The sequence below is a fragment of the Mycobacterium sp. genome, assembly GCF_002863225.1.
GTDB lineage: Bacteria > Actinomycetota > Actinomycetes > Mycobacteriales > Mycobacteriaceae > Mycobacterium.
Map to the genome: position 1 here is coordinate 1 of NZ_PKEK01000065.1, position 57,671 is coordinate 57,671.

The 57,671-nt window shown below is 67.1% G+C and carries 44 protein-coding genes (1 of these 44 running past the window's edge); 18 read left to right on the top strand and 26 right to left on the bottom strand.

The genetic code is table 11. From position 1 onward, the window contains the following. On the top strand, window positions 1–204 hold a 204-nt coding region (locus CYU59_RS20265), incomplete at its 5' end, for a hypothetical protein (protein ID WP_293002014.1). A gap of 220 nt (window positions 205–424) precedes the next feature. Here the strand turns inward: CYU59_RS20265 and tyrS are convergent. Both tyrS and CYU59_RS20275 read right to left on the bottom strand, forming a co-directional pair. Continuing rightward, the gene (gene tyrS, locus CYU59_RS20270; protein WP_293002016.1) at window positions 425–1,699 is read right to left on the bottom strand and encodes a tyrosine--tRNA ligase; all 1,275 of its coding nucleotides are present in this window, start codon (window positions 1,697–1,699) and stop codon (window positions 425–427) included. 53 nt (window positions 1,700–1,752) lie between these two features. After that, window positions 1,753–2,364 (bottom strand): DNA-3-methyladenine glycosylase, encoded by a 612-nt coding sequence (locus CYU59_RS20275; RefSeq protein WP_293002018.1) that lies wholly within the window; start codon window positions 2,362–2,364, stop codon window positions 1,753–1,755. Window positions 2,365–2,422: 58 nt separating this feature from the next. On the opposite strand from CYU59_RS20275, the gene CYU59_RS20280 reads away from it, so the two are divergent. The 3 genes from CYU59_RS20280 to CYU59_RS20290 are packed head-to-tail and all read left to right on the top strand — an operon-like array spanning window position 2,423 to window position 4,571. Next, window positions 2,423–3,175, top strand: a complete 753-nt coding sequence (locus CYU59_RS20280; RefSeq protein WP_293002021.1) for an ABC transporter ATP-binding protein — start codon at window positions 2,423–2,425, stop codon at window positions 3,173–3,175. Between the two features lie 14 nt (window positions 3,176–3,189). Beyond that, the gene (locus CYU59_RS20285; protein ID WP_293002153.1) at window positions 3,190–3,939 is read left to right on the top strand and encodes an ABC transporter permease; all 750 of its coding nucleotides are present in this window, start codon (window positions 3,190–3,192) and stop codon (window positions 3,937–3,939) included. After that, the gene (locus CYU59_RS20290) at window positions 3,936–4,571 is read left to right on the top strand and encodes a TetR family transcriptional regulator (RefSeq protein WP_293002023.1); all 636 of its coding nucleotides are present in this window, start codon (window positions 3,936–3,938) and stop codon (window positions 4,569–4,571) included. Before CYU59_RS20285 ends, CYU59_RS20290 begins: the two co-directional genes overlap by 4 nt. On the opposite strand, the gene CYU59_RS20295 is transcribed toward CYU59_RS20290, so the two are convergent. Together CYU59_RS20295 and CYU59_RS20300 are read right to left on the bottom strand one after the other, a co-directional pair. Then, entirely contained in the window at window positions 4,537–4,749 is a 213-nt protein-coding gene (locus CYU59_RS20295) for a Trm112 family protein (RefSeq protein WP_293002025.1), read from the bottom strand. The genes CYU59_RS20290 and CYU59_RS20295 overlap by 35 nt on opposite strands. Window positions 4,750–4,763: 14 nt before the next feature. Continuing rightward, window positions 4,764–7,733 carry an acyl-CoA synthetase gene (locus CYU59_RS20300; RefSeq protein WP_293002027.1) on the bottom strand — a complete coding sequence of 990 codons (2,970 nt, stop codon included), beginning with the start codon at window positions 7,731–7,733 and terminating at the stop codon, window positions 4,764–4,766. Between the two features lie 180 nt (window positions 7,734–7,913). Between CYU59_RS20300 and CYU59_RS20305 the strand changes: the two genes are divergently transcribed. After that, window positions 7,914–9,692, top strand: a complete 1,779-nt coding sequence (locus tag CYU59_RS20305; protein ID WP_293002029.1) for an ABC-F family ATP-binding cassette domain-containing protein — start codon at window positions 7,914–7,916, stop codon at window positions 9,690–9,692. 171 nt (window positions 9,693–9,863) lie between these two features. After that, window positions 9,864–12,164 carry a GGDEF domain-containing phosphodiesterase gene (locus CYU59_RS20310; RefSeq protein ID WP_293002031.1) on the top strand — a complete coding sequence of 767 codons (2,301 nt, stop codon included), beginning with the start codon at window positions 9,864–9,866 and terminating at the stop codon, window positions 12,162–12,164. A gap of 3 nt (window positions 12,165–12,167) precedes the next feature. On the opposite strand, the gene argH is transcribed toward CYU59_RS20310, so the two are convergent. The 10 genes from argH to pheS form a co-directional block, all read right to left on the bottom strand. Next, window positions 12,168–13,580 carry an argininosuccinate lyase gene (argH, locus tag CYU59_RS20315; protein WP_293002033.1) on the bottom strand — a complete coding sequence of 471 codons (1,413 nt, stop codon included), beginning with the start codon at window positions 13,578–13,580 and terminating at the stop codon, window positions 12,168–12,170. Further along, window positions 13,577–14,785 (bottom strand): argininosuccinate synthase, encoded by a 1,209-nt coding sequence (locus CYU59_RS20320; protein WP_293002035.1) that lies wholly within the window; start codon window positions 14,783–14,785, stop codon window positions 13,577–13,579. The genes argH and CYU59_RS20320 overlap by 4 nt, the downstream gene beginning before the upstream one ends. Window positions 14,786–14,811: 26 nt before the next feature. Beyond that, window positions 14,812–15,369: an arginine repressor gene (locus tag CYU59_RS20325; RefSeq protein ID WP_293002154.1), complete on the bottom strand. Its 558-nt coding sequence runs from the start codon at window positions 15,367–15,369 to the stop codon at window positions 14,812–14,814. Then, on the bottom strand, window positions 15,297–16,223 hold the full coding sequence (argF, locus tag CYU59_RS20330; RefSeq protein ID WP_293002037.1) for an ornithine carbamoyltransferase: 927 nt from the start codon (window positions 16,221–16,223) through the stop codon (window positions 15,297–15,299). The genes CYU59_RS20325 and argF overlap by 73 nt, the downstream gene beginning before the upstream one ends. Beyond that, complete coding sequence (locus CYU59_RS20335) at window positions 16,220–17,410, bottom strand: acetylornithine transaminase (protein ID WP_293002039.1); 1,191 nt, start codon at window positions 17,408–17,410, stop codon at window positions 16,220–16,222. The genes argF and CYU59_RS20335 overlap by 4 nt, the downstream gene beginning before the upstream one ends. Next, window positions 17,407–18,276, bottom strand: a complete 870-nt coding sequence (argB, locus tag CYU59_RS20340) for an acetylglutamate kinase (RefSeq protein ID WP_293002041.1) — start codon at window positions 18,274–18,276, stop codon at window positions 17,407–17,409. The genes CYU59_RS20335 and argB overlap by 4 nt, the downstream gene beginning before the upstream one ends. Next, window positions 18,273–19,496, bottom strand: coding sequence for a bifunctional glutamate N-acetyltransferase/amino-acid acetyltransferase ArgJ (argJ, locus tag CYU59_RS20345; protein WP_293002043.1), 1,224 nt, complete (start codon window positions 19,494–19,496; stop codon window positions 18,273–18,275). Before argJ ends, argB begins: the two co-directional genes overlap by 4 nt. A 108-nt stretch (window positions 19,497–19,604) precedes the next feature. Then, complete coding sequence (argC, locus tag CYU59_RS20350; protein ID WP_293002046.1) at window positions 19,605–20,648, bottom strand: N-acetyl-gamma-glutamyl-phosphate reductase; 1,044 nt, start codon at window positions 20,646–20,648, stop codon at window positions 19,605–19,607. Window positions 20,649–20,705: 57 nt separating this feature from the next. Then, a complete protein-coding gene (gene pheT, locus CYU59_RS20355; protein WP_293002048.1) occupies window positions 20,706–23,192 on the bottom strand; it encodes a phenylalanine--tRNA ligase subunit beta in 2,487 nt (828 codons plus the stop codon). Beyond that, window positions 23,192–24,244, bottom strand: coding sequence for a phenylalanine--tRNA ligase subunit alpha (gene pheS / locus CYU59_RS20360; protein ID WP_293002050.1), 1,053 nt, complete (start codon window positions 24,242–24,244; stop codon window positions 23,192–23,194). Before pheS ends, pheT begins: the two co-directional genes overlap by 1 nt. 186 nt (window positions 24,245–24,430) lie before the next feature. Here pheS and CYU59_RS20365 point away from each other — a divergent pair, with 186 nt between their 5' ends. Together CYU59_RS20365 and CYU59_RS20370 are read left to right on the top strand one after the other, a co-directional pair. Further along, window positions 24,431–28,327: a Pls/PosA family non-ribosomal peptide synthetase gene (locus CYU59_RS20365; RefSeq protein ID WP_293002155.1), complete on the top strand. Its 3,897-nt coding sequence runs from the start codon at window positions 24,431–24,433 to the stop codon at window positions 28,325–28,327. Then, a complete protein-coding gene (locus CYU59_RS20370; protein WP_293002052.1) occupies window positions 28,324–29,655 on the top strand; it encodes a M1 family metallopeptidase in 1,332 nt (443 codons plus the stop codon). The genes CYU59_RS20365 and CYU59_RS20370 overlap by 4 nt, the downstream gene beginning before the upstream one ends. A 3-nt stretch (window positions 29,656–29,658) precedes the next feature. On the opposite strand, the gene CYU59_RS20375 is transcribed toward CYU59_RS20370, so the two are convergent. Further along, complete coding sequence (locus CYU59_RS20375) at window positions 29,659–30,456, bottom strand: rhomboid-like protein (RefSeq protein WP_293002054.1); 798 nt, start codon at window positions 30,454–30,456, stop codon at window positions 29,659–29,661. A 9-nt stretch (window positions 30,457–30,465) separates the two neighbouring features. After that, on the bottom strand, window positions 30,466–31,311 hold the full coding sequence (locus CYU59_RS20380) for an adenylate/guanylate cyclase domain-containing protein (protein ID WP_293002156.1): 846 nt from the start codon (window positions 31,309–31,311) through the stop codon (window positions 30,466–30,468). A 299-nt stretch (window positions 31,312–31,610) separates the two neighbouring features. Here CYU59_RS20380 and CYU59_RS20385 point away from each other — a divergent pair, with 299 nt between their 5' ends. Next, window positions 31,611–32,672, top strand: coding sequence for an oxygenase MpaB family protein (locus tag CYU59_RS20385; protein ID WP_293002056.1), 1,062 nt, complete (start codon window positions 31,611–31,613; stop codon window positions 32,670–32,672). Here CYU59_RS20385 and CYU59_RS20390 read toward each other — a convergent pair. From CYU59_RS20390 to infC, 4 genes are read right to left on the bottom strand one after another with little or no spacing between them, the layout of a single operon-like run. Further along, entirely contained in the window at window positions 32,669–33,451 is a 783-nt protein-coding gene (locus CYU59_RS20390) for an RNA methyltransferase (protein WP_293002058.1), read from the bottom strand. The two genes, CYU59_RS20385 and CYU59_RS20390, sit on opposite strands and share 4 nt — an antisense overlap. A gap of 11 nt (window positions 33,452–33,462) precedes the next feature. Beyond that, entirely contained in the window at window positions 33,463–33,852 is a 390-nt protein-coding gene (gene rplT / locus CYU59_RS20395; RefSeq protein WP_293002061.1) for a 50S ribosomal protein L20, read from the bottom strand. Window positions 33,853–33,904: 52 nt separating this feature from the next. Continuing rightward, window positions 33,905–34,099 (bottom strand): 50S ribosomal protein L35, encoded by a 195-nt coding sequence (gene rpmI / locus CYU59_RS20400; RefSeq protein ID WP_285189198.1) that lies wholly within the window; start codon window positions 34,097–34,099, stop codon window positions 33,905–33,907. Between the two features lie 28 nt (window positions 34,100–34,127). After that, window positions 34,128–34,739 (bottom strand): translation initiation factor IF-3, encoded by a 612-nt coding sequence (gene infC, locus CYU59_RS20405; protein ID WP_293002158.1) that lies wholly within the window; start codon window positions 34,737–34,739, stop codon window positions 34,128–34,130. A 404-nt stretch (window positions 34,740–35,143) separates the two neighbouring features. Between infC and lysX the strand changes: the two genes are divergently transcribed. The 4 genes from lysX to CYU59_RS20425 all read left to right on the top strand — a co-directional run bounded on the left by lysX (window position 35,144) and on the right by CYU59_RS20425 (window position 40,677). Further along, on the top strand, window positions 35,144–38,458 hold the full coding sequence (gene lysX, locus CYU59_RS20410; RefSeq protein ID WP_293002065.1) for a bifunctional lysylphosphatidylglycerol synthetase/lysine--tRNA ligase LysX: 3,315 nt from the start codon (window positions 35,144–35,146) through the stop codon (window positions 38,456–38,458). A gap of 75 nt (window positions 38,459–38,533) precedes the next feature. Further along, on the top strand, window positions 38,534–40,000 hold the full coding sequence (locus tag CYU59_RS20415; RefSeq protein ID WP_293002067.1) for an alpha/beta hydrolase-fold protein: 1,467 nt from the start codon (window positions 38,534–38,536) through the stop codon (window positions 39,998–40,000). After that, window positions 39,997–40,419 carry a DUF6653 family protein gene (locus CYU59_RS20420; RefSeq protein ID WP_363115070.1) on the top strand — a complete coding sequence of 141 codons (423 nt, stop codon included), beginning with the start codon at window positions 39,997–39,999 and terminating at the stop codon, window positions 40,417–40,419. The genes CYU59_RS20415 and CYU59_RS20420 overlap by 4 nt, the downstream gene beginning before the upstream one ends. A 9-nt stretch (window positions 40,420–40,428) precedes the next feature. Next, window positions 40,429–40,677, top strand: coding sequence for a hypothetical protein (locus CYU59_RS20425; RefSeq protein WP_293002069.1), 249 nt, complete (start codon window positions 40,429–40,431; stop codon window positions 40,675–40,677). Here CYU59_RS20425 and uvrA read toward each other — a convergent pair. Further along, the gene (gene uvrA, locus CYU59_RS20430; RefSeq protein ID WP_293002071.1) at window positions 40,674–43,589 is read right to left on the bottom strand and encodes an excinuclease ABC subunit UvrA; all 2,916 of its coding nucleotides are present in this window, start codon (window positions 43,587–43,589) and stop codon (window positions 40,674–40,676) included. The genes CYU59_RS20425 and uvrA overlap by 4 nt on opposite strands. Window positions 43,590–43,691: 102 nt before the next feature. On the opposite strand from uvrA, the gene CYU59_RS20435 reads away from it, so the two are divergent. Beyond that, a complete protein-coding gene (locus tag CYU59_RS20435; RefSeq protein WP_293002073.1) occupies window positions 43,692–44,369 on the top strand; it encodes an MBL fold metallo-hydrolase in 678 nt (225 codons plus the stop codon). A gap of 153 nt (window positions 44,370–44,522) precedes the next feature. After that, on the top strand, window positions 44,523–46,037 hold the full coding sequence (locus CYU59_RS20440; protein WP_293002075.1) for an Hsp70 family protein: 1,515 nt from the start codon (window positions 44,523–44,525) through the stop codon (window positions 46,035–46,037). A gap of 6 nt (window positions 46,038–46,043) precedes the next feature. Here the strand turns inward: CYU59_RS20440 and CYU59_RS20445 are convergent, their stop codons facing one another. Continuing rightward, window positions 46,044–46,484, bottom strand: coding sequence for a universal stress protein (locus CYU59_RS20445; protein ID WP_293002077.1), 441 nt, complete (start codon window positions 46,482–46,484; stop codon window positions 46,044–46,046). Between the two features lie 310 nt (window positions 46,485–46,794). Between CYU59_RS20445 and CYU59_RS20450 the strand changes: the two genes are divergently transcribed. Beyond that, window positions 46,795–48,348, top strand: coding sequence for a hypothetical protein (locus CYU59_RS20450; RefSeq protein ID WP_293002079.1), 1,554 nt, complete (start codon window positions 46,795–46,797; stop codon window positions 48,346–48,348). 7 nt (window positions 48,349–48,355) lie between these two features. Here CYU59_RS20450 and CYU59_RS20455 read toward each other — a convergent pair whose 3' ends face one another. Genes CYU59_RS20455 through CYU59_RS20465 form a run of 3 tightly spaced genes read right to left on the bottom strand, consistent with a single transcriptional unit; the run spans window position 48,356 to window position 53,946 of the window. Continuing rightward, on the bottom strand, window positions 48,356–49,747 hold the full coding sequence (locus tag CYU59_RS20455) for an MFS transporter (RefSeq protein WP_293002080.1): 1,392 nt from the start codon (window positions 49,745–49,747) through the stop codon (window positions 48,356–48,358). Beyond that, window positions 49,744–51,903: an excinuclease ABC subunit UvrB gene (gene uvrB, locus CYU59_RS20460; protein WP_293002082.1), complete on the bottom strand. Its 2,160-nt coding sequence runs from the start codon at window positions 51,901–51,903 to the stop codon at window positions 49,744–49,746. Before uvrB ends, CYU59_RS20455 begins: the two co-directional genes overlap by 4 nt. Before the next feature lie 39 nt (window positions 51,904–51,942). Then, entirely contained in the window at window positions 51,943–53,946 is a 2,004-nt protein-coding gene (locus CYU59_RS20465) for a serine/threonine-protein kinase (RefSeq protein ID WP_293002162.1), read from the bottom strand. 343 nt (window positions 53,947–54,289) lie between these two features. On the opposite strand from CYU59_RS20465, the gene CYU59_RS20470 reads away from it, so the two are divergent. Next, window positions 54,290–56,902, top strand: a complete 2,613-nt coding sequence (locus CYU59_RS20470; RefSeq protein ID WP_293002084.1) for an FHA domain-containing protein — start codon at window positions 54,290–54,292, stop codon at window positions 56,900–56,902. 88 nt (window positions 56,903–56,990) lie between these two features. Then, the gene (locus CYU59_RS20475) at window positions 56,991–57,425 is read left to right on the top strand and encodes a DUF402 domain-containing protein (RefSeq protein WP_293002164.1); all 435 of its coding nucleotides are present in this window, start codon (window positions 56,991–56,993) and stop codon (window positions 57,423–57,425) included. Window positions 57,426–57,571: 146 nt separating this feature from the next. Here the strand turns inward: CYU59_RS20475 and CYU59_RS20480 are convergent, their stop codons facing one another. Next, on the bottom strand, window positions 57,572–57,671 hold the final stretch of the coding sequence (locus tag CYU59_RS20480) for a hypothetical protein (protein WP_293002086.1). 470 nt of this gene lie beyond the right edge of the window; only the last 100 of its 570 coding nucleotides appear in the window; its start codon lies off the right edge, out of view — the gene reads right to left on this strand; it ends in the stop codon at window positions 57,572–57,574.

The following is a 57,671-nucleotide window of genomic DNA, read 5'->3' on the forward strand; positions in this document are numbered from 1 at the left end:
GCCAGCGTTCGTCCTGAGCCAGGATCAAACTCTCCAAACAAAAACCACTCGCAACAGCGAGACAGAATCCAAATCAGAGAAAATCTGACCAAAGCAAGACACCAAAAACTGGCATCAAAAAAAAGCCACACCCCCACAAACGGGAAAAACAGGAGGCATGACAAAAAACAACAACAAAAACAAAACCACCAAACACACTATTGAGTTCTCAAACAACACCCCCACCGGCCGCGCACAAGACCCGCGGCTGAAAGCCGCTCACTCGCTTGCGGACGTCGAAGGAAAACCACCGAAGCGGTTCTTCCCTCTGGGATGCCGCCGCGCTCTCCGGACTGACCGGGTCGCAGCGACTCGATTAAGTTACGTGACAGGAAACTTGGAGTCAAACAGGCTGCTAGAAGGCGTGTTTCACGCCGCCTCAAGATCAGTCCAGGCGCTGGGCCCCGGCGATGTTCCGCTTGCCGCGGCGCAGCACGAGCCAGCGTCCGTGCAGGAAGTCGGCCGGCTGCGGCGCCCAGTCCTCGGATTCGATCTTGGCGTTGTTCACGTAAGCCCCGCCCTCGGCGATCGTCCGCCGTGCGGCCCCCTTGCTGTCGGCCAGGCCGCTTGCGACCAGCAGATCGACGATCCCGGTCGGTACACCCGGCGCCAGCTCGGCTATCGAGGTTTCTCGAAGTGCCGCCTGCAGGGTTGCTTCGTCGAGGCCGGTGAGTTCACCGCGGCCGAACAAAGCGCCGCTCGCCAGCTCCACGGCCTCGGTTGCCTGCTCGCCGTGGACGAGCGTCGTGAGCTCGCGTGCCAGCCGTCGTTGTGCCGCTCGTTGCTGGGGGCGTTCCGCGGTGACCGACTCCAACTCCGCGAGTTCATCGGCCGGCAGGAAGGTGAACCAGCGCAAGTACCTGACGACGTCGGCGTCGGCGGTGTTGACGAAGTACTGGTACCAGGCATAAGGACTGGTCATCTGGGGGTCGAGCCACAAGTTCCCACCGCCGGTGGACTTGCCGAACTTGGTCCCGTCCGCGGCGGTCACCAGCGGGACCGTCAGCGCATGGGCTGAGGCGGCCAGCTTCTGACGCACCAGCCGGACGCCGGCGATGATGTTGCCCCACTGATCGGATCCACCGATCTGCAGCACGCACTGATGCCGACGATAGAGTTCGACAAAGTCGTTGGCCTGCAACAACATATAGCTGAACTCCGTGTACGAGATACCCTCGCCCTCGAGCCGCCGCTTGACGGTGTCGCGGTCCAGCATGACGTTGACCGAGAAGTGCTTGCCGACGTCCCGCAGCAACTCGATCGCGGACATGGCGCCGGTCCACTCGAGATTGTTCTCCACGATGGCGCCGGTCGGCGAGCGGTCGAAGTCGACGAAGCGCTCGAGCTGCCCGCCGATTCGACCGGTCCACTCCTGGACCGTCTCTGCAGTGTTGAGCACGCGTTCGCCGGTCTCCCGCGGGTCGCCGATCAGACCGGTCGCGCCGCCGGCCAGCACAATCGGCCGGTGTCCGGCCTGCTGGAAACGCCGTAGCGCCAGCAGCGGAACCAGGTGCCCCGCATGAAGGCTGGGTGCGGTGGGGTCGAAACCGGCATACAGCGTGATCGGACCCTTGGCGGCCGCCGCGGTCAGCGCGTCGAGGTCAGTGGACTGTGCGATCAGTCCACGCCAGCTCAGCTCTTCGATGATTTCAGCGCCCACGGTCATAGATCTTCGCGCATGTGCACGGCACCTTCCCCGCGGGCGCACCCGAGTCAGTCGCTGGCACCGGGCGCAGGTGCTCGTGGACTGCGTCGATATGCGGAGACTTGCGGGCGTTCGGCCAGCCACAGCCGCCACGGCCGGTCTGCGGCATGGCTGACGCCGACGCGGGGCCCCGCGGTCGCCTCGACCGGGCCGTTGAGCTCGATCCGGATCGGACTGTCGGCATCGAACAGATCAAGTCCGTTGTCGGCCATGGTGATTCCCGCCGCTGCGCAAAGATTGCCCGGGCCACGCGCCAATGCTCGTGGCTGGATCGATGCACCGCGGCGTAACTGGGCGACCTCGAACCCGGTGTCGATCGCCGCCGCCCGGAGCAAAACGGCCGCCGCTACCCCGTCGGCGGCGCAGACCACGTTCGCGCAGGTGTGGATGCCGTGGCTGAGGTAGGCGTACAGCCGGCCAGGCGGTCCGAACATCACGGTGCTGCGCGCGGTGCGACCGCGATAGGAGTGCGCCGCGGCGTCCGGCCACGGACCTCGGGGTGTCCCGCCGTACGCCTCGACCTCGACGATCGTGGCGCTCACGCCGCGACCGATCAGGGTGGCGCCGAGTAGTCGATGCGCCGCGTCGACCGGGTCGACCGCCAACTGGTCCGGTCCCACCGCAGAGATTCTGCCCGCGGCCCTTGACAGCGTCGCGGCAGGGGCGGATATTCATCGCATGATGACTTCATCGCGTGATGAATTATCGCCGAATCGGCAAGAAATGGCCATCGACATCGATCACCTGCGGGTAGTCCGCGGCAAACGCCCGGCACTGCTCGATTTCTCGGTGCGGGTGGGCCGCGGCACCATCACGGGCCTGCTCGGGCCATCCGGGTGTGGGAAGACCACCTTGATTCGCAGCATCGTGGGGACCCAACAGCTCACGTTGGGCACCGTGCGGGTGCTCGGTCTGCCCGCCGGTTCACCGTCGTTGCGACAGCGGATCGGCTATGTGCCGCAGAATCCGACGATCTACGACGACCTGCGCGTCATCGACAATGTGCGGTATTTCGCGGCGCTCTACGGGTTCGGCCGGCAGGCCGCGGAAGGCGCGGTCGAGCGGGTTGGTCTTGCCGACCATGCCACCGCCTACTGCGGCAACCTGTCCGGCGGTCAGCGCACCCGGGTCTCGCTGGCCTGTGCCTTGGTCTGCCAGCCGGAACTGCTCGTTCTCGACGAGCCGACCGTGGGACTGGACCCCTTGCTGCGCGCAGATCTGTGGGACCAGTTCACCGACCTGGCCCGCGGCGGCACCACGCTGTTGGTGTCGAGCCACGTGATGGACGAGGCCGACCACTGTGGCGATTTGTTGCTGATGCGCGACGGTCATCTCGTCGCGCACACCATCCCGACCCGACTACGAGAGGACACCGGATGCAGGTCGCTGGAGGACGCGTTCCTGTCCATCATCAAGCGGAAAGCCGGCTAGGACTGGCCGGGCAACTGAAACCGTTTGGCGCCACAACTTTTCGCATTCTTCGCCAACTGGCGGCAGACCCTCGCAGCATCGCGATGATCCTGCTCGTGCCGGTGCTGGTGATCACGCTGATGTATTTCATGTTCGAGAACGTCCCGCACCGGCCGGGTGCACCGACGCCGTTCAACAACGCGTGTTTGATTCTGTTGGGCCTCTTTCCGCTGTTCTTGATGTTCATCATCACCTCGATCACCATGCAACGCGAACGGGCTTCGGGAACGTTGGAGCGCATCCTGACCACCCCGTTGCGCCGCCTCGATCTGCTTATCGCCTACGGCACCGCGTTCTCGCTCGCCGCGGCCGTGCAGGCCACCCTGGCGTGCGTGGTCTCGTTCTGGTTGCTCGGCTTCGACACCGCCGGCAGCCCGCTGTGGGTCTTCGTGATCGCGATCGTCAACGCGGTCCTCGGCGTGGGCCTCGGGCTGCTGTGCAGCGCCTTCGCGCGAACGGAATTCCAGGCTGTGCAGTTCATCCCGCTGGTGATGGTGCCGCAGCTGCTGCTGGCCGGCATCATCGCGCCGCGCAGCCTGATGCCGACCTGGCTGGAATGGGTGAGCAATGTGCTGCCGGCCAGTTATGCGCTCGAGGCGCTGCAACAAGTCGGCGCTCACAGCGAATTGACCGGTGTCGCCGTGCGTGACATTGCGATCGTGCTGGGGTTCGCGGTCGCGGCGTTGTGCCTGGCCGCCGCAACCCTGCGCCGGCAGACGCCGTGACCGAGGCCGAGGCCGAGGCCGAGGGCGCACGCAAGAGGCCCGGCCGGCCTGCGGGCAACTCGAACACTCGAGGCCGCATTTTGGACAGTGCTCGAGAGTTGTTCGCCCGCAACGGTATCAACAACACCTCGATCCGCGCGGTGGCCGCGGCGGCAGGTGTGGACTCCGCCTTGGTGCATCATTACTTCGGGACCAAGGAGAAACTCTTCGCGGCTGCCGTTCACATCCCGATTGACCCGATGGACGTGATCGGACCACTACGCGAGGTGCCCGTCGAGCAACTCGGCTACCGGCTTCCGGCAATACTGTTGCCGCTCTGGGACTCTGAGATCGGTGCCGGGTTCATTGCCATGTTGCGTTCGATCGTGGCGGGCTCGGAGGTCAACCTCTTCCGCACTTTCATCCAGGATGTGATCGGCGGCGAGATCGGCCCTCGCGTCGACAGCCCGCCCGGTAGTGGGATCGTCCGGATTCAGTTCGTCGCCTCGCAATTGGTGGGTGTCGTGATGGCCCGCTACATCCTGGGCCTGGAGCCGTTCGCGTCACTGCCGGCACAGCAGGTCGCCGACACCGTCGCGCCGAACCTGCAGCGCTATCTCACTGGGGATCTGCCGGGCTGGCCTGCGAGATGAGACGGGCGTGCTCGTCGTCACCCACGTCGACCGCCTCGTCGACCAGCAGGACCGGGATGCCGTCCTCGATCCGGTAGGCCCGTCGCAGCCGAGGGTTGTAGAGCACCTGATCGACCAGCAGCAGCGGTCCTCGATCCGACGGGCAGACCAGGATGCTCAGTAGTTTCTCGTCAATCACATTGGCTCCGAACGTCATTGCGCACCGGACAATTCAGCGCGCACCGGTCCCGTCAACCGCCGGAACTTGTTCTCCTCGGCGTCGAACACCCAGGCGTGTCGTCCCGCCTTGGGAATCCCGGCGGCGCGCAAAGCGCTCACCGTCGGACGGTATGTCGCACTCAGCTTCAACTCGGGGACCACGTGGACGATGTCGGGACCGAGCCCGAACGGCATGGCGGCGATGGCCTCGGTGAGATCGGCCGCCGTGATCGTCGCCCCGGGCCGGGTCGACACCGCGGTCACCGCGACCTGGTTTCCGTCCATCGGTACGCCGTACGTCACCGCGAGGTCGACTGCCGGAATCAGACCGAGCGCGTCGGTGATCGGGTCGGTGTACACCACACCGCGCGCGGTGGGCACCGTGGAACCTCGCCTGCCCAGCAACCAGAAGTCGCCGTCGCTGTCGCGGCGGAACAGGTACTCGGTGGAGATCCAGGTGTCGGCGGGGGCGAAGACGCCGCGTTTCACCGAGGCGGTCGGGTCGATCGGTCCGCGTGGTTCGGCCAGCAGCACTCCGACCTCGTTGGTGTCCGGGACGCGAACCAGGCCGGTGTCGACCTCAAGGATCAGGTCGTGTTCGGCGTCGTACGCACCCAATTCGACGCGGCCGGCGCCAGGCAACGGCCGGCCCTTGCTGCCGATCTTGACGCCGGACACATTGGCCAGCACCGCGTGGCCGTCAGTTGTGGCGAAGAATTCCACGACGTGCGCGGGGGCGAACACGTCGACCACGCGCTGCCACAAACCGGTCGGCATGCCGGAGCCGATGAAGACCCGCACCGGATGATTGCCACCGAGGGTGAAGCTCGGATCGTCGATGACATCGCGCAGCATGGCCCATGTGTACGAGACCACGGTCACGCCGTACTGGTGTAGCTCGGCCACGAAACGCTCCGGTTTCAGCCCGCGCGACAACGCGATCCGCGTGCCACCCACCACCGCACCGCCCAGGCTGACCAGCAGTCCGGATTCGTGGTGTAGCGGTGTCAGGCAGTACACCGTGTCGGTGCGTCCCAACGCGGCCGCCGAGGCCGTGCCGAAGGCCGACAGCGCCCACCGGTAATTGGTGATCTGCTTGGCAACGAGTTGTCCACTGGCAGTGCTGAATCCGATGAATGCGAGATCGCGCGCATACCCCGGGTTCGGTCGGTACCAGGCCGGCAGTTCGACGGCGTCGGGGTCGATCTGCTCCATGTCGATGACGTTGGCATCGTCGGACAGGTGCAGGTCCCGGGATTCACCGCCACCGAGAACCAAGATCTGCTCCGGCAGCTGGCGGGCCTTGTCGAGGTTGGCGGGGTCGGTGATGATCTCCGACACTCCCCCGAGCCTGACTTCCGCGGCCAGGTCGGTGTCGGGATGCAGCAGCACCGCGACGGCGCCCAACCGAGACAGCGCGGCGATGGCGACCAGTGCGCTCGGGCGCGTCTCCATCAGCACCCCGACGTGTTCGCCTTGGCGCACCCCGACCGCTATCAGCCCCCGCACCACGTTGTCGATGCGCCGGTTCACCGCCTCATAGGTGTGCACGCGACCGTCGAAGAGCAGGAATTCACCGTTGGGAGCCTCGTGCGCCTGCTCGCCGATGATGCGGCCCAACGAGATCCGGGTGTGATCGTTGATCTGACCCAGCCGCGCCAGACGAGGCAGGGTACGGGCTGTCTCGACAGCCAGAGTGCGCACCGACTTGTTTGCGGCGACAAGGGCATCGGCTGCTCCACGCGCGAAGGTCATCGCGACCTCGGAGGCCTCACCCAACCCGTGCAGAACCCGTGAACTCAGCGCGACACCGCGATCGGTGGGCTCGTCCGGCTGGTCGGCCATCGGGAAGATGTCGGTGGGTTTCTTGCCGTCCCCGGAGATCCAGAGCACCCAGTCGGCAACGGTCGGCCAACTCTCCTGCGCCGCTCTGGATCCGACGACCAGGCCGAAATGGCCTGTCCGGATCAGGTATTCGTAGACCTCGGCGTTGGGCGCGGCGCGCCGGATGCCCCGCACCGCGGCCGGCTGTCCGATGTCGTCGACTTCGCCGACGAAAGCCAGGATCGGGCAGGTGATATCGGTCAGCGTCACCAGCTGGCTGTTGATGGCGAATCCGCCGGTCATCATCCGATTGTGCGCGACGAACTGCTTGAGCAGTTCGGAGATCGCCGGGCCCGACCAGGCGATCCAGCCTTCGGACTCCAGGAATCTGCGCTGGGCCTCCCGCGGCAGCAACGCCTCGCGGTCGTGGAGCTGGCGCACGAAGTCGATCCGCGCTTTGGCGGTCTTGAGCGGGTCGAGCATCTGGAAACCGGTGCGCGCCAACCAACCCGGAATGTCCAGTCGGTTGAAGACGTGGTCGGCCATGAAGTTGGCCACCCCGGGCGCGATGTTCGGCGGCAGCCCCATCGGCAGCGCGGCCAGCGTGTCGACCGGTGAACCGAACGTGACGATGCTGGCGATGCTCTTGGAGCGTCGATAGGCCGCCGCCTGGTAGCAGAACATGCCGCCCTGCGAGTAACCGATCAGGTGTGTGTCACGCCCGGTGACATCGTTGACGGCGTCGAGTGCCTCGCTCAGCGCGACGATGTGGTCGGCCAAAGTGCGGCGCATGCCGCCCTCGACCTCGTCGGGTGAGCCGAAATCGATCACCCAGGGATCCAGCCCGGCGGCATGCAGAATTCCGACCGCGCCCTCGTGCCGGGTGACGTCCCACATGTTTGCCGACATCATCATCGGGTGCACCAGCAAAACCGGCTCGCCCGCCTGCGGGTGCCCGGGCCGGCTGTCCGGCGGGTAGTACCGCCGCAGCTTGTACATCGGCGTGCTCTCGACGGTCTGCGACGGCGAGGGAGAGTTGCCGGTTTCCAGACCGCCGAGTCGCAGCACCTCCAGGCCGTTCTGTGCCGTTGCCACCAGGCGTTCAACCGGTCGGGTGACCGCCGAGAACCTCAGATCCATCCCGCCGCTCCCTCGAAACGAAGACCATGCTGTGCTGCGCGTGGGCCTGACAGCGCGCTCATCATGGCACATCGCAGGGGGTGCGCCCGTGGCTTTGATCGCGGTGCCGCTCCCGTTCGGCCAGCCTAGTCGCACGCCTCATGGCGGATCGTCACGCGGCAAACGTCTAGGGTCGGCCCAGTGGCACACCTGCTCGGCGCGGAGGGGATACACCTCGAATATCCGGCCCGGGTCGTCTTCGAATCGACGACCGTCGGGGTCGGCGACGGCGACCGCATCGGAATAGTTGGACGCAACGGCGACGGCAAGTCCAGTTTGCTGGGTCTGCTCACCGGCCAGGTGCTCCCGCAGTCGGGACGGGTCACCCGGCGCAGCGGCGTGCGCGTCGGAGCGCTGAGCCAGGCGGACACCCTCGATTCGGACGCGACGGTGGGCTGGGCGATGGTCGGCGACCGGCCCGATCACGAGTGGGCCGGCGATCCGCGGATCCGCGACGTGGTCAGCGGTCTGGTCTCCGACATCGCCTGGGACGCGGTGATCGGCACGCTCAGCGGCGGGCAGCGCCGACGGGTCCAGTTGGCGGAGTTGCTGATCGGCGACTGGGACGTCATCGCCCTGGACGAGCCGACCAACCATCTGGACATCGAAGGCATCACTTGGCTGGCCGGGCATCTGCGCGGACGCTGGGCCCGCAACACCGGCGGACTGCTCCTGGTGACGCACGACCGGTGGTTCCTCGACGAGGTGGCGACGGCCACCTGGGAAGTGCACGACGGACTCGTGGAGCCGTTCGAAGGCGGCTACGCGGCCTACATCCTGCAGCGCGTAGAGCGGGATCGGCAGGCTTCTGTGACGGAGTCCAAGCGGCAGAACCTGATGCGCAAAGAGCTGGCCTGGCTGCGCCGCGGTCCCCCGGCCCGGACCTCGAAACCCAGGTTCCGGATCGAGGCGGCCAATCAACTGATCGCCGACGTACCCCCGCTGCGGAACCCGGTCGAGCTGGCCAAACTCGCGACGGCGCGGCTCGGCAAGGATGTCATCGACCTGCTCGATGTGTCGGTCTCGTTCGACGACCGACCTGTGCTGCGGGACGTCGAATGGCGAATCGGGCCGGGTGAACGCACCGGCATCGTCGGCGCAAATGGCGCCGGCAAGTCGACACTGCTGGGACTGATCACCGGTGCCGTGGCGCCGGATAGCGGAAAAGTCAAGCGCGGCAAGACTGTTCAGCTGGGCATCCTCGATCAGCGCGGTGACGAGCTGGTGCCGCTGGCCCAGGACAGGGTCGCCGATGTACTCGGCCGGCTCCGCAGTGGCTACGAGGTCGACGGTCGCGACGTCACACCCGCTCAACTTCTGGAGCGTCTCGGGTTCGCCGGTGGCCAGCTGTCGGCGCGGGTCAACGAGTTGTCCGGTGGGCAGCGTCGCCGCCTGCAACTGATGCTCACGCTGCTGGCCGAGCCCAATGTGCTTCTGCTCGATGAACCGACCAACGACGTCGACACCGACATGCTGGCCGCTACCGAGGACCTGCTCGACTCCTGGCCCGGCACGCTGATCGTGGTCTCGCACGATCGCTACCTCCTCGAGCGGGTGACCGATCAGCAGTACGCAATTCTGGATGGCCGGCTGCGCCACCTTCCCGGTGGCGTCGACGAGTATTTGCAATTGGCCGACGAGGCGCACGCCCGCAACGTCGCGGCGTCGGCGGTCAGACCGACGCGTCCGCCCGAGGTCTCCGGTGCGCAATTGCGCGCGGCGCAGAAGGAGATCGCCGCCGTCGACCGCAGGCTGGCGCGTCTCGCCGAGCAAATCGACGCCAAGCATCGTGAGCTGGCGGATCACGACCAGGCCGACCACCTCGGAGTCGGCCGACTCACGACTGAGTTGCGCGATTTGGAAGGCGTCGTTGCCGAGCTGGAAAACAAGTGGATCGAACTATCCGAAGCTCTCGAATGACAATTGGAAATTGACCACCACAATAATTTCGACTATTCGACGCTGAGTTACAGCGTCTGCGGCTCCAATAGCATCCCGATATTGCACCCGCCAGGGTCATTGTCTTTTAGGATGCTGGCAAGCGAACGTCGCTTACCGGGAATTTGGTAGCCACCTCTGACAGGTTGAGAGATGTCCGCAATGACGGCACGCCGAATCACGCTTGTCGTTTCGGCGACGGCGTGTGTGGTGATTTTCTCCGCGATGCTGTTGGGTGGCACACGGTTGACCGGGCCCACCGGTCTCGACCTCCTCGCTCCCGTCGGGGTACTGCTCCAGGGTGGTATCGCGGCAGCGTGTGCGGGCGGCGCAGCAAAGGCGTCGCACGGCGGCCAGCGTCTTGCCTGGAGTGGTGTCTCGGCGGGGCTGATCGGCTGGACTGCCGGCAGTGCCGCGTGGTGTTTCGTCGCCCTCGGCGGTGTCGCACCGATCTCGAACGCCTCGGTCGCTGAGCTGGGTTATCTGGTGTTGCCGGTATGTGCTTTGAGCGCAACGGTTTTGGTTCCCAGTCGCGATGACACGCGGTTCGGCCTCAGCCTGCTGCTGGACGGGACGATCGTGGCCGCTTCGGTGCTGCTGGCACTGGGCAGCCTGGTGCTGGGCACCTCGGCCACCGTGAGCATTCCGCGCATGCTCTTCGCCGTCGTCACAGCGTTCTATTTAGGTCTGGCCGTCATAGCCCTACTGGTTGTGCGGGTAGCCGAACCGGACCGCCGACACTCTCCGGCGCTGATGTCCGCGGGATTCGCAACCATCGGTGGTGCCGGATTGTTGCGCTTGGCCGAGATCGTCGGCGGTCGCACGCCGGGCGGTGTCGTCACCTTCGCGTGGATCTGCGGCGCCTACCTGATCACGCTGTCGGCGCTCGCTTCTCGGCCGGGACCGGATCTAGACGTGCGCCACACTGCTTCGACGTCGAGGCTGTCGATCTGGGTGCCCTACGTGCCATTTGTCATCGCGTTGGTGGTCGGCGCATTTCATTTCTGGCCGGAGGATCGCGTCGACGCGTTCCTCTTCTCCACCGGCCTGGTACTCGTCGCCGCAGCGTTGGTGCGCCACCTCATGACTCTCGAGCGAAAGCGGCATCTGCTCGAGGCAATGGCCGATGCCGCGCTGCGCGACACCGTGACCGGTCTGGCAAACCGCCGGTTGCTCGACGAGCGCCTGGAGCATGCGGCGCGGCTGCATCACCGCCTGCAGGTACCGCTGAGTGTGCTGAGCATCAGGGTCGACGACTTCAACATCGTCAACGACACCCTGGGTTACGCGGCCAGCGACGCGCTGTTGAAAGGCGTCGGCGAACGGATCCAGTCCAGCGTGCGGATCGGCGATACCGTCGCCCGCCTTGGTGGGGACGAGTTCGTCATCTTGGTCGAAGACCGTCCCGACGTGGCCACGCAAGTGGCCAAGCGAATCGCGCTGGCCTTCGACACCGCGCTGGAGATCGGCGTCAACCGGGTCTACGTCCATCTGAGTATCGGCGTGGCGACGGCACACGCTGACGACGAAGTGATGATCACTGCGGCGGATCTGCTCAATCAGGCCGAAGCGGCTCGCTCGCGCGCCGAGCAGACCAGCGCCACAGACGTTCAAGTGTTCACCCCTGAAAAGGACGCACACCTCGGTCGACGCCAAACGTTCCGCGATGGTGTCGCGCGCCTACAGCTGCTGTGGGATCTGCGCCGTGCCATCGACGACCGGCTGCTCACCCTGGTGTATCAACCGCAGTTCGAGATGTTGGACGGGACGGTGTGCGGTGCCGAAGCGTTACTGCGTTGGGAACACCCGTCTCTGGGCGTGTTGGACCCCCGCGAATTTCTCCCGCTGGTCCGTGAGCACGGTTTGATGGATGCCGTCACCGACTTGGTGCTTTCTCGGGCCGTAGCAGACGGGGCCGCATGGCATGCGGCCGGAACCAGGATCCCGGTCGCGGTCAATCTCTGGGCCCGCTCGCTCGACAACGACGCCTTGCCCGATCGCATCATGGCTGTGCTGGACGATCACGGCATGTCGCCCAGTCTGTTGACGGTGGAGATCACCGAAGAGCTGATGGTGGCCGATTTCGTCAAGGGCCGGGCCGTGCTCAATCGACTGCGGGACACCGGCATCCGGGTCTCGATCGACGACTTCGGCAGTGGCTATTCCACCTTGACGTACCTACGTGAACTGCCCATCGACGAGGTCAAGCTGGACCGCCAACTTATCGCGCCGATTCTCTATGACCAGCGTGCCGCGACCATTGCCCGCTCGGTCATCGAACTTGCCGAGGAGTTCGGCATCGCCAGTGTCGCCGAGGGCATCGAGAACGAGGAAACAGGCCGGTGGCTGCGACGATTCGGCTGTGACGTCGTGCAGGGCAACTTCTATTGCGGTCCCCTACCGGCCGGCGAGATACCGCACGTTCCCTCGGTACCCGCGCGCCGGGCGCAGTGACGCCTAGCGGCGCAGACGGATCCGCAGTTGCTCAGCGGTCGCCAGCACCGAATCACGTTGGCGGACAACCTGTGAAGGTGCCGTTCCCCCACGGGCGTCACGCGACGACACCGACCCTTCGATTGTCAGCACATCGCGAACATGCGGCGTCAGGCTGGCGCTGATCTCAGCCAACTGTTCGTCAGTCAGCCCTTCCAGCCCGACGCCGAGTTTCTCGGCGGCCTGCACGGCCGCACCCGCGGCCTCGTGAGCATCTCGGAATGGAACCCCTTGTCGGACAAGCCATTCAGCGATATCAGTGGCCAGCGTGTAACCAGCCGGGGCCAGCGCTGCCATCCGCTCGGTGTCGAAGGTCAGGCTGGCGACCAGGCCGGCCATCGCCGGCAGCAGCAACTCCAACTGCGCCACCGAGTCGAACACCGGCTCTTTGTCCTCTTGCAGGTCCCGGTTGTAAGCCAGCGGCTGCGCCTTCAGTGTCGCCAGCAGCCCGGCCAGGTTGCCGATCAGCCTTCCCGACTTGCCGCGCGCCAGCTCGGCGATGTCGGGATTCTTCTTCTGCGGCATGATCGAACTGCCGGTCGACCACGAGTCGTGCAACGTGACATAGCCGAATTCGGTTGAACTCCAGATAATGACGTCCTCGGCAAGCCGCGAGAGGTCGACGCTGATCATTGCAAAGACGAAAGCCGCTTCGGCGGCGAAATCGCGGGACGCCGTGGCGTCGATCGAGTTGTCGGCGGCTGCGGTGAACCCGAGTTGCGCGGCGATCGCGTCTGGATCCAAACCCAGCGACGAGCCGGCCAGCGCGCCAGAACCATAGGGCGACAACGCCGTACGCGCATCGAGGTCGATGATCCGGTCGACGTCGCGCAGCAGCGGATGCGCGTGTGCCAGCAGGTGGTGTGCCAGCAGGATCGGCTGAGCGGACTGCATGTGGGTCTTGCCCGGCATGATGGCGTCCGGGTACGCGGCGGCCTGGGCCGCCAACGCCTCGACGAGGCTCAGTGCGCCGTTGGCCACGCGCCGCAGCGCATCGCGCAGCCACATCCGAAACAGCGTGGCCACCTGATCGTTTCGTGAGCGGCCGGCCCGCAGCCGACCACCGAGATCCGGACCGACCCGGTCGATCAGCCCGCGTTCCAGCGCGGCATGCACATCCTCGTCAATGGGCAGCGGCCCGAAGCTGCCGTCGGCCACGTCCGCGGCCAGGCTGTCCAGCCCGGCCAGCAACCCGTCACGCTGATCCGTGGTCAACAAGCCGGCGTTGAACAACACCTGGGCGTGCGCCTTGGAGGCGATGACGTCGTACGGGGCCAGCACCCAGTCGAAATGGGTCGACCTGCTCAGTGCGGTCAGCGCATCGGACGGCCCGTCGGCGAACCGCCCGCCCCACAGCGAACCCTCGTTTGTGCTCACGACTCGTCGGCGGCCAGATCCCGGCGCGCGGCCAGCTTGGACGACAGCCCGTGCACGTAGACGAAGCCCTTGGCCATCGACTGGTCGAAGGTGTCGCCCTCGTCGTAGGTGGCGAGGTTGAAGTCGTACAGCGACTCCGAACTGCGTCGGCCGTTGACGGCAATGTGTCCACCGTGCAACACCATTCGGATTTCGCCGGTGACGTGCTCCTGGGTCTTGGTGACGAAGGTCTCCAGCGCCGTCTTCAGCGGCGAGTACCACAGCCCGTCGTAGACCAATTCGGCCCAGCGCTGGTCGGTCTGACGCTTGAACCGGCCCAGCTCGCGCTCCAGGGTGACGTGCTCGAGTTCGGCGTGCGCGGTGATGAGCACCATCGCCCCAGGGGCCTCGTAGATCTCACGGCTCTTGATGCCCACCAGCCGGTCCTCGACGACGTCGAGACGCCCGACCCCCTGCGCGCCCGCGCGGCGGTTGAGTTCCTCGATCGCCTGCAGCACCGTCACCGAGTTGCCGTCGATGGTGACCGGCACACCCTTTTCGAATCCGACGATGACTTCGTCCGGGGTGTTCCAGTTGACGGTCGGGTCCTCGGTGTAGTCGTAGACGTCTTTGGTCGGGGCATTCCACAGGTGTTCCAGGAAGCCGGTTTCCACCGCTCGACCCCAGACGTTCTGGTCGATGGAAAAAGGAGAGCGCTTGGTGACGTTGATCGGGATGGCGTTCTCCTCAGCGAACGCAATGGCCTTCTCCCGGGTCCAGGCGTAATCGCGGACCGGTGCAAGCACCTCCAGATCCGGTGCCAATGAAGCGAATCCGACTTCAAAGCGCACCTGATCGTTGCCTTTGCCGGTGCAGCCGTGTGCGACGATGCTGCCACCGTGATCGCGGGCCGCCTTGACCAGATGCTTGGCGATGAGTGGTCGGCTGATCGCCGAAACCAGCGGATAGCGATCCATGTAGAGGGCGTTGGACAGAATGGTCGGCAGGCAGTACCCGTCGGCGAATTCGTCACGGGCGTCGACCACGACGGCTTCCACGGCGCCGCAGTCAAGCGCCCGCTGACGGACCACCTCCATGTCTTCACCGCCCTGGCCCAGGTCGATGGCGACCGCGACCACCTCTTTGCCGGTCTCCTTGCCGATCCAGTTGATCGCCACCGAGGTGTCCAAACCGCCGGAATACGCCAAAATGACGCGCTCGGACATGAATTGATCTCCTTTGGGTCGTGCGGTTACGTCAGGTTTTGGATCACGCTTGCGAGCTCTGCGCCGGTCATCGGCTCGCGGGCCGCCACGAAGATGGTGTCATCCCCGGCGATGGTCCCGACCACGTAGGGCAGCGCTGCCCGGTCGATGGCACTGGCCAGGTAGTCCGCCGCGCCGGGCGGAGTGCGCAGCACGGCGAGATTGCCGGTGGCGTCGGTGGACACCAGCACCTCGCTCAGCAGCCTCGACAGCCGTGCTGTGCCACCGGACACGCCGCGCAGCGGACTGCCGTCTTCGGGCACGACGTAGACGCCGGCCCCGCCGTCGGCGCCGCGCAACTTCACCGCGCCGAGGTCCTCCAGGTCACGGGACAGAGTGGCCTGAGTGACTTCGACGCCCTCGGCGGCGAGTAGAGCGGCCAGTTCGCTCTGGCTGCGGACCTCGGCCGACGACAGGATCCCCACGATGCGGGCCTGCCGGCCCACGCGGGTGATCTCCGAACTGGTGCGCGTCACGTCGACCGTTCCAGCAGCCACACCAGCAGCGCCTTCTGGGCGTGCAGCCGGTTCTCGGCTTCGTCCCAGACCGCGCTGCGCGGGCCGTCGATCACGTCATCGGTGATCTCGTGGCCGCGGTGGGCCGGAAGGCAGTGCAGCACAACGGCTTCAGGCTCGGCCTTGGTCAGGAGCTCGTCGTTGAGCTGGAACGGGCGAAACGGCCGAACTCGATCGAGGCCGTCGTCTTCCTGGCCCATCGACGTCCAGGTGTCCGTCACCAGCACGTCGGCTCCGGATGCACCGGCAATCGGGTCCGCAGTGATGGTGACCGACCCACCGGTGTCCACGGCGCGGTGTTGGGCTGCTGCGGTGAACAACGGATCAGGCGCGAATCCGGCTGGGGCCGCGACGGTGACGTGCATTCCCGCGGTGACGCCGCCCAGCATCAGCGAATGCGCCATGTTGTTGGCCCCGTCACCGAAGTACGTCATCCGCAAGCCCGGCAGGGACCCTTTGCGTTCGGCGACGGTCTGCAGGTCGGCCAGTACCTGGCACGGATGGAACTGGTCGGACAGCGCGTTGACGATCGGAACCGTCGCGGTCTCGGCCATCGCGCTCAGCCGGGCCTGGCCGTAGGTGCGCCACACGATCGCATCGACGTAGCGGGACAACACCCGCGCGGTGTCCTGCAGCGTTTCTTCGCGGCCGAGCTGGGTGCTGCGTCCGTCGACCACGACGGCGTGCCCACCGAGCTGAGCGATACCCACCTCGAAGGAGAACCGGGTGCGGGTCGAGTTCTTGTCGAAGATCACCGCGACGCCTCGCGGGCCCTCCAGCGGCCGGTGGCTGAACGGGTTCTGCTTCAGTTCCGCGGCGAGCTGGAGCACCTCGGCCTGCTCGGCGGGCGTCAGGTCGTCGTCGCGCAGGAAGTGCCGAGTCACTGTGCCTCCTTGGCGGTGTCGAGAATCCCCGGCAACGCTGTGACGAACGTGTCGAGCTGCGGCTCGGTGATGGTCAGCGGCGGCGCCAGCCGGACGACATCGGCCGCGGCCGCGTTGACCAGGAACCCGGCGGCCCGCGCGGCGGTCTCGACGTATTTCGCGGTGGGCGTGGTGAGCACGATGCCGCACAGCAGGCCGCGGCCGCGGACGTGGTCGATCGTCGGATGCCGCAGGGATTCGATGTTGTGGCGCAACGTCTTTCCCAGCGCGCCGGCGCGACGCACCAGATCGTCGTCGGCCAGCACCCGGAGCACCGCCAGCGCGGCGGAGGCGCAGATCGGGTTGCCGCCGAAGGTGCTGCCGTGCAAACCCGGGGTGAGCAACTGGGCGGCCGGGCCGGTGGCCAGGCACGCGCCGATCGGCAGGCCGCCACCGAGTCCCTTGGCCATCGTCACGACGTCGGGGGTGATGCCGTCGTGCTGGTGGGCGAAAAACGTTCCGGTGCGTCCCATTCCGGTCTGCACCTCATCGAGAACGAGCAACGCGCCATGATGGGCGGTGATGTCGCGGGCCGCGGCCAGGTAGCCGTCCGGTGGCACGACGATGCCGCTCTCCCCCATGATCGGCTCCAGGAACACCGCGGCTGTGTCGTCGCCGACCGCGGCCGCCAGCGCATCGGCGTCGCCGTAGGGCACATGGGTGACGTCACCGGGCAGCGGGGCGAATGGCGCCTGCTTGCTCGGCTGACCGGTCAAGGCGAGAGCGCCCATCGTCCGGCCGTGGAAACCATCCTGGGCCGCAACCAGTTTGGTGCGGCCGGTCAGGCGCGACAGTTTGAACGCTGCTTCGTTGGCCTCGGTGCCGGAGTTGCAGAACAGGACTCGGGTCTCGGTGTCTGCTGCCAGCAACCCGGCCAACGCCTCGGCAAGGGCGATGCCGGGCTCGTTGGCGTACAGGTTGGACGTATGCCCCAGCGTGGACATCTGCCTGGTGACGGCTTCGAGGATGGCCGGGTGGCCGTGCCCCAGTATGTTGACCGCGATGCCGCCCAGCAGGTCCAGGTAGGACGCGCCGTCGACGTCGGTGACCACCGCGCCGCTACCGCTGGCCAGGGCGACCGGTGGGACGCCGTAGTTGTTCATCATCACCGCGGACCACCGGTCCTGCAGTCCCTCCGTGCGGGTCATGCGCTCACCACCTTCGTTCCGGATCCTTCGTCGGTGAGCAATTCGACCAGCACGCAGTGTTCGACGCGGCCGTCGATGACGTGGGCGCTGGACACGCCACCCTGCACCGCGTTCAGGCACGCTTCGATCTTGGGAATCATGCCCGTCTGCAACGTCGGCAACAGTTGAGCCAGAGTCTCGGTGTCGATCTCGGCGGCCAGCGAGTCCTTGTCCGGCCAGCGGGTGTAGAGGCCCTCGACGTCGGTGAGCATCAGCAGCTTCTCGGCGCCCAGCGCCCCGGCCAGCGCGCCCGCAGCGGTGTCGGCATTGATGTTGTGCACCACACCGTCGATGTCAGGAGCCAGTGTCGAGACCACCGGGATCCGGTTGGCGGCAATGAGATCCAGCACCACCGCGGGATTCACCGCGGCGATGTTGCCGACCAGGCCGATGTCGGTGTCGACACCGTCGACGCTGACGCTGCGCCGAACCGCGGTGAAAAGATTCGCGTCCTCGCCGGTGACACCGACCGCGTACGGCCCATTGGCGTTGATCAGGTTCACCAGTTCGCGGCCGACCTGACCGAACAACACCATGCGGGCCACGTCGAGAACCTCGGGTGTGGTGACGCGGAAACCGCCTTTGAAATCACCCGCGATGCCCAGGCGTTCGAGCATGGCGCTGATCTGCGGACCGCCGCCGTGCACCACGACAGGGTGAATGCCGCAGTTACGCAGAAAAGCCATGTCGGCGGCGAACTCTCGCCGCAACGTGTCGCTGGTCATGGCGTTGCCGCCGTATTTGACCACCACGATCTTGCCGTGCAACCGGGTCAGCCAGGGCAGCGCCGCGGCGAGTACCTGCGCCTTGGTCTCGGTGCTGATCATGACGAATACGCCGAGTTCTCTTCGACGTACGCGTGCGACAGGTCGGTGGTCCGGATCGACGCCTGAGCGTCACCGACTCCCAGATCGACGGATACGTCGATGTCGGTGGCCGACAGGTCGACCTCGCGGGCGCCCGGCGCCCCGACACCGTCGATACAGACTGCCGATCCGTTGAACGACACCGTGATCCGGTCGGGGTCGAGTTGCACCGGTGCCATGCCGACGGCGGCCAGCACGCGGCCCCAGTTCGGGTCGGAGCCGAACAGCGCGGTCTTCACCAGGCTGTCGCGCGCGATCACCCGGGCCGCGCTGACGGCGTCGTCTTCGGTCAGCGCGCCGGTGACGGTGATCGTCAAGCGCTTGGTGACGCCCTCGGCGTCGGCCTGCAACTGGGCGCACAGGTCGTCGCAGATCCGGAGTACGGCTTCGTCGAGTTCGGTTTGGCTGGGTGTGATTTCGCTCGCACCAGAGGCCAGCAGCAGCACGGTGTCGTTGGTCGAGCTGCTGCCGTCGACATCGAGCCGATCAAACGTCAGCGCGGTGGCGCGTTGCAGTGCATGTCTGAGCGCGGATGCGTCGGCGACGGCGTCGGTGGTGAGCACGCACAGCATGGTGGCCAGGGACGGCGCCAGCATCCCGGCGCCCTTGGCCATGCCGCCGACCGTCCACTTGTTCGGGTGATGCAGCGCAACCTGTTTGGGGACGGTGTCGGTGGTCATGATGGCCCGAGCGGCCTCCTCGCCACCGGTGATCCCGCCGGCCATGTCGTGCACCAGGTTCACCACTCCCGCCAGGAGCTTGTCCATCGGGAGCCGATCGCCGATCAGACCGGTGGAACACACCGCGACGTCGATCGCTCCGGTTTCGGTGCCCCACTCGGACAATGCGGCAGCCACCTTCTCGGCCGTGGCATGGGTGTCCTGGAAACCGCCCGGCCCGGTGCAGGCGTTGGCGCCACCGGAATTCAACACGACCGCGCGCAGTTGCCCGTCGGCCAGCACCTGCTGGGTCCAGAGCACCGGTGCGGCCTTGACCTTGTTGCGGGTGAACACCCCGGCGGCTGCGTGATCGGGCCCTTCGTTGAACACCAGTGCGAGGTCGAGCTTGCCGGATACTTTGATCCCCGCGGCGATCCCGGTGGCGCGGAAGCCGGCCGGGGCGGTGACGCCCTGGGTGCGAACCAGCGGCGCGGCGTTGACGATGCCGGCAAGGTCACTCATTGCCACTCCTCAACCCCGGCTGCGCCGGCGTCTTCGTCGCCGGCAAGGTCACTCATTGCCACTCCTCAACCCCGGCTGCGCCGGCGTCTTCGTCGCCGGCAAGGTCACTCACGGTGCCACTCCGACCATCGAAAGACCTTCGGCCTCAGGCCATCCCAGGGCCAGATTCATCGACTGCACGGCCGCGCCCCCGGTCCCCTTGACCAGGTTGTCGATCGCCGAGATCGCCACGAACGTCGACGCGTCCTCGTCCACTGCGATCGCGATCTGGGCCGCGTTGCTGCCGACCACAGAGCCGGTGCGCGGCAACTGGCCCTCGGGCAACAGATGCACGAAAGGCTCGTCGTGGTAAGCCTTTTCGTAGGCGGACCGCAACTGCGACAACGGCGCCGTGGTCCGGGCGGTGCAGGTGGCCAGGATGCCGCGCGTGGTCGGTATCAGTACCGGGGTGAAGGAGACGGTGACGTCGCGGTCGGTCACCTGGCCGAGGCCCTGGACGATCTCGGGGGTGTGCCGATGGGCGCCACCGACGTTGTAGGCCCGGGCCGAACCGATGACCTCCGCACCGAGCAGATCGACCTTGGCGGCGCGCCCGGCGCCCGAGGTGCCGCTGACCGCTACGACGGTGACGGCGGGTTCGATGAGATCGGCGGCGATCGCCGGGAACAGCGCCAGCACCGCCGCCGTGGGGTAGCAGCCCGGAACAGCGATCCGCCTGGCGTCGCGCAGCGCGTCCCGGTTGCCCGGGAGTTCGGGTAGTCCGTAAGGCCAGCTGCCCGCGTGCGGCGAACCGTAGAAGCGCTCCCACGCGCCTGAGTCGGTCAACCGGAAGTCGGCGCCACAGTCGACGATCAGCGTCTGCGGGCCCAGCTGCTCGGCCAGTGCCGCGGAATGACCGTGCGGCAGGCCCAGGAACACCACGTCGTGGCCTTCCAGAACGTCGACCTCGGTCGGCTCCAGCACGCGCTGCGCCAACGGCAGCAGGTGCGGATGATGATCGGCAAGCGCGGTCCCGGCGCTGCCGGCGGCGGTCAATGCGCCGATGGTCAGACGTCCGTCCTGGTAACCGGGGTGGCCGAGCAGCAACCGCAGGATCTCGCCGCCCGCGTAGCCGCTGGCACCGGCCACGGCCACCCGTATCGACTCGGTCATGGCACCCATCGTTGCATGACTATGCATAGCAGTGCAAACTCATTCTCGACGGGCGTTTCAGCTGCGCAGAACGGCACCGACGACCTCGGTCGCGCGTGCGATTGCCGCGTCGCGAGCGGCACTGGCCTCGTCCTCGGTGAGGGTCCGGTCGGTGGCCCGGAACCGCAGCGCGAAGGTCAGCGACTTGCGGTCCTCGCCGACCTGCGGGCCGGTGAAGACGTCGAACAACCGCACCTCCTCGAGCAACTCCCCCGCGCCGTCGCGAACGGCATCGGCGACCGTCTGCGCGGGCACGTCGGCGCCCACGACGAGGCTGAGGTCCTGGAAGACCGCCGGGAACGGAGAAACCCGAGGCGCGGGTAGCGCGTCGACAATCGGGATGGCGTCGAGGTCCAGTTCGACCGCGCACGTGCCCTTCGGCAGGCCGGACCGCTCGATCACCGCCGGGTGCAGTTGTCCAGCGTGTCCGACCACGGTGTCGCCGACCAGTACTTCCGCGCAGCGCCCGGGATGCCAAGGCAGATACTGGGCGGCCCGCAGCTGGACGTCAATTCCACTGGCGCGAGCAATGATCCGGACCGCTTCGAACGCATCGGTCGCATCGGATCGTCGGCCGTTCCCCCACGGACCGCGCGCCTCCCGCAGCCCGGTGAGCACCACGGCGACGTGTTGCGGTTGCCTCGGCAGCGATGCGTCGAGGGTGGCGATCTCGTCATCGGTGGGCCGGCGGTCCACCGGGATCACCGACACCCCTTTGGTCTGCGCGGTCGGCTGCACCACCTGCGCCACCGCATACAGCGCGACATCGACGATGCCGCGAGAAACATTGCGCGACAACGCCTCCAGCAGCCCGGGTAGCAACGTGGTGGCCAGGTGCGGACGATCGGCCTCCAGCGGGTTGAGCACCTGGGTGCTCTGGCGCCGGCCGTCGTCGGCGGGCAGGCCCCAGGCGTCGAACACACCCGCCGGCAGGAACGGCGTCGGGAGGATCTCGACGTAGCCGGACAACGCGAGCGACTTGCCGATCGCGCGGCGCCGACGCTGCCTGGCGGACAGCCCGCGACCGGCGGGTGCCGCCGGCAGCACCGACGGGATGAACTCCAGGCCTTCGAGGCGCAGCACCTCTTCGACGAAGTCGGCCGGCTGCAACAGATCCGGACGCCAACTCGGCGGCGTCACGGTCAGGCTGCCGCCCGCCTCGGTCACCTCGGCGCCGATCTGGGTCAGCCGGCGCGCCGTGGTCCCCGGGCGGTAGGTCACTCCGGCCAGCCGATCGGGGAGATCGGCGGCCAACTCGACCGGCGGTAGCGACCAGTCGTCGCGGGGCGGGTCACCGCGCCAGTCGGTCAGGGTCGGCGACACGCTGCCGCCGGTGATCTCGGCGAGCAACGCAGCACAACGGTCCAGTGCCGCAACGGAAATGGCCGGATCGACCCCACGCTCGTATCGACGGGCGGCCTCGCTGGGCAGATGCAGCCGCCGCGCGGTGCGCGAGACCGCGGCCGGCTCCCACACCGCTGCTTCCAGCAGCACATCGGTGGAGTTGTCGCGCATCTCGGTGCTTCCCGATCCCATCACGCCGGCGATCGCAGCGGTTGCGACATCGTCGACGATCAGCACGTCGACCGGGTCAAGGGTCCGCTCGATGTCATCGAGGGTCTCGACCTTTTCACCGGGTTTGGCGAAGCGCACGTCGAAGCCACCGGAGATGCGGTTGAGGTCGTGGGCGTGCATCGGATGGCCGAGTTCGAGCATCACGTAGTTGGTCGCGTCGACGGCCGGCGAGATCGCCCTGATACCGCTGAGCAGCAGCCGGCGTTGTAACCACCACGGCGACAACGCCGTTGGGTCGATCGTGGTGACCGGGCGCAGGGCGAAACGGCGCACTCCGGTCTCCGGCTGCACTGTCAGCGGCCAGGCCTCGGCCTCCTGGGGCAGCGGCGTGACCGCGGCCGGGTCGACGAAGTCCAAGTCGTACGCGCAGGCGATTTCACGGGCCAGGCCTCGTACCGACATGCAATAGCCGCGGTCCGGGGTGATCGCGAGATCGAAGACGACGTCGTCGAGACCCAGAACCTCGGCGCCGCTTGCGCCTGGCTGAGCGGTCCCGGGCGGAAGCACCAGGATGCCGGAATGGTCGGCACCCAAACCCAGTTCGGCGGCCGAGCAGATCATCCCGTCGGATGTGTGGCCGTAGGTCTTGCGGGTGGCGATGTGGAAGCCACCGGGCAGAGTGGTTCCAGGCAGAGCCACCACCACAAGATCGCCGACGGCAAAATTCGTTGCGCCACAGACGATGTCACGCGGTTGCTGCTCGCCGACATCCACCTTGCAGGCGCGGATCGGTTTCTTGAATCCGGTGAGCTCTTCGATCGCCGACACGCGCCCCACGGTCAGTGGGCCGTCGACGGGGCCAAGGGTGATGATGTCTTCGACCTCGTGGCCGATGCGCACGAATGCCTGCTCGAGGTCGGCGGGCGCGACGTCCCACCCGGGCGCGCCGGCCTGCACGACCTCCCGCAGCCAGCTGTAGGGAACCCGCATCAGGCCCCCACCCCGAACGGCAACGAGAAACGGACGTCACCCTCGACCATGTCGCGCATGTCAGGGATACCGTTGCGGAACTGCAGAGTCCGTTCCAGGCCCATGCCGAACGCGAATCCGGAATACTCGTTCGGGTCAATCCCGACCGCGCGCAACACATTTGGATTGACCATCCCGCAGCCGCCCCATTCGACCCAGCCGGCGCCGCCCTTCTTGTTCTCGAACCACACGTCGACCTCGGCCGACGGCTCGGTGAACGGGAAGAAGTGCGGTCGGATTCGGGTCCTGGCCTGTGGGCCGAACTCGGCACGGGCGAAAGCATCCAGGGTTCCGCGCAGGTGCGCCATCGACAGGCCGCGATCCACCGCCAGGCCTTCGACCTGATGGAAGACTGGGGTGTGGGTGGAATCGAGTTCGTCGGTGCGGAAGGTGCGGCCGATCGAGATCACGTACACCGGCAGCGCACGCTCCAGCAGCGCCCGCACCTGCACCGGCGAGGTGTGGGTGCGCAACAACTGCCGCGAGCCCTCCGGCGCGATGTAGAAGGTGTCCTGCTCACTGCGGGCCGGGTGGTCGGCGGGAAAATTGAGCGCGTCGAAGTTGAACTGCTCGGTCTCGACCTCGGGCCCCTCGGCCAGTTCCCATCCCATCGCGATGAAGGTGTCGGCGATGTGCTCGGCCAGGATCGTGATCGGATGGCGTGCGCCGGTCGGCTGCCGGGTCGAGGGCAACGTCACGTCGATGCGCTCGGCGATCAACACCGCCGCGTCACGCTCGGCGCGCAGAGTGGCAAGCCGTTCGTCGTAGCTGGTTTGGACCTCGCCCCGCGAGGTGTTCACCAGTCTCCCGGCGTCAGCGCGCTCGGTCTTGGGCACGGTGGCCAGTGCCTGCCGGGCCAGCGCCACCGGGGAACGATCGCCGAGGTGCTCGGTCTTGGCCCGCGCCAACGCGTCGAGATCAGCCGAGGCTGCGAAGGCCTGCCGGGCCGCGTCGACCGCGGCGGTCAACGCCTCCGGCGACAGGGTTTCCGTTGACGGGGGCTGGTCACCCACGCGGCGACACTCTCCTTCTCGGTGAACTCTTGATGAAGCACGGACTGCGGCCGCAGCACAGCATGCGGCGCAAGTGCCGATCATAGGTGGTCACGTTGCTGACGATCGGAAGCCGTCAGCCACTTTTCCCACCCGTCGTGCGCGCGCCAGCGGTCGAAGTGGTCGGCCTTGAGTATTTTCGTACGGGTGGTGACGCCCGAAGCTCCCGAACGTGTGCCGGAGCACTTCCTGTTGTCGCCGCGTGCCGCGAGCCCTCGCACGCTGATCGACGTCCTGTACGACACCGCCGCCTGCTTCCCGGAGGCCGCGGCGATCGACGACGGCACGGTCCAGCTCACCTACAGCGAACTGATCAGCGACATCGAAGCGAGCGTCGCCTGGCTGGCCGCCCGCGGCATCGGTCGCGGGGACCGGATCGGTATCCGGATGCCGTCCGGCAGCTTCGCGCTCTACGAGGCGATCCTGGCGACGCTCGCCGCCGGCGCCGCGTACGTGCCGGTGGACGCCGACGACCCGGACGAGCGTGCCGATCTGGTGTTCGCCGAAGCCAACGTGGTGGCGATCGTCACCGATCGCGGCATGACCCGCGGACCCGGTTCCTCGCGGGGCTGGCGGGCCGAGGCGCCGCAACCCCGTGACGACGCCTGGATCATCTTCACCTCAGGGTCGACCGGCACCCCCAAAGGCGTGGCTGTCACACACCGCAGTGCCGCGGCATTCGTCGACGCCGAGGCGCAGATGTTCCTGCGGGACAACCCGATTGGGCCGGGCGACCGGGTGCTGGCCGGCTTGTCGGTGGCTTTCGACGCGTCGTGCGAGGAGATGTGGCTGGCCTGGCGGCACGGCGCCTGCCTGGTCCCCGCGCCGCGCTCACTTGTTCGCAGCGGAATGGATCTGGGGCCGTGGCTGGTCAGCCGCGACGTGACCGTGGTGTCGACGGTGCCGACGTTGGCGTCGCTGTGGCCGGCCGAGGCGCTGGAAGCGGTGCGGCTGCTGATCTTCGGCGGCGAGGCCTGCCCGCCGGAGCTCGCCGCCCGCCTGGCCGTCGACGGCCGCGAGGTGTGGAACACCTACGGCCCCACCGAGGCCACCGTGGTCGCGTGCGCGGCGCGGCTGACCGGCGACGGACCGGTGCGCATCGGCCTGCCGCTGCCGGGCTGGGACCTGGCCGTCGTCGACGGTGACGGCCTGCCGGTGGCCGAGGGCCAGATCGGCGAGCTGGTGATCGGCGGCGTGGGCCTGGCCCGCTACCTGGACGAGGGCAAGGACGCCGAGAAGTACGCGGCGATGCCGACGCTGGGCTGGCAGCGCGCCTACCGCAGCGGTGACCTGGTCCGGCTGGACGGCGAGGGTCTGGTCTTCTGCGGTCGCGCTGACGATCAGGTCAAGGTCGGCGGACGTCGTATCGAGCTGGGCGAGGTCGACTCGGCGCTGGTGCACCTGCCGGGCGTCAGCGGGGGTGCTGCCGCCGTCCGGCGGACAGCGGCGGGCACGCCTGTTCTGGTCGGCTACATCGCCAGCGCCGACCCGGATTTCGAGATGGCCGCCGCGCGAGCCCGACTCGCCGAGCAGCTGCCGGCCGCGCTGGTTCCGCGCCTGGTCCGGGTCGACGAGCTGCCCACCCGCACATCCGGCAAGGTCGACCGCGACGCGCTGCCCTGGCCCCCGCCCGGCGGCGATGCGGAGCAGACTGCGGACCTCTTCGGCACGGCCAGTTGGCTGGCCGGGCTGTGGCGGGAGCTGCTGGGGGCCGCCGTGGACGGGCCGGAGGCCGACTTCTTCGCCCTCGGCGGCGGCTCGTTGGCCGCGGCGCAGCTCGTCGCGGCCCTCCGGGAGCGCTATCCGCAGGTGACCGTCGCCGACTTGTACGACCACCCGCGCCTCGGGTCGTTGGTCGGCTATCTCGACGAGCTGGAGAAGCCACCCGACGTCGTCGAGCGGGTAGTGCGGCCCACCCCGAGGCTGACGCAGATCGTGCAGACCGTGCTGGCGGTGCCGTTGAACACCCTGGCGGCGCTGCAGTGGGTCACCTGGCTGGCGCTGGGCAACGGCGTGGCCGAGGCCCTGAACGTGGTGCCGTGGACGGTCGCGGTCAACTGGTGGCTGGTCGGCGCGGCGTTCCTCGTGTTCGTCACGCCGCTGGGCCGGATGAGCATCGCCGTGCTGGCCGCGCGGGCCCTGCTGCCGAATGTGCAGCCCGGCAGCTACCCGCGCGGCGGCTCGCTGCATCTGCGGGTGTGGCTGGCCGAGCGGCTCGCCGAGGCCAGCGGTGCGGCGAACCTGGCCGGTGCGCCGTGGCTGGTCTACTACGCGCGCGCACTGGGTGCGGACATCGGCAAGGGCGTCGATCTGCATTCGATACCGCCGGTGACAGGGTTGTTGACGCTCGGGCATCGCAGCGCGGTCGAGCCCGAGGTGGACCTGTGCGGGCACTGGGTCGACGGCGACGCGTTCCACGTCGGCGCGATCACGATCGGCAACGACGCCACGATCGGGGCCCGCACGACGCTGCTGCCCGGAGCCGTCGTCGGCAAGAACGCCGACGTCGCACCCGGCTCGGGTGTCGTGGGCAAGGTCAAGAGCCGGCAGTACTGGAAGGGCTCGCCCGCGGTGAAATCCGGTCGGGTGAAACACCCTTGGCCAGACGAACGCCCGGCGCGCCGAATCCACTGGGTCGTGGTGTACGCGCTGACGTCGGTGTTCCTGGCGGCGATGCCGCTGACAGCGCTCGCCGCCGGCCTGACGGTGATCGGGGTGGCCGTTCACCGCACGCACCGCTTGGCGGAGGCGGTGCTGCCGGCCCTGTATTGGACTCCCGTCGCCACGGTGGCAGGCATGGCCGTGTACGCCGCGATGACGGTCGCAGCGGTGCGGTTGCTGTCGCTCGGATTGCGGGAGGGCTACCACCCGGTCCGCAGCCGCAGCGGATGGCAGCTGTGGGCCACCGAACGCCTGATGGACGGCGCACGCAACTACCTGTTCCCGCTCTACGCCAGCCTGGCCACGCCCACCTGGCTGCGACTGCTCGGCGCCGAGGTCGGCCGCGACACCGAGATCTCCACCGTCCTGCTGACCCCGAAATTCACCGTGATCGAGGACGGCGCGTTCCTGGCCGACGACACCATGGTCGCTTCGTATGAGCTTGGTGGCGGCTGGATTTACGCGGCGAAGACGACGGTCGGCCGACGGGCGTTCCTGGGTAATTCGGGCATCACCCAACCGGGTCGCCGGGTGCCCGACGACGGATTGGTCGCGGTGCTGTCGGCAACCCCGCCGAAAGCGAAGCGCGGCTCGTCCTGGTTGGGCAGTCCCCCGATGCGTCTGCGCCGGCGCCCCGCGGAGGCGGACGCGACCCGTACCTACGAGCCGTCGCGGTGGTTAAAGGCGATGCGGGCGACCGTGGAAGCGTTCCGGGTGATCCCGGTGATGACGACCGCCGTGATCGCCCTCGGGGTGCTGGGGGCGTTGCAGGCGTTGGCCCGGAGCTTCGGCTTCTGGGCGGCCGCGCTGGGCGGTGGCCTGGTGCTGCTGGCTGCGGGCGCGTTGGCCGCCGGCATCGCCGTCGCCGCGAAATGGCTTCTGGTCGGCCGGATTCGGTCCGGCGAGTTTCCGCTATGGTCGTCGTTCGTGTGGCGCAACGAACTCGCGGACACGTTCGTGGAGACCGTCGCCGCGCCGTGGTTCGCCCGCGCGGCCAGTGGAACACCGGCGATCAACGTGTGGCTTCGCGCCCTGGGCGCCGACGTCGGCCGCGGGGTCTGGTGTGAAACCTATTGGCTGCCCGAGGCCGACCTCGTCACCCTTGGCCCGGGAAGCACCGTCAACCGTGGTTGCGTCGTGCAGACGCACCTGTTCCACGACAGAATCATGAGGATGGACGAAGTGGTGCTGGAGCAGGGCGCGACGCTGGGCCCGCACGGTGTGGCGTTGCCGGCGGCCCGACTCGGCGCAGGGGTCACCGTCGGACCGGCATCGCTGGTCGTGCGCGGTGACTCGGTGCCCAAATCGACCCGCTGGCAAGGTAATCCGATCAGGCCATGGAACGTGCCGCGCGAGAAGGCCGGCAAGAAGGCGGCCGCGTGAAACGTGCGGCCAAGAAGTCGGCGCCGCGCCAGGCTTCGACCGTGATCGACCCGTATCTGCCCAAGGTAGGCAATCTCGGGTATCGCGTGTCGCATTACGATCTGGTCCTGGAATACAAGGTCACCAGCAACCGGTTGTCCGGTTCAGCCACGATCACCGCCACGAGTCTGACCGAGCTCGAGGAATTCACACTCGATCTGTCCGACGCCCTGAGTGTGTCGAAGGTGATGGTGAACGGGAAGCGGGTGGCTCAATTCGTAAGGCGTGAGCGCAAATTGCGCGTCCGGCTGGCGTCGGAGCTGTCGTCGGGTGTGACGATGTCGATCGTCGTGCACTATCACGGTTCGCCGCGGCCGATTCGATCATTATGGGGCGACGTCGGTTTCGAGGAACTGACCAACGGCGCGCTGGTCGCCGGGCAGCCCAACGGGGCGGCGTCGTGGTTTCCCTGCGACGACCATCCCAGCGCAAAGGCTGCCTACCGGATCCAGGTCAGCGCCGACAACCCATATCGGGTGGTGGCCAACGGGCGGTTGGTGTCCCGACGACCGCGCGCCGCGCAGACCGAGTGGACGTACGAGCAACCCGAGCCGACGTCGACCTACCTGATCACCCTGCAGATCGGGATGTACGAGCTGATCCGGCTGGGCACGACGCCGGTGCAGATTCGCGCGGCACTGCCCGACCGGCTGAAACACGAGTTCCACCACGACTTCGCGCGCCAGCCCGACATGATGGAGTTGTTCGTCGACCTGTTCGGCCCGTATCCGCTGGCGAACGGCTACACCGTCGTCGTAGCCGACGACGATTTGGAAATACCCCTTGAGGCTCAAGGGATTTCGATCTTCGGCGCCAACCACTGCGACGGCACCCGGGCCAGCGAGCGACTGATCGCCCACGAGCTGGCCCACCAGTGGTTCGGCAACTCGGTCACCGCCCGGCAATGGCGCGACATCTGGTTGCACGAAGGATTCGCGTGTTACGCAGAGTGGCTGTGGTCCGAGCACAGCGGCGGCCCCAGTGCCGATGAGCTGGCCGGCCAGTATCACCATAAGTTGCGCGCCGCCCCGCAGGATCTACTACTGGCCGACCCCGGACCCCGGCGGATGTTCGACGACCGCGTCTACAAGCGCGGCGCGCTGACACTGCATACGCTGCGTGGCCGCCTCGGCGACGCGAATTTCTTCGCCCTGCTGAAAGACTGGACCGACCGCTACCGGCACAGCAACGCCGTCACCGACGATTTCACCGACCTGGCGGGCCACTACTGCGATCAACCGCTGACACCATTGTGGGACAGCTGGCTGTACTCGCGGCCAGTGCCCTGACGCTCAGCTGTTGAGAACGGGCTCGGGTTCGATGTCCGACGCCGGCCGCCGACGAGCGGCCCGCGACCGGGTCAGCAACTCGGCTGTCAATGCGCCCACGGCGCCGACGGCCGCCCCGCCCGCCGTCGACCACGCGCCGTGCGCCAGCAGGAAGAAACCGAACACCGAAGACACCGCCAGCAGTGCGCACCGCACCCGCGTCCAGCGCGCGGGGCCGTCCAACCGGGTGGCGACCAGCAGGCCCAACATCAACGCAACGGAATGCCCGACGTCGGTGAAATCTTCGCCGAGGACCGCCGCGGCCAGACCGACCGGAATCCAGAAACCGATCCACGCGGGACGCCACCGCAGAGGTATGGCCGATGTCAACGCACCCAGAACCGCGACCGCGCCGTAGCTCACCCCGACGTCGCTCGCGCGCGACACCGACAGCGGCAGCCAGTGAAATTTGACCGCTGCGGTCAACCCGGCCGCGACCAGCAGCGTCGCGCCGATATGGCCGGTGATGAAGACGATGGCGAGCCGGCCACTGCGCCAGATCAATTCGGCCAGCGCCAGCAGACAGACAAAGCACGGCAGCCAGAAGTACATCGGCCCGGCGTCGGTGATGAAGGCGCTGTCCAACAGCGTTGCCAGGTGGCCGTGAGCCAGGTTGTGCAGATTCGTGCTGGCTTGCGCGATGACGTGCGCGCGGGCACGCGGACGCAGCTCGGCAAGCGCCGCGCTGACGGCGATCAGCACAGCCGCGTAACCGAGCGTGATCCGCACACGCGAAAGCCGCGACAATATCCGCAATATCATCGCCACCTACTATGCCCGCGGACCGTCATCGTCCGAGTTATCCGATTCTGATAAGTCGCTGACGGTTTCTCTGGACGGCCTCAGCCGGTAGATGGCCAAATCAGGCGGAAGACCTGCAGGTTTACTCGCAAAGACCGGCCAGTGCACGCGCTTGGCCGAGACGCCGAGTGTGACCAAGTCGTCGGCGCCGAGCTGCTCCAGGGTGGCGCCCGAGATCATCACACCGCCGCGGGTGGCCCGTTCCATCACCCGTGCCGCGACATTCACGTCGACACCCAACCAGTCGGCGGCCAGGCGTTGCGGGCGACCGGTGTGGATTCCCACCCGCATCCGCGGCTTGTAGCCGTCGACATCGACCGACTTGAGGGCCCGTTTGGCTTCCAGGACCGCGGCTACCGCGACACCGGGATCGGCGAAGACGGCCATGGTGCCGTCACCCATCCGCTTGACGATGTGACCGCCGGCGTCGAGCAGGGGCGGTTCGATCGCCCGGGCCACCCGACGCAGCAGTTTGAGGGTCTTGTCGTCGCCGGCGCGCAGTGACCAGTTGGAAAACTCCACCAGGTCGGTGAAGACGATGGTGACTTCTTCATTCGCCGGCCGCCGCGATACCGCCTCGGTGAGCGCCTGCCACACCTGCAGCGCGCCCAGGCTGACTTCCCGCGACGCGCCACCGCGCTCGCCCAGCAGCCGTCCGGCGGCGCGGGCGGCCGCACGGGGCCCGCCGTGACCTGCCGTCGAGAGGGGGTCGCCGAAGTCGGGATCACCAGGTAAGCCTCGCCGGGCCCGACGGACCAGCGAGATGAGTCCGGGGCTTCGGTTGGTGTCGCGCAGCCAATGCGCCGCACCGCGAATCGGCGAATGCCGTCGCGATTCAGATGAATCCGGCGTCGTCACCGTTTGCCCGGGCTCGCCGGACACCCGTTGGGGCCCGAATTCCACACCGCTCAGGGTAGGTGCTGTTCGGAGTGACCGGCAACGACCGTGTTGGTGGTGTCCACCACGATCCCCGCCGAATCACCTGATCACGGGGCTGCGGCGGCTCGGCGGACGTCCGGTAACGCCGCACACGACGCGCCAGGCGATTCGTGGACAACGAGTGTTGTCAACATTATCGTGGGTATCCAGCGCCCATCGGGAGTTAGGAGGCTGTGATGACCGTGACGTCGATACCGCCCACGCAGGATCCGACCGCTCCGGATTTGGAGCAGTCGCCCGACTCGTCGCCGCTCGGGCCGGAATCGCTGACCTGGAAGTACTTCGGCGATCTGCGCACCGGGATGATGGGCGTCTGGATCGGCGCGATCCAGAACATGTATCCCGAGCTCGGTGCCGGCGTCGAAGAGCACTCGATCCTGCTGCGCGAACCGCTACAACGGGTGGCGCGCTCGGTGTACCCGATCATGGGCGTCGTCTACGACGGGGGCCGGGCGTCGCAGACCGGCAACCAGATCAAGCAGTATCACCGAACCATCAAGGGCATCGATGCCAGCGGCCGGCGCTACCACGCGTTGAATCCCGAGACTTTCTACTGGGCGCACGCCACGTTCTTCATGTTGGTGATCAAGGTCGCCGAGTACTTCTGCGGCGGCTTGACCGAAGCCGAGAAGCGCCAGCTGTTCGACGAACACGTGCAGTGGTACCGGATGTACGGCATGAGTATGCGACCGGTGCCGGCGTCGTGGGAGGACTTCCAGGAGTACTGGCAGCGGGTCTGCCGCGACGAGCTGGAGATCAACCAGGCGACGCTGGACATCTTCCAAATCCGGATCCCCAAGCCCAAATTCGTGCTGATGCCCACCCCGGTATGGGATCAGCTCTTCAAACCCTTTGTCGCCGGCCAACGTTGGATCGCTGCCGGGTTGTTCGAGCCGGCGGTGCGGGAGAAGGCCGGAATGCGCTGGACACCGAGCGACGAGGTGGTCCTGCGGCTGTTCGGCAAACTGGTCGAGGTCGCGTTTCTGGCCGTTCCCGACGAGATCCGGCTGCACCCAAGGGCGCTCGCCGCTTATCGGCGGGCCGCGGGCCGCGACTCCGCCGAGGCTCCGCTTGTCGAGGCGCCCAGTTTCATGGCGCCGCCCCCGGATCGCCGCGGGTTGCCCATGCACTACTTCCCGCCTCGGAAGACTCTGTTCGAGCGCGCGGGCTCGCTGGTGCACACGACGTTTTCACTGGCCGGGTTGCGGCCGTCGCGGGGCCGGGGCCAAGCCGCCTAACTGCGCGACGATGTAGCGCGCTGCGCGCTCGCGCTCTGGTACAGGCAAATCGCCGCTGCTGCAGCCACATTCAGACTTTGAGCTTCCCCGGACATCGGAATGCTCACTCGGATATCGGCCTGATCGGATACCTCGGCCGACAACCCGTGCGCCTCCGACCCGAACAGCCACGCCGTCGGCACGCTGAGATCGGTGTCGTCGAGCGACAACTCGCCGTCCAGGGTGGTGGCCGAAACCTGCAGCCCGGCTTCTTTCAGCGCGCTGATCGCCACGGCGGCATCGGACTCGACGACGACCGGGACGGAGAAGATGCTGCCCGCTGAGGCGCGCAGGCATTTGCCGTTGTAGGGGTCGACGCCCTGGCCGACGAACACCACTGCCGCGGCGCCCATTGCGTCGGCGATGCGAATCAAGGTGCCGGCGTTGCCGGGTTCACCGATCTGCACGCCGACGGCGACGAGTCGCGGCGTCTGTACGAGCACGTCCGCCAGTGCGGTATCCGGTTTTTCGCAGACCGCCACCAACCCTGCGGGAGTGACGGTGTCCGACAACGCTTTTGCCGCACGCTCGGTAACAAGGTGTACCTCGGATCCGACCAGCAGCTCGCTGTATCGCTGGGCCGCTGCCTCGGTGGCGAAAACCTCGCGGATCAGCCCACGCCGCGAAGCGGCTTCCACCAAGTTGGCGCCCTCGACCAGAAACTGGTCGCTACGACGCCGGGCTACCTGTCGGTGCAGTTTGACCGCAGCGACCACCCGGGTCGATCGTTCGGTGAGCACCGGCTGCGCGGTTAGGCGGCCTCTCCGGACGGGGCGTTGACGTCGTCGGGCAACGCCTTACGTGCGACGGCGACCAGCGCGGTGAACGCCGCGGCGTCACTGATGGCGATCTCGGCGAGGTTCTTGCGGTCGACCTCGACACCGGCGGCCTTGAGGCCCTGGATCAGCCGGTTGTACGTGATGTCGTTGGCGCGGGCCGCGGCGTTGATGCGCGAGATCCACAGCTTGCGGAACTCGCCCTTGCGCGCACGACGGTCGCGGTAGGCGTAGGTCAGCGAATGTAGCTGCTGCTCTTTGGCCTTGCGGTAGAGCCGGGACCGCTGACCGCGATAGCCCTTGGAAGCCTTCAGGATGGTGCGGCGCTTCTTCTGGGCGTTGACTGCCCGCTTCACGCGTGCCATGGGGGTGTTCCTATCTCGTTGGGAAGTGGGTGTAGCGGCGCTGTGCTGCCGGTCAGCCGTTCAGCATCTTGTTGACCCGCTTGGTGTCGTTCGCCGACACGGCGGTGCGTCCGTCCAGGCGTCGCGTCCGCTTGGTCGGCTTGTGCTCGAGCAGGTGGCGACGGCCGGCTTTCTCACGCACGATCTTCCCGGTGCCGGTGCGCCGGAATCGCTTTGACGCTCCGCTGTGGGTCTTGGCCTTAGGCATCTGTTCTCGGTCCTCTGTCTTGGTTGGGTCAGTTGGGCGGCGGTTCGGAGTCGCCGCTCGGTGCGGGCTTGGCGGCAGGTCCAGCTGCGGGTCCGGCAGCGTCTTCGGCCGCCCGGGCACGGGTCTTGGCACCACGGTGCGGGGCCAGCACCATCGTCATGTTGCGGCCGTCCTGCTTGGCCGAGGTCTCGACGAATCCAAAGTCGGCGACGTCGGCGCCCAGGCGCTGCAGCAGTCGGTAACCGAGTTCGGGGCGCGACTGCTCGCGGCCACGGAACATGATGGTCACCTTGACTTTTGCTCCTGCCTCCAAGAACCGGACGACGTGACCCTTCTTGGTCGCATAGTCGTGATCGTCGATCTTGGGTCGCAATTTCTGTTCTTTGACGACGGTCTGCTGCTGGTTCTTGCGAGACTCCCGCGCTTTCTGCGCCGCCTCGTATTTGAACTTGCCGTAGTCCATGATCTTGCAGACCGGCGGTCTGGCATCCGGGGCAACTTCGACAAGGTCGAGGTCGGCATCCGCGGCGACGCGAAGGGCGTCTTCGATACGCACGATGCCTACCTGTTCCCCTCCCGGGCCGATGAGCCGGACTTCAGGTACGCGGATGCGTTCGTTGACGCGGGTCTCAGTGCTGATGGGGCCTCCCTCATTGATCTTTCTCGTCAATTGCCACCGCCACCTGGGCGAGAGCCAGCGGTTGGGATACCACGCCATCAGCAAAAAAGCCCTGCATCAGCAGGGCCCGTGCCGACCGATCACGGCCTCGAAGGCCGCCTGCCTATTGCAGGAGCCGACACAATCGATGTGCCGGTGACCGGACCGCTGAACCTTTTCGGCCAACGGTGGGAGTGGGACTCCACTTGCTGTCTCTGGCTCAGCCGGAGACGGTCGCGCAGGCGAGTCTACCAGTCACAACGGCATGCGCCGACACGTCGCTGCAGCACCACCGGCCTCAGACCCTGGCTAACTGACGACACGGCCGGTTTCCTGCCAGCCAGATCATAGGCATTCCATAGCGATACCGAATATCCTCGCGGTCTGTGACCCTCATTGCGTCCCGCCCACGGAGCGACTCGAGTTCGCGGCTCCGCTGGGTGCCCGCGGCCGCCGGCTGGACGGTGGGTGTCATCGCGACGTTGTCGCTGATAGCGAGCGTATCGCCGGCTATCCGATGGGCTATCCGGGTGCCGCGCGAATTCATCAACAACTACGTTTTCAACTTCCCCGACACCAGCTTCGCCTGGTCGTTCGTGATGGCGCTGATGGCGGGTGCGCTGACCGCGCGCAAACGCATCGCGTGGTGGGTGCTGCAAATCAACCTGTTGCTGGCCGCGGGGTTGAACGTGGCCGGCCTGGTCGCCGGTCACCCCAGCCCGGCCAAGAGCTTCGGCGAGACCCTCGGCCTCTGCCTGCACCTGGCCGCGGTGGTGGTGGCGACGCTGGCCTACCGGGAGTTCTGGGCCAAGGTCCGTCAGGGTGCGCTGTTCAAGGCCGCCGGGGTGCTCGTGACCGGATGGGTGATCGGCATCGGGGTGTCCTGGGCGCTGGTCGAGACATTCCCCCGGACGCTGGCCCCCGACGACCGGCTGTTCTACGTGGTGAACCGGGTGGTTGGTTTCGCGGTGGTCGAGTCCGCGCAATTCACCGGCCGTCCGCCGATTTTGCTCAACGCGCTTTTCGGACTGTTCAGCGCGATGGCTTTGATCGCGGCCGCGATCGTGCTGTTCCAATCGCAGCGCGCCGAAAACGCGCTGACCGGTGAGGACGAATCAGCGATCCGCGGGCTGGTGGAACTGTGGGGCAAGAACGACTCGCTGGGTTATTTCGCCACCCGCCGCGACAAGTCGGTCATCTTCGCGCCGAGCGGTCGCGCCGCCATCACCTATCGCGTCGAGGTCGGTGTCTGTTTGGCCAGTGGGGACCCGATCGGTGATCCACGGGCGTGGCCGCAGGCCATCGACGCCTGGCTGGCGCTGTGCCAGCGTTACGGCTGGGCACCCGGCAACATGGGGGCCAGCTCGGCCGGGGCCAAGGCGTTCCGCGAAGCGGGCCTCAATGCCTTGGAGCTCGGCGACGAGGCGATTCTGCAGACTTCCGAGTTCAAGCTTTCCGGGCGGGACATGCGCGGTGTTCGCCAAGCGGTGACGCGAGCACGCCGCGCCGGGCTGACGGTCCGGGTCCGCCGGCACTACGACATCGAACCGGCGGAGATGGTCGAGGTGACCGAGCGCGCGGATGCGTGGCGGGACACCGACAACGAGCGTGGATTCTCGATGGCCCTGGGTCGGCTCGGCGACCCAGCCGACGGTGACTGCCTGCTGGTCGAGGCCATCGGTACCGACGACACGGTGGTCGCCATGCTGTCCCTGGTGCCGTGGGGCCGCAACGGCGTCTCGCTCGACCTGATGCGCCGGTCGCCGCAGTCGCCGAACGGAACGATCGAACTCATGGTGAGCGAGCTCGCCCTGCACGCCGAGCGCATCGGCATTACGCGAATCTCGTTGAACTTCGCGATGTTCCGGTCCGCTTTCGAACAGGGCGCACAACTCGGCGCGGGCCCGGTGGCACGGCTGTGGCGCGGTTTCCTGTTGTTCTTCTCGCGGTGGTGGCAGCTGGAGACGCTGTACCGCTCCAACATGAAGTACCAGCCCGACTGGGTGCCGCGATACGCCTGCTACGAAGACGCGCGAATGGTTCCGCGGGTAGGTGTCGCCTCGGTGATCGCGGAGGGCTTCCTGGTACTGCCTTTCACCCGCCGCGACGAGCAGCACACCGGCCATCATTCAGCGGTACCGCCGACCTTGCTGGCGACCGGCCTGCTGCACGGCGATGGCTCGGCCCCGGACGTGGCGGCGTTGCAGGAGGCTGACTTCAGCGACCCGGATGAACGTGGTCGCCGATTGCCAGAACAGATGCGCGTCCGGTTGTCCAAGTTGAAGGCGTTGCAGGACAGCGGTATTGACGCCTACCCGGTCGGTCAACCGCCGAGCCATACCGTCGCGCAGGCGCTGCAGACCGACGGCGAGGCCGACGTCTCGGTGGCCGGACGGGTGTTGCGTATCCGCGACTTCGGCGGTGTGCTGTTCGCCGAGCTACGCGACTGGTCGGCGGAAGTGCAACTGCTGCTTGAAAATTCGGTTCTCGAGCACGGTCGCGCCGCCGACTTCACCAAGGCCATCGACCTCGGTGATCTGGTCGAGGTGACCGGCCAGATCGGATTCAGCAAGACCGGCACCCAATCGCTGATCGTGCGCCGTTGGCGGTTGATCGGAAAGTGCCTGCGACCGCTGCCGAACAAATGGAAGGGGCTTACCGATCCCGAAGCGCGGGTGCGCAGCCGCTACGTCGACCTCGCGGTCAACGCCGAGTCGCGCGAGCTGATCGCCGCCCGCAGCAGCGTGTTGCGCTCGATCAGAGACACGTTGAACGGCAGGGGTTTCCTCGAAGTCGAGACTCCGATCCTGCAGCAGGTGCACGGTGGCGCCACCGCTCGGCCGTTCATGACCCACATCAACAGCTACGACCTCGATCTGTACCTGCGGATTGCACCGGAGCTCTACCTCAAGCGGTTGTGTGTCGGCGGGCTGGAGCGAGTCTTCGAGCTGGGCCGGGCATTCCGCAACGAGGGGGTCGACTTCAGTCACAACCCCGAGTTCACGTTGCTGGAGGCGTATCAGGCGCACGCCGACTACAAGCATTGGATCGACGGCAGTCGGGAGTTGATCCAGAACGCCGCGCAGGCCGCCAACGGAGCTCAGGTGGTCCTGCGGCCCGGAGCGGGCAATGCGCTGGAAGAGGTTGACATCTCCGGTATCTGGCCGGTGAAGACGGTTCACGACGCGGTCTCCGAGGCGGTGGGTGAACACATCGACGCGAGCACCGGTCTGACTGCACTGCGACGGCTCTGCGATGCGGTGCAGATCCCGTATCTGGCGCGCTGGGACGCCGGTGCGGTGGTGCTCGAACTCTACGAGCACCTGGTCGAGGCCCGCACCGAGCAGCCGACGTTCTACATCGACTTCCCCCTGTCGGTCTCCCCGCTGACCCGTCCGCATCGCAGCCAGCCCGGCGTCGCCGAGCGCTGGGACCTAGTGGCCTGGGGTGTCGAATTGGGTACTGCCTACAGCGAACTCACCGATCCCGTCGAGCAGCGTCGTCGCCTCGAGGAACAATCCTTGCTGGCCGCCGGCGGTGATCCCGAAGCGATGGAACTCGACGAGGATTTCCTGCAGGCCATGGAATACGCGATGCCACCGACCGGCGGCCTCGGCATGGGCGTGGACCGCGTGGTCATGCTGATCACCGGCCGAAGCATTCGCGAGACCCTCCCCTTCCCATTGGCCAAGCCGCGCTAGCCAACGTCACCTCGCCCGACACGCGCGAAACCGAATGCGCAAAACTCGTGCTCGAGGCACGCGACAACGGTGACAATGGATCGCGTGACAGGTTCATCGGCGAACCTCCCCATTGCGGTGCTGGCCGACAACCACACCTCGCTGATGCACGGGTGGGTGCCGGTGGTGACCCAGGCCGTGGCGGCCGTACTGCTCGTGATGGCAGTCGGACGACGCTCACGCCGGTGGCGGATGACGTCGCTGCCGCTGGCGGCGGTGCTGGGTGCCGCGATCGCCGCCACCGCGCACTGGTACATCGAGAACCGGGGTCTGGCCGACGATCCGGCACCCGATCTGTTGTGGTGGTGGATTGCCGGAACCGGGGCCTCCGCCGTCGTCGTGGTCGCGGGGTGGCGTACCGCCCGCTGGTGGCGGCGCAGCGCCGCGCTGTTGTCCGTGCCGCTCTGCTTGCTCAGCGCCGCGCTGACGCTCAACCTCTGGGTCGGCTACTTCCCCACCGTGCAGACCGCGTGGGATCAACTGACCGAGGGACCCCTTCCCCATCAGGCCGACGCCGCCGCCGTCGCCTCGATGGCCGCCGCGGGACTGCGCCCCGCTCACGGCATTGTGCTTTCGGTGACGATCCCTGAGGATGCATCGCACTTCAAACACCGCGGCGAGGTCGTCTATCTGCCGCCGGCCTGGTTCGCGAGCAGTCCACCGCCGCCGCTGCCGGCGGTGATGATGATCGGCGGCGAGTTCAACACGCCCGGCGACTGGCTGCGAGCAGGCAACGCCGCCAAAACGATCGACGACCTGGCGGCGACCCACGGTGGGAACGCGCCGGTGTTCGTCTTCGTCGACTCCGGCGGCGCGTTCAGCAACGACACCGAATGCGTCAACGGCACCCGCGGCAACGCCGCCGACCACCTCACCAAAGACGTTGTCCCGTTCATGATCTCGCGGTTCGGCGTCAGCGCCCAAGCCGCCAATTGGGGCGTCGTCGGCTGGTCGATGGGTGGCACCTGTGCACTCGACCTGACTGTCATGCATCCCGAGCTGTTCAGCTCGTTCGTCGACATCGCCGGAAATCTGGGCCCAGAGGCCGGAACCAAGGCGCAGACCATCGCCCGGCTCTTCGGCGGCAACCCTGGCGCCTGGGCGTCCTTCGATCCGGCCACCGTGATCGCCAAACATGGTCGATACCGGGATGTTTCAGGCTGGTTCGATGTCTCGTCGAGCACACCGGCCAAGCACCACCACGGCATCTCAGTCACCGGCGCGGGCGATACCAGGCTGGCCGGCAGCGAGGCGGCCAGCTCGGGCGACCAAGCCGGGGCGGCGGAGTCGTTGTGCGCCCTCGGCCGCGCCAACGGCATCAACTGCACGATCGTCGCTCAGCCGGGCAAGCACGATTGGCCCTTCGCCAGTAGCGCTTTCGCCGCGGCGCTGCCCTGGCTGGCGGGCCGGTTGGAGACGCCGGGTGTGCTGAAGATCCCGTCGCCGCCGGCGTGGGAGCCCGCTGCGGGTTCAGGTCCGCGCGGCGAGCCGATCGGTCGTTGACCGCGACGGCGATCGCGCGGATACGCCGCGCAATTTTCGCTCGTCACGCCCACCCGTGGAGTGCCTGGAGCCGCTGGGCGACCACACCTCTGGTGTTGGTGCCGGTGTGGACGCGGCGACGCGACCACGCTCTGGTGGTCGCCACCTGGTTCGCGCTCAACCCGGTGATCTTCCCGAAGGTCGGCGATGAACGGTCATGGGCCACCCGCGCCATGCTCGGCGAGGAACTGTGGATCACCCGCCGGCCGAAGGATGCCGCGGCCGCGCTGAGCGTGCTGACGTCTCTGGTCGCCGTCGGCGCTCTGGTTGCGGCGCGCCGACGTCAGGCCGTCCCGGCGCTGGTCGCGACCATCGTGCAGATGGCGCTGACGCTGGTGTACTGGCGTCAAATGGTCCGCTACCTGGAACGCCGCGGGTAGCGTGACAGCGTGCCCGACGAGCCCGATACATCTGCCACCGAGCCTGACGCCGACACCGGCTACACCAGCGCCGGGGTACCGACATTCGACTCGGTCCGAGACAAGATCGAGTCTCGCTACGAAACATCTATTGGCGCAGGCGAATTGGACTCCGAAACTCCTGAGGGCCGCGATGTCGAGGAGCAGTTCGAGGCCCGCCGGCGGGCGGCCGCCGATCGATTGGCACAGATCCGTGAGTCGATGCGCGACGACCGCTAAGCGCTGACCTTGCGGCGCTTGGTGGTTCGCCGGGCGGCTGCCTTGGGCTTGCCGGCGTCGGCAAGAACTTCGGCGAGGAATTTGCCGGTGTAACTTTCCGGAACGGCGACGACGTCCTCAGGTGTCCCCTCGGCGACCACCGTTCCCCCGCCGGCACCACCCTCGGGCCCCATGTCGATGATCCAGTCCGAGGTCTTGATGACATCCAGGTTGTGCTCGATCACGATCACGGTATTGCCTTTGTCCACAAGGCCGTTGATGACATCGAGCAATTTGCGGATGTCTTCGAAATGCAGGCCGGTGGTTGGCTCGTCGAGGATGTAGACCGTGCGACCAGTGGAGCGCTTCTGCAACTCCGACGCGAGTTTCACCCGCTGCGCCTCACCGCCGGACAGCGTGGGTGCCGACTGGCCCAACCGCACGTAGCCGAGACCGACGTCGACCAGCGTCCGCAGGTAACGGTGAATACCGGTGATCGGCTGGAAGAACTCCGCGGCTTCTTCGATCGACATGTCGAGCACCTCGGAGATCGTCTTGCCCTTGTAGTGCACCTCCAACGTCTCGCGGTTGTAGCGGGCGCCGTTGCAGACCTCGCAGGGCACGTACACGTCCGGCAGGAAGTTCATCTCGATCTTGATCGTGCCGTCGCCGGTGCACGCCTCGCACCGACCGCCTTTGACGTTGAACGAGAACCGGCCCGGCTGATAACCGCGCACCTTGGCCTCGGTGGTCGCCGCGAACAGTGTGCGGATCTTGTCGAAGACCCCGGTGTAGGTGGCCGGGTTGGACCGCGGGGTGCGCCCGATCGGCGACTGGTCGACCCGGACCAGTTTGTCGACGTGGTCCAGACCGGTGACGCGGGTGTGCCGGCCCGGGACATGGCGGGCGCCGTTAAGCCGGTTCGCCAGGACCGAAGCCAGGATGTCGTTGACCAGTGTCGACTTGCCGGAACCCGACACCCCCGTCACCGAGGTCAGCACGCCGAGCGGGAACGCCACGTCGATGCCGCGCAGGTTGTGTTCGTTGGCGCCGACGACGGTGAGCTGGCGCTTCTTGTCCACCGGACGCCGAATGCTGGGCGCCGCAATGCTTTCCTTGCCGGATAAGAAGGCGCCGGTGATCGACTCCTTGTTGGTCAACAGGTCGGCGTAGGTACCGCTGTGCACGATGTGTCCACCGTGCTCCCCGGCGCCCGGGCCGATGTCGACCACCCAGTCGGCGTGCGCGATGGTGTCCTCGTCGTGCTCGACCACGATCAGCGTGTTGCCCAGATTCCTCAGCCGCGTGAGGGTCTCGATCAGGCGGCGGTTGTCGCGCTGATGCAGGCCGATCGACGGCTCGTCGAGCACGTAGAGCACGCCGACCAGCCCGGAGCCGATCTGGGTGGCCAGCCGGATGCGTTGCGCCTCACCGCCGGACAGCGTGCCGGCGGCTCGAGACAGCGACAGGTACTCCAGCCCCACGTCGAGCAGGAAGCCCAGCCTTGACTGGATTTCCTTGAGCACCTGGCCTGCGATCGCCTGTTCGCGGGTGCCCAGCGTGAGTCCGTTGAGGAAGTCCGCGCAGTCGTTGATCGACAGCTCACAGACCTCGGCGATCGACTTGGCACCGTGCGCGCCCGCGGTCAGGGTGACCGCCAGGATCTCCGGCTTGAGCCGCGTGCCGTTGCACTCCGGGCACGGGACGTCGCGCATGAACCCCTCGTAGCGCTCCTTCATCGTCTCGGACTCGGTCTGGTCCAGCTTGCGCTCCAGGAACGCCAGCACACCTTCGAAGTCGGCGTAATACGACCGGGTTCGGCCGTAGCGGTTGCGGTAGCGGACGTGCACCTGCTCGTCGCAGCCCTCCAGAATTGCCTTGCGGGCCTTGGCCGGAAGCTTGCGCCACGGTGTGTCGACGTCGAAGCCCATCGCTTCGCCAAGGCTGGACAGCATCCGGGTGAAGTACTCCGCCGTGTGCCCCATCGACCACGGCGCTACCGCGCCTTCCGCCAGCGTGCGGTCCGGATCGGGCACCACCAGTTCGGGGTCGACCTCTTTGCGGATCCCCAGGCCGACGCACTCCGGGCAGGCGCCGTAAGGCGAGTTGAACGAGAACGACCGGGGTTCCAGGTCGTCGACGGCCAGCGAGTGCCCGTTGGGGCACGCCAGCTTCTCGGAGAACCGTTGCTCACGGTTCTGGGCGTCGTGATCGTGGTCGACGAATTCCAGCACCACGATGCCGTCCGCCAGGCCTAGCGCGGTCTCCACCGAATCGGTGAGCCGCTGCTTGGCGCTGGCCTTCACGGTCAGGCGGTCGACCACCACCTCGATGTCGTGCTTCTCCTGCTTCTTTAGCTTCGGCGGCGTGGTCAGCGGGTGCACGACGCCGTCGACCCGGACGCGGCTGTAGCCCTGCGCGTTCAGCTTCTCGAAAAGGTCGGCGAATTCGCCTTTGCGGGTGCGCACCACCGGGGCCAGCACCTGGAAGCGGGTGCCTTCGGGCATCACCAGCACCTGGTCGACGATCTGCTGGGGGGTTTGGCGGGCGATCCGCTCGCCACAGACCGGGCAGTGCGGCGTGCCGGCGCGGGCGTAGAGCAGACGCAGGTAGTCGTACACCTCGGTGATGGTCCCGACCGTCGACCGAGGGTTGCGGTTGGTCGACTTCTGGTCGATGGACACCGCGGGCGACAGGCCCTCGATGAAGTCGACGTCCGGCTTGTCCATCTGGCCGAGGAACTGGCGGGCGTATGCCGACAGCGACTCGACGTAGCGGCGCTGCCCTTCGGCAAAGATCGTGTCGAACGCGAGTGACGACTTTCCCGAGCCCGACAGCCCGGTGAAGACGATCAGCGCATCGCGTGGCAAATCAAGATCGACCCCGCGCAAGTTGTGCTCACGTGCACCTTTCACGACTAGGCGGTCAGCCACGCAATCCCTTTCTGGGCGATTTCCGGGCGCTGCCCGGACACATCGTTCCCATGCTATGTGCCCGCACCGACAAGCAACCGTCGACCAGTACCGTGAACCGGTATGACCGCTCTGGATGACAATTACACCGGCCATGTCGAATCGGGTTCCGCGACCCGACGAACCTTGCCTGGCGTGTCGATCGTCAAGACCTCGGTGGGCCCCATGGACAACAACGCCTACCTGGTGACATGTTCCGCGACCGGCGAGACGCTGCTGATCGACGCCGCCAACGACGCGGAGGATCTGGTCGAGCTGGTCCGGGCGCACGCACCGAAGGTGTCGCTGATCGTCACCAGCCATCAGCATTTCGACCACTGGCAGGCGTTGGAGGCCGTGGCCGAAGCCACCGGCGCGCCCACCGCCGCGCACGAAGTCGACGCCGAGCCGCTGCCGGTGAAACCCGACCGGCTGTTGACCGGCGGCGACACCATTGCGATCGGCGAGCTGACCTTCGACGTCATCCACCTGCGCGGGCACACTCCGGGATCGGTGGCGCTGGCGCTCGGAGGTGAGGCCACCGGCGGAGTCACCCAGTTGTTCACCGGCGACTGCCTGTTCCCGGGCGGCGTGGGCAAGACGTGGCAGCCCGGGGATTTCGACCAGCTGATCTCCGACGTCAGCACCCGGGTGTTCGACCGGTTCGGCGACGACACGGTCGTCTATCCCGGTCACGGCGACGACACCACGCTCGGCGCCGAACGGCCACACCTGGCCGAGTGGCGCGAACGCGGCTGGTAAGCCGCGCGAGCGATCCTCCAGACCGCCCAGTGGCGCGAACGCGGCTGGTGAGCCGCGCGAGCGATCCTCCAGACCACCCAGTGGCGCGAACACGGTTGGTAATCGGTAGGTAAACAGCGTCGCGAAACACGCTGCAACGCCTACGCTTAGCCGATGAGGCTGGGGATCGACTTCGGCACAACACACACCGTGGTAGCGATCGTCGATCGGGGCAATTATCCCGTGGTGTCCTTCGACGGAGTCGACTCGTGGCCGTCGCTGATCGCCGCCGACGATGCCGGCGAGTTGCGCTACGGGCCGGACGCCGCCGCAGTCCGCCACGACCCGGGCTGGTCGGTGCTGCGGTCGTTCAAACGGCTGCTCAACGATGCCGGGCCGGACACCACCGTGGAGCTGGCCGGACGATCGCACCGGCTGACCGACCTGTTCGCCGGCTTCCTCACCCGCCTGAAAAGCGACCTGCAGAGCCGGTCCAACGCGGAGTTGCCGCCCGGCGAGCCGATCGAGGCCGCAATCAGCGTGCCGGCCAACGCGTCGAGCTCGCAGCGCTTCCTGACGCTGGATGCGTTCACGCAAGCGGGTTTCGAGGTGATCGCCCTACTCAACGAGCCGTCAGCGGCGGGCTTCGAATACGCCCACCGGTACCGCGCGACGATCACCGCCAAGCGCGAATACGTGCTGATCTACGACCTCGGCGGCGGAACATTCGACGCGTCCCTGCTGAAGATGACCGGGCGGCTCAACGAGGTGGTCTTCAGTGAAGGCATTCAGCGCCTCGGTGGCGACGACTTCGACGAGGCGATCCTCAAGCTTGTCCGCGGTGGAGCCGGCTTGCGCAAGCTGCCCGCCGGCGCCCGCGCCCAGCTCCTCGAGGAATGCGCAGCCCGCAAAGAAGCGATCGGACCCAACACCCGACGGTTCCTCGTGGACCTGAGCGCCGTCGGCAAACCGCCGTTCGCCTGCCCCGTCGACGAGGTGTACCGGGCCTGTACCCCACTGGTGGACAAGACGATTGCCGCGCTTCCTCGCGTGCTCAGCAATCGCAACGGCGTCGACGTCGACAAATCAGAGATTGCCGGCATCTACGTGGTGGGCGGCGCCGGTAGCTTCCCGCTGATCGCCAGATCGCTGCGCACCGCGTTCGACGACAAGCGCGTCAAACGTTCGTTGCACCCGTTTGCCGCGACGGCGATCGGCCTGGCGGCGTTCCTGGATCGTGAAGCCGGATTCGCTCTGTCCGAACGCCTTTCGCGCCACTTCGGGGTGTTCCGCGAAGCACGCGCCGGGCAGGACGTCTACTTCGACCCGATCGTGCCGAAGGGTGCCGAACTGCCCACTGCGGGCCAGCCCCCGTTCGTGGTCACCCGCAATTACCGTGCGGCGCACAACATCGGGCGCTTTCGCTTCGTGGAATGCAGCCGATTGCGTGACGGCCGACCCGACGGTGACGTCACCCCGTATGACCCGGTGTACTTCCCGTTCGATCCGGATCTCGACGACGACCGGGATCTGCCGCAGCGGCCGGTTCACCGCTGCGACGGTGGACCCGAGGTCGAGGAGCGGTACGTCCTCACTTCCGGCGGAGCCGTCGAGGTCACGCTCTCCACCCGTCCGGACCGGCTCAGCCGCACCTTCCGGCTGGAGCGCCGAGACCTCGCCAGCGCCTGAACAGGGTTACGAGGTGTGGACGATCAGGACGTCGACCTTGGCGCGCCGCGAGACGTTGGCGGGCACGGAGCCGAGGAGTCGGCCGGCGATCGTGCTGAGCCCGACGTTGCCGACGACAAGCAGGTCTGCGCCTACTTCCTCGGCCAGACCGACCAGCGCGTCGACCGGAGCGCCGACCACGGACCGCTCCTCGACGTTCGCGGCCCCCGCAGCTGTGGCGCGGTCTTTGGCCTCGCGGAGGATCGCGTAAATCGGGGCGCTGCCCGACACTTTGTAGCTCTCGTCCTTCAGAGCGTCCGCAGCCCGTGAGTCTTCGTTCTGGGGTAGATAGGCCGTCGCGACGACCAGCTTCGCGTCCGACCCGGCGATGCTTCCTGCCTTCTCCACCGCGCGCAGCGACGAGTCCGAGCCGTCGGTTCCTACCACCACGGTCCGATAGGCGCTCATTTACCCTCCCAGGTGTCGGTTGCTACGCCAACCAAGAACAGTAACGGTTAGCCGCATGCAGATGGTCGTATTGAAACACGCCGATTCGGTTGGCATTTCTGCGCTCCACGCATTCTGACGTATCGATCCCGGTCAGAAATTCGACGCGCCCCCGCAGCCTGTGTTCAATTCCATTGGTCGGCAAGGAGTTTCGTTATCAACCCGTCCTGCCGGTGGAGCCCCTATTTTCGGGCATTTCGACAAAAGTAGGGCGTGAGCAGGCAGTACGGGTAAGCAGGTTCACCGGCGTGGCTTTAAAGTGACACACATCATGGTCGCCACCACAGTCCAGGAGCCGAGCACCGAGCTTGTTTCCGATGAACGGCAGCCGGGCAGGCTATTCGACCCGCTCGTCGTCGCATTGTTGGCGTCGCTTGTCGGCGTTGTCGCGGCGAGTCGCCCGTCGTTGTGGTTCGACGAGAGCGCGACGATCTCGGCCTCCGCCGGCCGTTCGCTGTCCGACCTGTGGCGGCTGCTGAGCCACATCGACGCCGTGCACGGCCTGTTCTATCTGCTGATGCACGGCTGGTTCTGCGTGTTCCCGCCGACCGAGTTCTGGTCGCGGGTGCCCAGCGCCATCGCTGTCGGCATCGCAGCCGCCGGGGTCGTGGTGTTCGGCAAGCAGTTCTTGCCGCGTACCACCGCGGTATGCGCGGGCGTGGTGTTCGCGATCCTGCCGCGGGTGACGTGGGCCGCGATCGAAGCCCGGTCGTACGCGTTGACCGCGGCCGCCGCGGTGTGGCTGACCGTTCTACTGGTCACCGCTATCCGCCGGCACCGGCCGTGGCTGTGGGTGCTGTATGCCCTCGCGCTGATGCTGTCGATCGCGCTCAACGTCTATCTGGTCCTGCTCGTTCCGGCCTATGCCGTGGTGACGCCGACGCTGCGTCGGCAAAAGTCCGTCATCGTGTGGTGGGCAGTCGCGTCTGCCGTCGCGGTGGGCGCTGTGACACCGCTGATGCTGTTCGCGCACGGTCAGAGCTTTCAGGTCGCATGGATCCATTCGTTGACCTGGCATAGCGTGCTCGATGTCGTGCTGCACCAGTACTTCGACAACAGCGTTCCCTTCGCTGTCGCGGCTGCACTTGTTTTCGTTGTGGCACTGACGATTCGCTTCACCGGGCGCTGGCAGGCCGGCGGCGACACCCGCCGAATACTGACCGTCTGCGCGAGTTGGATAGTCGTGCCCACAGCCGTCAGCTTGGTCTATTCGGCTCTCAGTGATCCGTTCTACTACCCGCGCTATCTGTTCTTCACGACGCCGGCGCTGGCGATCGTGCTGGCGGTCTGCATCGTGGCGATCGCGCGCCGGCCGCGCTGGATCGCCCTGATGCTTGTGGCGCTGACCGTCGCGGCGTTTCCGAATTACCTGCTCTCGCAGCGCCAGCGATACGCCAAAGAGGGTTGGGATTACAGCGACGTCGCCGACGCCATCAAGGCGCACGCGGCGCCGGGCGACTGTCTGCTCGTCGACAACACGGTGGGATGGCTGCCGGGCCCGGTCCGGGCGCTGTTGGCCGCCCGACCCGACGCCTTCCGGCCACTGGTCGACATCGGTCGCGGTGTGCCAGCGCCCAAGCGAGAGACGTTGTGGGACGGCCACATCGCGGTCTGGCTGATCGTCGGCCGACTGTACAAGTGCACCACGTTGTGGACGATCACCACCCACGACACCAAGCTGCCGAACCATCAGGCTGGCAAGTCGCTGCCGCCGGGCAAGATCCTGGCCCGCGCACCCGCCTACCTCGTCCCGCAGAACGTGGGATTCCACATCGTCGAGCGGTGGCAGTTCCATCGCACGCAGGTGACCAAGTCGGTCCGCTGACGCGCGCTCACCTCAGGCCGCGAACAGCGCGGCGGGCGGCCACCGCGCCCAGCACGCCGACCACGGCGAACACCGCGAACAGGGCGCGGGCGGCGTTCACCAGGCCGCCGTGCGCACTGTTGACGACGACGCCGGCCAGCCCGGAACCGAACGCCCCGGCGATCATCTCGACCGTGTTGATCGCCGCGCCGGCGGCGGCGCCCTCCTGCTCGTCGACGCACTGCATCGCCCACGCCGACAAATGCGGCCAGTCGGCGCCGAGTCCGATTCCGGTGACTGTCAGCGCCACCGCCCAGGTGGCGACCAGGCCCCGCGACGCATTGTCGACCTGCGTGACGGCGGCCAGGGTCAGGCCGAGCGTGATCACCAGCGGCGCGGCCATCACGACACGGTTGATGGTGGTCGCGCTCTTCAGCGAGGCGCTGAGAATCTCGCTGACCGCCCAGCCGATCGCCAGTGCCGCACCCAGGAAGCCGGCCACCACGGGAGCCAGATGAGCCAACCGCTGGCCGAACAACGGAACGTACATGTCGACCATCGCCGAAATCATCAGCACCGACAGCGCCAGGTAGATCCACTTCAGTGGCCCGGGCCCGAACATGCTCGGCGGCAGCACTTTTACCGCTGAGCGGCGGTCCACGAAGATGAAAGTGACGATCAACAGCACACTGACCACCAGCAACGCGGCGGTCAGGGTGAGGCCGGTCGGCACCTGAGCGATGCTGACCACCAGCGCCGCGGCGCTCAGCAGCAACACCGACCAGACCGGCACTCGCAGAGCGGTCCGGGGCTGGTCGGGATCGGCGCGGTCGGCCCGGAGCGCCAGCGGGACGAGCAAGCCCATCGACAGCGACAGCAGTGCCATGACGCCGAATGCCCAACGCCACAAACCGAATTGGGCGAACAGTCCACCGGCAGCCGGCCCCGCAACGGTGGCCACGCCCCACATCGCCGACACCAGTGCCGACGCTCGGGTCCACAACGCCCGCGGCAGGGTGGTCGTGATCAATGCGTAGCCCAACCCGGCCAGCAATCCTCCGGCCGCGCCCTGGAGCGTGCGTCCGAGGAGCAGCACAGCCATGTCCGGCGCGGCCGTGCACACCACGCTGCCGAGGCCGAAGACGGTCAGCCCCAAGAGAAATGACCGTCGAGCTCCGACGCGCAGCAGCGTCGCGTTGACCGTCGCCGCCGCCACCACCGATCCCAGCAGGTACAGCGTCGTCACCCACGCGTAGAGGCGCTGGCCACCGATCTCGGCGATCGCGCTCGGCAGCAAACTGACCGTCAGGAATTCGTTGGTCGCGTACAGCGCCACCCCGCCGGCCAGAAGGGTCGAGGTGCCGAGGAACTCAGGACCCAGCAGCGACCGCCAGCCGGCGTCGGCCCGCGTGTCGCTCACTTGAGTCCGGCGGCGTCCATCCCCCGCAGCTCTTTCTTCAGGTCGGAGATCTCGTCGCGGAACCGGGCGGCGAGCTCGAACTGAAGGTCGCGAGCCGCGGTCATCATCTGCTCGGTGAGGTCTTTGATCAGATCGGCCAGCTCCGCCCGGGGCATGTTCGCGGTGTCGCGCCCCTCGAACACCCCGGCACTGACCGCCCGCCCCGGCTCGCCCGGCGCCCGTCGGCCACGCGACGAGTTACGGCCCGAGCCGCCGATTGCCACGCTCTCGGTGTCCTCGGCCTCGCGGTACACCTGATCGAGGATGTCGGCGATCTTCTTGCGCAGCGGCTGCGGGTCGATGCCCCTCTCCTCGTTGTAGGCGACCTGTTTGGCCCGCCGGCGCTCGGTCTCGTCGATCGCCTCTTTCATCGAATCGGTGATCTTGTCGGCGTACATGTGGACTTCACCGGACACGTTGCGGGCTGCGCGGCCGATGGTCTGGATCAGGCTGCGCGACGACCGCAGGAAGCCTTCTTTGTCGGCGTCGAGGATCGCGACCAGCGACACTTCGGGCAGGTCGAGGCCTTCACGCAGCAGGTTGATGCCGATCAGCACGTCGTACTCGCCCAGCCGCAGCTGACGCAGCAGCTCCACCCGCCGCAGGGTGTCGACTTCGGAGTGCAGGTAGCGCACCCGAATGCCGAGTTCGAGCAGATAGTCGGTGAGGTCCTCGGCCATCTTCTTGGTCAGGGTCGTGACCAGGATTCGCTCGTCGGCCTCGGCGCGCTTGCGAATCTCGCCGATCAGGTCGTCGATCTGCCCCTTTGTGGGTTTGACCACGACTTTGGGGTCCACCAGGCCGGTCGGGCGGATCACCTGCTCGACGAACTCGCCGGCGGCCTGGCTCAGCTCGTAGGGCCCGGGTGTCGCGGACAGGTACACCGTCTGGCCGATCCGGTCGGCGAATTCCTCCCAGGTCAACGGCCGGTTGTCGCACGCTGACGGGAGCCGGAACCCGAATTCGACCAGGTTGCGCTTGCGCGACATGTCGCCTTCGTACATGCCGCCGATCTGCGGCACGGTGACGTGCGACTCGTCGATGACCATCAAAAAGTCTTCCGGGAAGTAATCGATCAGCGTCGCCGGCGGCGAGCCGGGCCCGCGATCGTCGATGTGCCGCGAGTAGTTCTCGATGCCGGAGCAGAACCCGACCTGACGCATCATCTCGACGTCGTAGTTGGTGCGCATCCGGAGCCGCTGGGCCTCCAGCAGCTTGCCCTGTCCCTCGAGCTCGGCGAGCCGCTCTTCGAGTTCCTGCTCGATGGTCGAGATGGCGTGGGCCATCCGTTCCGGCCCGGCGACGTAGTGGGTCGCCGGGAACACCCGGAGCGAGTCGACTTGCCGCACAACGTCACCGGTGAGCGGATGCATGTAGTACAGCGCCTCGATCTCGTCACCGAAGTACTCGATGCGCAGCGCCAGCTCCTCATACGACGGGATGATCTCGACGGTGTCGCCGCGCACCCGGAACGTGCCGCGGGTGAACGACATGTCGTTGCGGGTGTACTGCACGTCGACCAGCAGCCGCAGCAGCCCGTCCCGCGGGACCTCGCTGCCCACCTTCAGCTCAACCGATCGGTCAAGATACGACTGAGGCGTACCCAGGCCGTAGATGCAGGACACCGAAGCGACCACCACGACGTCGCGGCGCGACAGCAGCGACGACGTCGCGGAGTGCCTGAGCCGCTCGACGTCGTCGTTGATCGAGCTGTCCTTCTCGATGTAGGTGTCGGTCTGCGCGATATACGCCTCGGGCTGGTAGTAGTCGTAGTAGGAGACAAAGTACTCAACGGCGTTGTGCGGCAACATCTCCCGCAACTCGTTGGCCAACTGCGCGGCCAGCGTCTTGTTGGGCGCCATCACCAGGGTGGGCCGCTGCAACCGCTCGATCAGCCACGCCGTGGTGGCCGACTTGCCGGTACCGGTGGCGCCGAGCAGCACGACATCGCGCTCCCCTGCCTCGATACGGCGTTGCAAGTCGTCGATGGCGGCCGGCTGGTCGCCGGCGGGTTCGTAGGGGCTGACGACCTCGAAGCGGCCGCCGGCCCGCACCATGTCTTCGACGGGGCGGTATTCGGAGTGCGCAAGCACGGGATGTTCGGTGGCAAATGCCATGAGTTCAGATTAGTGCGCGGCACCGACATGTGCCGCTACTCAGCTGTGCTGCCCGCTCCACACCCGGGTCCCGGGGTCGCACTGGATGAGATGCCCGTCTTCGGACTTCGACATGGTGAACACCGGTGTGTCGGTGCACGAGGTACCGACCGGGTGCACGCCGCTGGTTGCCGGCGCCTTGTCCCAGACGTTGGTCTCGCAGACCACCTGCTCGTTGGCGGTGGAGTCGTAGGCGACCTTGTCGATGTCGCTGCAGGACCCGCCGAGCACGGGCGGCGACGGGGCGCCGACCGGGGTGGCCGCCTGGTTGGCCGCGTCTGCCGGGTCGGCCACCGTCACATCCGGCGGGACGTCGCCGGTGCGCGAACCGAGCACGGGGATCCGCAGCGTGGCGCCTTGGGCACCGCATTCGTTGCTCTGCACGGACTGGGTCTGAACTCCGCGCAGGGTGCCGTCGGGTTCGGGGGTCAGCGTCCACACCACGCTCTCCGACTGGTTGACGACGGGAGCCCCACGGGTCTTCTGGCACTGCACCTCTAGCTGACGCGGCTCGCTCTGCCAGTGACCGTCGACGAAGTGCAGAACCCCGGCGTTGCCGGTGCCGGTGCTCTTCGCGTAGCTGTGGCTGGCGTCGTCGAGCTTGGTGCCGGTCGCCGCACACCCGGCAGCGGTGCACGCCGACGAGAAAGCCCACCACGTGGTGTCGCCGCCGTTGGTCCGGATGATGCCGTTCGACGTCTGCTTGGCGCGGTCGTAGTCGAGCCGGTAGGTGCCGTTGAGCGGAGGCGCGGCGAGTGCCGAGCCGGATGTCGACGTCTTGTTCACCCGTGGCGGGGCTGCGGTGACCGGCTGCGGCTGGTTGTCCCAGGAGAAGAACGAAATGGCCCAGGTGACGGCCAGCGACAGCATTGCCAGCACCATCGCCACCGCGACGCCCGATTTCACCGTCAGCTTTCGTGCGCGCGCCGAGGTGCGCGGGCGGCGCAGCGGCAGTTTCACCCGACCTTTGTCGCCGCAGCCGCCGACTTGCTCGCTGAAAGCCGCGGCGAACTGCCGGCACCGGTCGTACCGGTCCGCGGGGTCCTTGGCCAGCGCGGTGAAGAACACCTCGTCCATGCCGGCCAGGTCGGGACGGTAGTCGCTGAGCCGGGGAGGTGCCGCATGCAGGTGCTGACTGATCACCGCGACCGGGTTGGAGTTCTGGAACGGCGGCACGCCGGCGAGTAGATGAAACGCCGAGGCCGCCAGCGCATATTGGTCGGCGCGCCCGTCGATGTTCGAACCGACGAGCTGCTCGGGGGCGGCGTAGGCGACGGTGCCGACTGCGACGTTGGTCTCGGTGATCCCACTGATGTCGGCAAGTTGTCGCGCAACGCCGAAGTCCGCCAACAGGATTCGGCGATCGTCCTCATCCGGGTGGGTCAGCAGGATGTTGGCCGGTTTGACGTCGCGGTGCAGCAGGCCCCGGGCGTGGGCGTAATCGAGTGCCCCGGCCACCGCGGTGACGATCGCGCAGACGTCCTGCTCGGCCATGCCGCCGCGGAACCGCTCCCGCATCAGCCGGGCGGCGTCGGTGCCCTCGACGTAGTCCATCGCGATCCACAGGTGGCCGTCGAACTCGCCGCGGTCGTGCACCGCGACGATGTGCGGGTGCCACAGCGTGGCGGCCAGATCGGCTTCGCGGTTGAATCTTTCACGGAATTCGGCGTCATTGGTGGTGCCCTCGCTGAGGATTTTGAGCGCGTCGCGACGTGGCAGCCTGGGGTGCTTGGCGAGGTAGACGTCGGCCATTCCGCCGGATCCCAGCGGCCGCAGGATTGTGTAACCGGCGAACGACGTCGGTGTGGCCAGCGCCCCATCCGACGGCTCACCGGTCACGGGGCGGCGACCCTGCACCGGATCGCGGTCCGGGCGCGAGCCGATCAGCGGCACCCGCGTCAGCAGCCGGGTGATCGCCAGATCGGGGAGTGATGCGTAACCGCGTTCGAGGAAACTACGGGAGCGCGGCGGTTCGGAGGGCTGCGACGGCGGCGCCGAGGGCATCGACTGGGCGTCCCAGCGCTGGGTGGCTCTGGTCGCATCGTCCATCGACGCTCTCCCCCTTACTTCGCTCGCGTGGCGTGTGCCTCACCGCTCTCCGATTGCCCGCCGCACCGAATCGTGAATCAGTTGCGACCCGGGCATTTTCGCCACCCCCGGAGGCGCAGCCGAGTTCGCAGAACTGACTCACCATCCACGATGATGCCTACGGATGCGGTGCTCTCCTGTTGTGCCGCTTATGAAACAGCTGTGAATCGAGGTACTTGGCGCAGCTCGTGCACGCCATTCAGTCGAATCACACTGCGTCAGGCCGAAACCATGTCTTGACGGAGTCGATACTGGAGTGGTGAGTCGACCAGCCCCGCCCGTACTGACCGTTTGGCACAACGGCTCCGAGAGTACGTTCACGCCGGGCCACGACGTCATCATCGGGCGCGATCTGCGCGCCGACGTCCGGATTCCCGACCCGCGGATTTCGCGCGCGCACCTGATCCTGCGCTTCGATCAAGGAAAATGGGTCGCGATCGACAACGGCTCGGTGAACGGGACGTTCGTCAACGGCTATCGGCGGCCGGTCATCGATGTCCAAGACGGACAAAGCATCAACATCGGAAACGCGGGCGGACCGCTGCTGACGTTCGAGGTCGGGTCGCGCCGGGGTCACGGCGGTCCACCCCCGACTCCGGGACCACCCCGTGTCGGACAGCAGACGATGACGTGGTCGACTCCTGTGCGGCAGGCCGCTCCGGCGCCCCCCAGACCCGCTCCGCCGGCGCCCCCCAGGCCCGTGCCGCCGCCGCGCCCGGCTCCGCCGCTGCCGCCTTCGGAATATCCGACCAGCGTGCAGGCCGGGCGCCCGCCTGCCGGTCCGCCGCCGGACGAGGCGACCGTGGTGAACGCGCGATCCGCGCCGGTCCGGCAGGACGTGCCAGCCACTGAGGTCACCATGCTCGGCGCGCGTCCGGCTGAGGATGCGAACTTCGCCACTCGCTTCGTCAAGCGCATCGCGCCGAGGGCGACCCCGTCGGCCAAGCCGGTCGGCTCGGTCACCATCGGCCGGGCCGCCGACAACGACATCGTGGTGCCCGACGTGCTGGCGTCGCGGTACCACGCAACCCTGATTCTGACCCCGCTGGGTACAGAGATCCGCGACACCAGCGTCAACGGCACCTTCGTCAACGGCACGCGGGTCGGCTCGGCCATCCTCCGCGAGGACGACGTGGTCACCGTCGGCAACATCGACCTGATCGTCAGCGGTGGCCTGTTGGTCCGGCGCAGCGACACCGAGGCGGCCACCCGTACCGGCGGCCTCGAAGTGCGCAATGTTCAATACACCGTCGAGAATGGCAAACAGCTGCTCAGCGACATCTCGCTGACCGCCCGTCCCGGCACGCTGACCGCGGTGATCGGCGGATCCGGCGCCGGCAAGAGCACCCTGGCCCGGTTGATCGCCGGCTACACCACCCCCAGCGGCGGCTCAGTCACGTTCGAGGGCCACGACATTCACGCCGAGTACGCCTCGTTGCGCAGCCGCATCGGCATGGTGCCGCAGGATGACGTGGTCCACCGGCAGTTGACCGTCCACCAGGCGCTGAGCTACGCCGCCGAACTGCGCCTGCCCCCCGACACCAGCAAAGCCGACCGGATCAAGGTCGTCTCGCAGGTGCTCGAGGAGCTCGACTTGACCAAGCACGCCGACACCCGGGTCGACAAGCTCTCCGGCGGACAACGCAAACGCGCCTCGGTGGCGCTGGAGCTGCTGACCGGCCCGTCGCTGCTGATGCTCGACGAGCCCACATCAGGACTGGACCCGGCGCTGGACCTGCAGGTCATGACAATGCTGCGGCAGCTGGCCGACGCGGGCCGGGTGGTGCTGGTGGTCACCCATTCGCTGTCCTACCTCGACGTCTGCGATCAGGTGCTGCTGGTCGCGCCCGGCGGCAAAACCGCCTACTGCGGACCGCCGGACGGCATCGGCGAGGTGATGGGCACCACCAACTGGGCGAAGATCTTCAGCCAGGTCGGAGCCGACCCCGAGGAAGCCAACCGCCGGTTCCGCGAACGCCAGGAGCCGCAGCCACCGTCGAAGTCAGCCGCGCCGGCTGATCTCGGCGAGCCGGTGCACACCAGTGTCCCCCGGCAGATCTCGACGATCGCCCGACGGCAGGTCCGGCTGGTGATCGCCGATCGGGCCTACTTCGTGTTTCTGGCACTGCTGCCCTTCATTCTCGGCGCGTTGTCGCTCACGGTGCCGGGCACCACCGGATTCCGCGCGACCGATCCGCACACCGGGACCCCCGACGAGGCCGCGCAGATTCTGGCGTTGCTGCTGCCGGCCGCCGCCTTCATGGGGGTCGCGTTGACGATTCGCGACCTGGTCGGTGAGCGCGCCATCTTCCAGCGCGAGCAGGCCGTCGGCCTGTCGACCACGGCCTATCTGTTGGCCAAGACGTTCGTGTTCTGCGGCTTCGCCGTCCTGCAGGCGGCCATCGTCACCGCGATCGTGGTGGTCGGCAAGGGCGCTCCGAGCCGCGGTGCGGTCCTGCTGGGTCACTCGACGATGGCGGCCACCGCTGAGCTGTTCCTCACTGTGGCCGCCGCCTGTGTGGCATCGGCCGTCCTCGGCCTGGCGATTTCGTCGCTGGTCCGGTCGAGCGAGCAGATCATGCCACTGTTCGTGGTCGCGGTGATGGCGCAGTTGGTTTTGTGCGGCGGGATGGTCCCGGTGACCGGCCGTCTCGGCCTGGACCAGATGTCCTGGCTGATGCCGGCGCGTTGGGGTTATGCGGCCGCGGCATCGACGGTCGATCTCCGCCATCTCGTGCCGCCGACCCTGCTTCCCCAGGATCAGTTCTGGCAGCACACCCGTCACTTCTGGCTGCTCGACATGGGCATGCTGGCCGGGCTGGCGCTGTTCTTCGCCTGCTTCGTCCGGTGGAAGATCCGGCTGAGGCGCTAGTCCGTCGAAAACAAGGTGAGCCATGCATCCGCCCAAACACGAGCGGTTCGATCTCCGCGACTACACCAACACCGACCCCAAAGGTATTGTGCGGGCGGTTGATCGGTACGTGGTGCAACCGTGGGGCCTCTACCTGGCCCGTCCCACCCCCGGTCGCGCACAGTTCCACTACCTCGAGTCGTGGCTGCTGCCGTCGCTCGGGTTGCGCGCGACCATCTTTCACTTCAATCCCGGTCATGAACGCGATCAGGACTACTACCTCGACGTCGGTGAGTTCACCGCCGGAGCCGACGAGTGGACCTCGGAGGACCACTACCTCGACCTCGTGGTCCGAACCCACCGCGGGGTGGATCTCGCGGATGTCGACGAGCTGCTGGACGCGGTCCGGCACGGCCTGCTGACGCCGGAAAGCGGTGAGTTGGCCATCCGTCGGGCGGTGGCCGCCATCGACGGTCTGTCTCGGCACGACTACGACCTCACGGAGTGGTTGGCCGTCACAGGCATGCAGCTGACCTGGCGATGATTACGAAAGCAGGTGCAAGACAAGGTTTCTCAACGGCGAGCAGGCGGTCTAAAAGCGATAGTGCATGAGTTCCACGCCCCGGTGAGCTTCGGCGCGTGGATGGCTCGTGGGTTGCTGATCGCCGGCGTCGTGGTGCCAGTGGGTGGTTACGCGGTTTCCTCCAACGGTTCTTGGTTTCCAGCGGGGGCCTGGAGCAACGTCGCGAACAGGGCGCGATAGTGCACAAAGGCCTCACGCTGTTGCTCG

Coding starts and splice junctions, on each gene's coding strand:
- CYU59_RS20300 (WP_293002027.1), bottom strand. CDS start 7,733: ATGGATCTGAGGTTCTCGGCGGTCACCCGACCGGTTGAACGCCTGGTG.
- CYU59_RS20445 (WP_293002077.1), bottom strand. CDS start 46,484: ATGAGCGCCTATCGGACCGTGGTGGTAGGAACCGACGGCTCGGACTCG.
- CYU59_RS20450 (WP_293002079.1), top strand. CDS start 46,795: ATGGTCGCCACCACAGTCCAGGAGCCGAGCACCGAGCTTGTTTCCGAT.
- CYU59_RS20280 (WP_293002021.1), top strand. CDS start 2,423: ATGATGACTTCATCGCGTGATGAATTATCGCCGAATCGGCAAGAAATG.
- CYU59_RS20385 (WP_293002056.1), top strand. CDS start 31,611: ATGACCGTGACGTCGATACCGCCCACGCAGGATCCGACCGCTCCGGAT.
- argB (WP_293002041.1), bottom strand. CDS start 18,276: ATGATCAGCACCGAGACCAAGGCGCAGGTACTCGCCGCGGCGCTGCCC.
- CYU59_RS20375 (WP_293002054.1), bottom strand. CDS start 30,456: ATGATATTGCGGATATTGTCGCGGCTTTCGCGTGTGCGGATCACGCTC.
- CYU59_RS20415 (WP_293002067.1), top strand. CDS start 38,534: ATGGATCGCGTGACAGGTTCATCGGCGAACCTCCCCATTGCGGTGCTG.
- CYU59_RS20465 (WP_293002162.1), bottom strand. CDS start 53,946: ATGCCCTCGGCGCCGCCGTCGCAGCCCTCCGAACCGCCGCGCTCCCGT.
- pheT (WP_293002048.1), bottom strand. CDS start 23,192: ATGCGGGTTCCCTACAGCTGGCTGCGGGAGGTCGTGCAGGCCGGCGCG.
- argJ (WP_293002043.1), bottom strand. CDS start 19,496: ATGAGTGACCTTGCCGGCATCGTCAACGCCGCGCCGCTGGTTCGCACC.
- CYU59_RS20335 (WP_293002039.1), bottom strand. CDS start 17,410: ATGACCCGCACGGAGGGACTGCAGGACCGGTGGTCCGCGGTGATGATG.
- rplT (WP_293002061.1), bottom strand. CDS start 33,852: ATGGCACGCGTGAAGCGGGCAGTCAACGCCCAGAAGAAGCGCCGCACC.
- CYU59_RS20435 (WP_293002073.1), top strand. CDS start 43,692: ATGACCGCTCTGGATGACAATTACACCGGCCATGTCGAATCGGGTTCC.
- rpmI (WP_285189198.1), bottom strand. CDS start 34,099: ATGCCTAAGGCCAAGACCCACAGCGGAGCGTCAAAGCGATTCCGGCGC.
- uvrB (WP_293002082.1), bottom strand. CDS start 51,903: ATGGCATTTGCCACCGAACATCCCGTGCTTGCGCACTCCGAATACCGC.
- CYU59_RS20320 (WP_293002035.1), bottom strand. CDS start 14,785: ATGTCCGAGCGCGTCATTTTGGCGTATTCCGGCGGTTTGGACACCTCG.
- CYU59_RS20310 (WP_293002031.1), top strand. CDS start 9,864: ATGTCCGCAATGACGGCACGCCGAATCACGCTTGTCGTTTCGGCGACG.
- CYU59_RS20440 (WP_293002075.1), top strand. CDS start 44,523: ATGAGGCTGGGGATCGACTTCGGCACAACACACACCGTGGTAGCGATC.
- argC (WP_293002046.1), bottom strand. CDS start 20,648: ATGACCGAGTCGATACGGGTGGCCGTGGCCGGTGCCAGCGGCTACGCG.